The sequence below is a fragment of the Amycolatopsis sp. NBC_01307 genome (assembly GCF_035975215.1).
Lineage (GTDB): Bacteria > Actinomycetota > Actinomycetes > Mycobacteriales > Pseudonocardiaceae > Amycolatopsis.
Genome location: NZ_CP108403.1, coordinates 10469959 through 10527629, shown reverse-complemented (window position 1 = coordinate 10527629; position 57671 = coordinate 10469959). Strand labels below are relative to the sequence as shown.

Sequence of the window (57671 nt, the reverse complement as noted above, 5' to 3'; positions counted from 1 at the left end):
GGCGTTGTGGTGCTCGATGGCGAGCAGCCCGAGCGCGTTGTCGGCCGCGGCCGACGCCGCGTTCCGGGTGACGACCAGCGCCGTGCCCGGCTTGGCGACGTAGCCCAGCGCGGCGTCGCCGCCACCCTGGACCGCGTAGCCCGGCGCGAGCGCGTCGAACGACAGCGGCGTGCCGACGTAGTCGATCAGCCCGTTCGTCGTGCCCGGAGCGACGTAGAAGCCGCTGACGCCCACCGTGTAGGAGATGCGGTGGGTGTCGGCGGTCGCGTCGATGCCCAGCGCGGCCAGCGAAACCGGCAACGTGATCACGTTGGTGTCGAACACGTTGGTGTCGACGTCGCCGAGCTGCCCGTTGACGGCCTGGATGTCGACGGTCGGGAAGCCCGGGGTCAGCGCGACCGTGACCGCGATCAGGACGTCGGTCGCCGTCGCCTTGGTCACGTAGGTCTCGAAGTCCGGCGCGCCGTCCCCGGTGGTGTCGATGTCGACGAACGGCGACGTGTTGCTGCCGATGTTCGCCCAGTCGCTCCAGGTGGACAGGCCGAACGCGAGGATCGCGTTCTCCGGCTCACCCTGCGCCTTCGCCAGCGGAGCGGTGGAAGCCGCGCCGATGTAGCGGAGGTCGCCGCCCTTGGCGGTCCGGTTCACCGTGCAGTCGGTGATCACGTCCGCGTCGCACTCGGCCAGCTGCGGGGACTCCGCCTGCAGCTCGAGCACGCTGATCAGCGAGCGGTAGCGCTGCGCGCCGGTGCCCTGGTCGACGCCCTTGCCGCTCAGGTTCAGCACGGCCTGGGTGGCGTCGGGCGCGAATTTGACCGACGCCGGGGTCGAGATCGCCGACACCGGCTTCGGCGCCGCGTAGACCGAGACCCGCAGCGGCACCTTGGCCCCGCTCTTCGGGGTGAAGGCGACGCGGCCGGAGGCGTCCGCGACGAACTGGCGGGCGAGCCCGGCCTGGACGGCCTGCATGGTCGGGTCCATGACCTTGCGCAGGGCCTTCGGGTCGGTGATCTTCAGCGTCACCTTGACCTTGGCCGTGCCGCGCGGCGAGAGCTTCACCGTCGGCGTGTCCACTGTGTACTCGACGCCCGGCAGTGCATTGACCGCCTGGTAGGCCACCGAGTACTCGGCCGCCGTGACGCCCTTGTTGACCAGCTTGATCGTCTTCGACAGCGTCACCGGGCCACCGGCTTCGACCGTCCCGAAGCTGACGCTGACCGCGCCCGGGTCGTCCTGGACGTAGGCGAGCACCTGGTTGTCCAGCGCCGCCTTGGCGTCGATCCGGCCGCTGCCGACGCGCTGCGGCGCGAAGGTGTGGCCCGCGCCGTCGGTGACGTCGTGGCCGGCGGTGTCGATGACCGAGGCCTTGACCTCCTCGACCGACCAGTCCGGGTGGGACTGGCGGACCAGCGCCGTGATGCCCGTGGTGTGCGGGGCCGCCATCGACGTGCCGGACAGCACGGTCCGGCCGTTGCCGCTGCCGCGGAACGCCGAGGTGATCGTGTCACCGGGGGCGGCCACGTCCGGCTTGAGCGCCGGGCCGCGGGTGCCGCGCGAGGTGAACGAGCTCGGGGTGTCGACGATCTTCTTGTCGTACGTCTGGATCGACGCGCGACCGGTGCCGTAGAGGCGCACCTGCAGCGTGCCCGCGGTCAGCGACGCGCGCAGCGGCGCGGTCGCGGAACCGGTGAACTGGAACATCGGGATCGCCGCGTTGCCCGCGATGCCCGCGCTGAAGTGCTCCAAAGTGGACGACAGGAGCGCGCCCTTGGCCCCCGCGGCCTGGGCGTTGTTCGCCCGGACGGCCGAACCGCACGCGCGGGTCGAGTCGTTGTCGTCCCACTCCAGCCAGACGAACTTGCCTGCCGCCTTCGCCTTGTCCGCCGCGGAGTACGCCGCGCAGCCCGCGTTGTTCGCCGCGGACAGCGCGACGACCGGGGCGGTCAGGTTCAGCGTGTCGTAGCCGGCGTAGCTCTGGCTGTACTGGCCGGTCTTCTGGCCCTTGGCCGTGGCGGGCGCGGTGACCTCGGCGGCGTCGCGCAGGACACCCGCGTCCCGCGTGCTGGCCACGGTCAGCGCCTCGGGCGTGTTGCCCGGCGAGCCGGCGATGTCGTTGATGTCGCCGCCGTTGCCCGCGGAGATCACCGGGAGCACGTTGTTCGCGGCGAGCTTGCGCACGAACAGCGAATCCGGGTCGTCCGGCGCGCCGAAGTCGGAGCCCAGCGACAGGTTGACGATGTCGAGGTGGTCGGTGAAGTCGCCGTCGCCGTCCGGGTCGAGCGCCCAGTCGAGCGCCTGCGAGGTGACGTTCGTCGAGCCCGCGCAGCCGAACACCTTGATGGCGTAGAGGAGCGACTTCGGCGCCGTGCCCGGGCCGATCTGCATCGCGTCGACCTTCTTGGCGTCGAGCTTCTTGTAGTCGCCCTTGAAGGTCTTGCCGTCGGCGGTGACGCCGAAGCCGCCGATGGTGCCGGCGACGTGCGTGCCGTGCTCACCGCAGGCCAGCGGGTTCGGGTCCGGCGCCGGGGTGGTCTTGCCGGGCGTCGCGGCGTCGTAGTCGTTGCCGACGAGGTCGGTGCCGCCGACGACCTTGGCGCTCGGGAACAGCGGGGTCGGCTTGGTGCTGTCGACGCTCTTGTAGGCCGCCGGCGTGCCGGGGCCGCCGAAGTCGGCGTGGGTGTAGTCGATGCCGTCGTCGATGACGCCGACGCGGACGCCGTCGCCGAACTTGCCGGTCTGCTGCCACGCGGCGAGCGTGTTGGTCAGCTGCTCGGCGCTGGCGTTGGTCCGGGTCTTCGGCACGACGGTCCGCACCGAGACGACGTCGGCGCGCTTCGCGACGTCACGCAGCTTCGCGGCGTCGGCGGTGACGACGACGCCGGGGACGGCGTTGGCCGTCTGGGTGACGGTCTGGGGCTGGGCGCCGGCGGTGCGCAGCTGGCCGAGCACGGAGCTCACGGCGGCGGCGGTGTCGTCCTTGGCCGCGCGGGCCGCCCGCTTGGCGGACTCCTTGCCCTGGGGCTGCGCGGCGGTGAACGCGTCGACGGCGGGCTTCTTGGCCAGCTCGACGAACGCGGTGACGCGGCCCTGCGCGGCGGCCAGACGCGGCTCGACCTTGCCCTGCAGCTTGGCGTCGTCGATCTTCGCCGGCGAGACGCCGTCGGCGAGCGGAGCGTCTGCCGCGCTCGCGACGGGCGCCCCGAGCGCGGCGGCCAGCACGACGGCGAAGGCCGCCGTCGTGGCGCGCGCGGGTAAGCGGGATCTGCTCATGAGTGGGCCCCTTACTCGAGGTCTGGACCCGAACCTGCCTGCCGCTCCTGGCACCCCCGACGGTGAAGCACGGCAACCGCGCCGTGCCCTCGACGACGCGTGGTTCAACCTCGCGGGGAGAACCTAATGCCCCAAAACACCTACTTAGGTAGGCAAAGAAGTCCGTTATGTGAATGTGATTGCCGATACTCTCGTCAGCCATGCACCGCTACGAGCCCCGGAACGACCTCGCGTTCAGTCTGCTGCGCAACGGTCCGGTGACACTGTTCTGGCGGCCGCGGCTGCTGACCGAGACGACGGATTGGCTGGCGGAGCACGGCTACCAGGTCACCCGGCTGAGTGCGCACGAGTGGACGGCCGATCACGACATGCACACCGCCGTCGCCGCGGCGCTCGACTTCCCGGATTACTACGGGCAGAACCTCGACGCGCTCAACGACTGCCTGCGTGACGTCATCGCCCGCGACTACGGGTGGTCGCCGGACTCGGCCGGGCTCGCGATCGTGTTCACCGGCTACGACGCGTACGCCGCGCGCAGTCCGCGGTCGGCCCAGATCGTGCTGGACCTCCTGGCGAGCCACTCACGGGTCGCGATGCTGTTCGGCCGTCCGCTCGTCGTCCTGGTGCAGAGCAACGATCCGGACATCCTCTTCGCACCGGTCGGCGCTTCGTCCGTGAGCTGGAACCGCGCCGAGTGGCTGAACGCGAACCGAGGGCCCGGAAACGCCTGAAGGCCCCCTCGCCGAATGCGGCGAAGGGGCCTTCAGGGCCGGAGACCTCAGCTGAAGTCGACGGCGCGGATCGTGTGCGCGCCCACCGCGGCGCCGATCGGCTCCAGCAGGTGGGCATCGATGTGGCGGTCGACGCGCAGCAGCATCACGGCGTCGGAGCCGTCGGTGGTCTGGCTGATCTGCGCGGCCTCGATGTTGATGCCGGCTTCGCCGAGCAGCGTGCCGACGCGGCCCATCACGCCCGGGCGGTCCGGGTACTCGACCAGCAGTACGGTGCCCTCGGCGCGCAGGTCGAACCCGCGGCCGTTGACCTCGACGAGCTTCTCGGCCTCGTCCTTGCCGGTGACCGAGCCGGACACCGTCAGCGTCGCGCCGTCGGCGTGCACCGCGCGCAGGGTGACCAGGTTGCGGAACTTGGGGCTCTCCGACTCCGTGGTCAGCTGCACCTGGACGCCGAGCTTCTCGGCCAGCTGCGGCGCGTTGACGAACGTGACCTGGTCCTCGACCACGCCGGTGAACACCCCGCGCAGCGCGGCCAGCTGCAGCACGCCGGTGTCTTCGTTGGACAGCTCGCCCTTGACGACGACCTCGACCGACGTCGGCGCCTTCGGGTTGAGCGCGGTGAGCAGCGTGCCCAGCTTCTGCACCAGCGATAGGTACGGGCGCACGTGCTCGCCGACCGTGCCGCCGCCGGAGACGTTCACCGCGTCCGGCACGAAGTCGCCGCGCAGGGCCAGCAGCGTCGACTTCGCGACGTCGGTGCCCGCGCGGTCCTGCGCCTCGGCCGTGGACGCGCCCAGGTGCGGGGTGACGACGACGTTCTCCAGCTCGAACAGCGGGCTGGACGTGGTCGGCTCGGTGACGAAGACGTCGACGCCGGCACCGCCGACGTGGCCCGAGCGCAGCGCGTCGGCCAGGTCCTGCTCGACGATCAGCCCGCCGCGGGCGGCGTTCACGATGATGACGCCCGGCTTGGTCTTCTTCAGCGCGGCGGCGTCGATGAGGCCCTTGGTCTCCGGGGTCTTCGGCAGGTGGATGGAGATCGCGTCGGCGCGGGTCAGCAGCTCGTCGAGGGTGACGAGCTCGATGCCCAGCTGCGCGGCGCGCGCGGCCGAGACGTAGGGGTCGTACGCGATGAGCTTGGCGTCGAACGCGGCGAGGCGCTGCGCGAACAGCTGGCCGATCTTGCCGAGGCCGACCACGCCGACGATCTTGCCCTGCAGCTCGACACCGGAGAACGAGCTGCGCTTCCACTCGCCGCCGCGCAGGCTCTGGTCGGCGGCCGGGATGCGGCGCGCGACGGCCAGCAGCAGCGCTACGGCGTGCTCGGCGGCGGAGACGATGTTGGACGTCGGGGCGTTCACGACGAGGACACCGCGCTCGGTGGCGGCGGGCACCTCGACGTTGTCCAGGCCGACCCCGGCCCGGGCGACGACCTTGAGCTGGGACGTGGCGGCGAAGACCTCGGCGTCGACCTTGGTCGCGGACCGGACCAGGAGCGCGTCGGCGCTCTTCACCGCCTCCAGCAGCGCGGATCGGTCCGTGCCGTCGACGTGCCGGACCTCCACCTCGTCACCGAACACACTCAGCACGGAGGGGGCGAGCTTCTCCGCGATGAGGACGACGGGTTTGCTGGGCTTGCTCACGATGCGGCTCCCACTATCTGGTCATTTCCAGGACGCTCTGTGTCTACAGACGGTCTCAGCACGTCGTTGTGCGCCAGTCGAGCGGGAGTTTAACGCGCAGGAGCACGTCCTGGCTTCCCACGGTGTTAACGCGCTCGTAATCCCTCGAAAACAAGAGCCAGCAGGCGCTGCATGCCCGCCTCGCCGGGCAGGTGCGGCCCCGCCCAGGATGCCGCGTGCAGCAACAGAAGCAGTTCGTGCGTGGTGACGTCCGCGCGCAGCTCCCCCGCCGCCTTCGCACGTTCCACCAGCTGGGACGCCGCGTCCCGCATGGCGTGACACGAAGCGTACAAGCGGGACGTCTCGTCGTTGAGCGCGTCGGCGGTCAGCTCGGCCAAGCCTCGGAAGGTGCCGGTGGTGTCGCCGAGCCCGAGCAGCCACGCCTGCAGCGCGTCAAGGGGCGCCGGGTCGGTGAGCAGCTCGCGGGCCCGCTCGGCCTGGCCGTCGAACCGGGCCCGCAGGAGGGTCTCGAGCAGGGCGTCCCGGGTCGGGAAGTGCCGGTAGAGCGTGCCGATGCCGACGCCGGCCCGGCGGGCGATGTCCTCCAGCGACGCCTCGACGCCGTGTTCGGCGAAGGCGCGCTGCGCCTCCTCCAGGAGGCGTTCGTAGTTGCGGCGGGCGTCCGCGCGCATCGGCTTGACTTCGGTCATCGCCCTTCCGAGCTTACCGGGTAGCCAATCGGAGGCTGCCTCCGTATATTAACCGGAGGCAGCCTCATATTACTGGAGGGACGAGGATGACCCTGATCGAAGAAACCCGGGCCCGGCTCGGCGCCATCGGCGCCTGGCTGCCGAGTGCCCCGCTGGCCCCGCCGCCGGACGTCGAGCGCGCGGCCACCCGCCGGCTCGCCGAGCTCGGCTACCGCTCGGTCTGGAGCGGCGAAGGCCCCGGCTCGCGCGAGGTGTTCGCCCACTTCGGCGACCTGCTCGCGTCGGTGCCGGACGTCGTGCTCGGCACCGGCATCGCCAACCTCTGGGCCCGGCCGGGGGTGACCGCCGAGAAGGGCGGCGCCACGCTCGCCCAAGCGCATCCCGGCCGGTTCGTGCTCGGCGTCGGCGTCGGGCACGCGTTCCAGGCGGCGAAGGCCGGCGAGGCGTACCGGCCGCTGGACCGGATGCGCGCCTACCTGTTCGAAATGGACACCATCGCCGCGGAAAACCCGTCCCCGGTGGCGTTTCCGCGTGTGCTGGCCGCCGTCGGGCCGAAGATGCTGGCGTTGTCGCGCGACCACGCCGACGGCGCGCACCCGTTCGCCCAGCCCGTCAGCCACACGCCGTACGCCCGCGAGATCCTCGGGCCGGACAAGCTGCTGATCCCGCAGCAGACGGTGCTGCTCGGCACCCGCGAGGACGCCCGCGAAAGCGTCCGGAAGCGGGTGGCGCTCTCGCGCGAGCACCACATCGAGGCCTACCTCGCGGGCTGGAAACGGCTCGGCTACACCGAAGCCGACATCGACGGCCCGAGCGACCGGTTCGTCGACGACCTCGTCCTGTGGGGTGACGCGGGAACCATCGCGAAACGCCTCGACGAGCTGCTCGACGCGGGCGCGGACCACGTGCTGCTGACGCCGTCCGCGGCCACGTTCGACTCCACTGTGGACATCCTGGCCGAGCTGGCGCCGGCGGTGGTCCGGTGAACGTCGGGATCTGGCAGTTCTTCGAGGACGCCCCGATCGGCGAGCTGCGGGAGACCGCCGCCGAAGTCGAGGAACTGGGCTTCGACACGCTCTGGTTCGGCGAGTACGCCGGGCGCGAGGCGTTCACCCAGGCCGCGCTGATCCTGGCGGCGACCTCGCGCCTCACCGTGGCCACCGGGATCGCCCGCTTCGACCGGCGGGCGCCGATCACGGCGGAGGCGGCGACGCGCGCGCTGGGCGAGGCCTACCCGGGCCGGTTCACCGTCGGGCTCGGCGGCCACTTCCCCGGGGCGCGCCCGATTTCGGCGATGCGCGAGTACCTGGCCGGGATGGACGCGGCCGAGCTGCCGGGGCTGCCACCGCCGGCACCCCGCCCGCGCCGGCTGCTCGCGGCGCTCGGCCCACGCGCCCTCGACCTGGCGGCCGAGCGGGCGGACGGCGCCCACCCGTACTTCGTCCCGCCGGAGCACACGGCGGTGGCGCGGGAACGGCTCGGCCCGGGCAAGTACCTGGCCGTCGAGCAGGCGGTGGTGCTGGACGCGTCTCCCGAGGCGGCCCGCGAAGCGGCCCGGGAGCACGTCGGCACGTACGTGAAGCTCGCCCCGCACCACCAGGCCAACCTCCGCCGGCTCGGCTTCACCGACGAGGACCTGGCCGACGGCGGCAGCGACCGCCTCGTCGAAGCCCTGGTCGCCTTCGGCGGCGAGCAGCGGGTAACCGACCGGATCCGGGCCCACCTCGACGCCGGCGCCGACCACGTCTGCGTCCAGGTCCTGGCCCGCACCAAGGACTCCTACCGCCAGCTGTCCACACTCGTCCCCTGACCGGGGTACGCTGGCGGGACGCGGTGAGGGCCGCGTCCCGTCCGCGGAAAGGGCCGAGCCCACCCCCGCAGCACCGCACCACCAGCTCCGCACCTTCTTTCCTGCCCGGTGCCGGCGGACCACGGGCGCCCGAGGAAAGGAGGCACCATGGGCACGTTGCCCGCCAAACCCAGCCTGGACCAGCTGCGCAAACGCGCGAAAGACCTCGCGCGCGCCGAAACCGTGAAACTGTCCGAAGCGCAGTTCCGGATCGCGCGCGAGCACGGTTTCCCGAGCTGGCCGAAGCTGCAGGCGTACGTCCGGCGCGTCACCGAGCACGGCGAAACCCTGCAGCACCCGTACCACCAGGACGTCCACTACTACGCCGGGCGCGCGCTCGGCCTGCTCGCGTCCGCGGAAGACGAGACGCCCGGCGCGCGCGAGCCGTTCGACCGCTGGAGCCAGCCGGTCACCCGCGACGGCGCCCGCGTGGTCGTCGCCCGCGAACACGGTTTCGTTTCCTGGAAAGCACTTCGTGAGCACATCAAGTCGCTTGTGGACAGTGGTGAGCCGTTCGCCCGGGCGTACCGCGCGGTCGAAGCGCGGGATCCCGACGCGCTGGCGACCCTTCTCGGCGAGTTCCCCGGGCTCGTCACCGCCCGCGGCACCAACGGCAACGACCTGCTCGGCATGGCCGGCGCGACCGGCGACGAGCGGCTCAGCCGGGTCCTGCTCGACCACGGCGCGGACCCGGCGCGCGGCAACGTCCACGGCTGGACACCCCTGCACCAGGCCACCTACAGCAACCAGGCGCGGCTCGTCGACCTCCTGCTCGACGCGGGCGCGCCGGTCGCCGTCTCCGCGCGCGGAGACGGCGGCACTCCCCTGGTCGTCGCCCTGTTCTGGGGACACCGCAAGGCGGCGGCGAAGCTGGCGGCCCGGGATCTCGCCCCCGGCAACCTGCGCGTCGCGGCCGGGCTCGGTCACGCGGCGCTCTTGGACGAACTGCTGAAACCTGACGGGACCCTGGCCCCGGCCGCGGGTGAACACCGTGGCTTCTACCGCCCGCACAGCGGTTTCCCGGCCTGGCGCCCGGGCGACGACCCGGCGGAGGTCCGCGACGAGGCCCTGGCCTGGGCGGCCCGCAACGACCGCGCCTGCGCCCTGCGCACGCTCGTCGCGCGCGGCGCCCGCCTCGACGCCGACGTCTACCGCGGCACGGCCCTGACCTGGGCGGCCGCGTCCGGCAAGCTCACGGCGGTCCGGACGTTGCTGGACCTCGGCGCCGACGTGAACCACGCGGGCACGTTCGGCGGCCCGAACCACGGCGAAGGCGCCACCGCCCTGCACCTGGCGGCGCAGTCCGGGCACCTCGACGTGATCCGGGTGCTCGTCGAGGGCGGCGCCGATCTCACCGCGCGGGACACGCTGTTCGACAGCACGCCGGAGTCCTAAGCCGAGCACTGCGACCAGCCGGCCGCGAAGGAGCTGCTGGCTGCTCTGTAGACAACCGGAGTCTGCAGTCCGTATCGTCTAGACGGACTACAGACTCCGTTTTATCTTCTGGGAGGACCTTGTGAACTCACCCCGCGACGTGTTCGCCGCGCTGTCCGACGGCATCGGCGAAGGACGGTTCGGCGAGCTTTCCGCGCTCTACGCCGAGGACACCGTCGTCGAGCACCCCCAGGCCGTGCCGCGGCCGACGCGCATCACCGGCCGCGCGGCCGTCCACGAGCGGTTCGCCGGCCCGCTCGCCGGGATGGTCCGGCTCAAGCCCAAGAACGTCGTCGTCCACGAGACCACGGACCCCGAGGTGATCGTCGCCGAGTACGACTACGACGCCGAGTCCGTCGAGACCGGCAAGACCGACGTCACGGCCAACATCCAGGTCCTGCGGATCCGCGACGGCCTGATCGCCGGATCCCGCGACTACCACGACTACCTGCGGCTCGCCGCGATCCGCGACGGCGTCGACCAGCTGCCGAAGGCGTACGAACAGGCGCCGCCGCGAGAGCTTTCCCCGGTCACGCCGGAGAGCGCGGGCAGTGTGTTCGAACGGCTCGTCCACGGCGTCGCGGGCGCGCGCTGGGACGAGCTGCCGGAGCTGTACGCCGAGGAAACCCACGTGACGCACCCGTTCCTGCCGGGCTCGGGCGTGGTGCGGACGCGCGACGAGCTGCGCGCGCACTTCGAAGCCGGGAAGGCGCTCAACCCCGGCTTTTCGGTCGCGGACCTGGTCACCCACCAGACCACCGACCCGGAGGTGCTGATCGGCGAGTTCGCCTACCAGGGCGAGTACGGCGGCCGCCCGGTGCGGATCGCGAACATCTTCGTCCTGCGGATCCGCGACGGCCTGATCGTCGAGTCCCGTGACTACGGCGACCACCTCGCCGTCGCGGGCGACACCGGGACGATCCCCGCATTGGCCGCCCGCCTGGGTTCCTAGGCGCCGGGGAAGTCGAACTCGCCGTCGCGGACGCCCTTCACGAAGGCGTCCCACTCCGCGGGGGTGAAGACGAGGACCGTGCCGCCGGGGTCCGTCGACTTCCGCATCGCGACGTAGGTGACGCCGTCGGTGTGCGGGATGAACGCGTACTCGGCGACCTCGTCGAGCGCGGCGCCCTCGGGCTCGGCCCGGATCCACTCGGCCTCGGTGAAGTCCAGGTGGTGCCGGATGTGCGCCTTGTCGTCGGCCGGCTGCTCGCTCATACCATCAGCGTAACCACCCGGGCACCGAACGAAACCGCTCCCCTGCCCCGGAAAGCCGTGAAGGCCCCCTTACCGGCATCTTGCGCCGGCAAGGGGGCCTTCACGGACCTTGGCGAAACTCAGGCGGTCTCGGTGATCGGCCGGTCCACCCACGACATCAGGTCGCGCAGCTTCTTGCCGGTCGCCTCGATCGGGTGCTGGTTGCCCTGCTCCTCGAGCTTGGTGAAGTTCGGCCGGCCGGCCTCGTCCTCGGCGACCCATTCGCGGGCGAACGTGCCGTCCTGGATCTCGCCGAGGATCTTCTTCATCTCTTCCTTGACCGCCGGCGAGATGACGCGCGGGCCGCGGGTCAGGTCGCCGTACTCGGCGGTGTCGGAGATCGAGTAGCGCTGGCGCGCGATGCCGCCCTCGTACATCAGGTCGACGATCAGCTTCAGCTCGTGCAGCACCTCGAAGTAGGCGATCTCCGGGGCGTAACCGGCCTCGGTGAGCACCTCGAAACCGGTCTGCACCAGCGCGGACGCGCCACCGCAGAGCACGGCCTGCTCGCCGAAGAGGTCGGTCTCGGTCTCCTCGGTGAAGGTCGTCTTGATGACACCGGCGCGGGCACCGCCGATGGCCGCGGCGTAGGACAGCGCGAGCGCTTGGGCGTTGCCGGTGGCGTCCTGCTCGACCGCGATGAGCGCCGGGACGCCCTTGCCGTCGACGAACTGGCGGCGCACGAGGTGGCCCGGGCCCTTCGGGGCGACCATGGCGACGTCCACGTTGGACGGCGGCTTGATCAGGTCGTAGCGGATGTTGAAGCCGTGCCCGAAGAAGATCGCGTCGCCGTCCTTGAGGTTCGGCGCGATGTCCTGCTCGTAGATGTGGCGCTGCTTCGTGTCCGGCGCCAGGATCATGATCAGGTCGGCTTCGGCCGACGCCTCGGCCGGGGTGAGCACGCGCAGGCCCTGCTCCTCGGCCTTCGCCCGCGACTTGGACCCCTCGGGCAGGCCGATGCGGACGTCGACGCCGGAGTCGCGCAGGCTCAGCGAGTGGGCGTGGCCCTGGCTGCCGTAGCCGATGACAGCGACCTTGCGCCCCTGGATGATCGAGAGGTCGGCGTCGTCGTCGTAGAAGATTTCCACTGCCATGGGGGTTACTGCTTCCTTTCGAGACTTACTTCTTTAACGCGGTGATGTGGCGGTGATGGAACGGGCGCCCCGCCCCACCGCGACCATGCCTGACTGCACCAGCTCGCGGATGCCATACGGCTCCAGCATCCGCAGCAGGGCACCGATCTTGTCGGACGTCCCCGTGGCTTCGACGGTGAGCGCCTCCGGGGAGACGTCCACCACCTTCGCCCGGAAGAGCTGGACGGTTTCGAGGACCTGGCTGCGCACGGTGTTGTCGGCGCGAACCTTCACGAGCAGCAGTTCGCGCTGCACGGCGGTCGACTGCTCCAGCTCGACGATCTTGATCACGTTGACCAGCTTGTTGAGCTGTTTGGTCACCTGTTCGAGCGGTAGCTCTTCGACGGCGACCACGATCGTCATGCGGGACACCTCGGGGTTCTCCGTGGGCCCGACGGCGAGGGACTCGATGTTGAAACCGCGGCGGGAGAACAGGCCCGAGACGCGCGCGAGCACACCCGGCTTGTTCTCGACCAGGACACTCAGCGTGTGGACGCTCATCTCAGCGCTCACCTTCCCCAGCGGCTTCCGCGGCGGCTTCGGTCGTCTCCACCGAAACCTCGTCGTCGTCGAACAGCGGCCGGATGCCCCGGACCGCCATGATCTCGTCGTTTCCGGTGCCGGCCGCGACCATCGGCCACACCTGGGCATCCTTCCCCACGACGAAGTCGATCACGACGGGGCGGTCGTTGATCTCCATCGCGCGGCGGATGGTGGCGTCGACGTCTTCCTTCGTCTCGCAGCGCAGCCCGGCGCAGCCCAGCGCCTCGGCGAGCAGCACGAAGTCCGGGATGCGGTGCTTGTGCGTGCCGAGGTCGGTGTTGGAGTACCGCCCCGAGTAGAAGAGGTTCTGCCACTGCCGGACCATGCCCAGGTTGCCGTTGTTGATGACGGCGACCTTGATCGGCGCGCCCTCGATGGCACAGGTGGCCAGCTCCTGGTTGGTCATCTGGAAGCAGCCGTCGCCGTCGATCGCCCACACCTGGGTGCCGGGGACGCCGAACTGCGCGCCCATCGCCGCGGGCACCGCGTAGCCCATGGTGCCGAGGCCGCCGGAGTTGATCCAGGTGCGCGGGTTCTCGTACTTGACGAACTGCGCGGCCCACATCTGGTGCTGGCCGACGCCGGCGGCGTACACCGCGTCCGGGCCGACGATCTGGCCGATCCGCTCGATGACGTACTGCGGCGACAGCGAACCGTCGTCCGGCCACTCGTAACCGGCCGGGTAGTTCTTGCGCCAGCCGTCAGCCTGGGTCCACCAGTCGGTGAGGTCGGGCTTGCCGCCGTGGTCGAACTCGGTCTGCACGGCGGTGATCAGCTCGCCGATGATCTCCTTGCAGTCGCCCACGATCGGAACGTCCGCCTTGCGGTTCTTGGAGATCTCGGCCGGGTCGATGTCGGCGTGCACGATGGCGGCGTCCGGCGCGAACGACGAGAGCTGGCCGGTGACGCGGTCGTCGAACCGGGCGCCGAGCGCGATCAGCAGGTCGGCGCGCTGCATCGCGGCGACGGCGGCGACCGTGCCGTGCATGCCCGGCATGCCGAGGTGCTGCGGGTGCGAGTCGGGGAACGCGCCGCGCGCCATCAGCGTGGTGACGACGGGGATGCCGGTCAGCTCGGCGAGCTGCTTCAGCTGCTCGTGCGCCTCCGCCTTGATCACGCCGCCGCCGACGTAGAGCACCGGGCGGCGCGACTTCGCGACGAGCTTCGCGGCTTCGCGGACCTGCTTGCCGTGCGGGCGCAGCGTCGGGCGGTAACCCGGGAGGCGCAGCTCGGTCGGCCAGGAGAACGAGGTCATCTCCTGCAGCACGTCCTTGGGGATGTCCACCAGGACCGGGCCGGGTCGGCCCGTGGACGCCAGGTGGAACGCCTCGGCGATGGTCCGCGGGATGTCCGCGGGGTCCGTGACGAGGAAGTTGTGCTTGGTGATCGGCATGGTGATGCCGCAGATGTCGGCTTCCTGGAACGCGTCGGTGCCGATCAGCGCCCGGCTCTGCTGGCCGGTGATGGCCACGACCGGGACGGAGTCCATGTTCGCGTCGGCCAGCGGGGTGACCAGGTTCGTCGCGCCGGGGCCGGAGGTGGCCATGCAGACGCCGACCTTGCCGGTGGCCTGCGCGTAGCCGGTGGCCGCGTGGCCCGCGCCCTGCTCGTGGCGGACCAGGATGTGGCGGACCTTCGTGGAGTCCAGCAGCGGGTCGTAGGCGGGCAGGATGGTGCCGCCCGGAATCCCGAAGACCACCTCGGCGCCGACGGCCTCGAGCGAGCGCACGAGCGACTGCGCACCGGTGACGCGCACCGGGGTTCCCGCCGGTGGCGCCGGCTTCGGACGTGCTCCTGGCGCGCCGGGCGCCGGGCCCGGCTTCGTCGGGTTTGTGGCACTGGTCATCGGTTCTGCCTCGTGGGTCTCGGTGTCACTCGTTCGGGTCGGTTTTTGTGCGGTGGGGCCAGGAATTGCTTCCCTCGGGCAACAAAAAACCCTCGCCGACCGTAAGGTCGCACGAGGGTCGCGCGTCGACGCAGCGGAAAGACTTCCCTAAGCGTCGACGCGCTTGGGAAGTACGAGGCCGGTCAGCGGTGTCACGACGCTGACGCTAGTCCGAAGGTCTCTCAAGTGTCAACTCTGCGGGACGGAGAGTCCGCATCGTGGACACCGGCGCGGCGCGTGTCACGTCCGCACCGACCCGGTTTCCCGTGCTCGCGCCGGGCGGTGCACCATTTCGGCGTGGCCGAAAAAGAGCAGGACACGGGCCGGAAGGCCGTCTTCCGCATCCCCCGCACGTCGTTCATGGCGATCGCGCTCCTGACGATCTGTGTGACGCCGATCGCCCTCGGGGAGATCCCGTACCTGCAGTGGCTGTACGTCTTCCCGATCGCGCTGGCGGTGTTCGTGATCCGCACCCGCACCGTCGCGACGCGCGACGGCCTGGCGACGCGCACGATGTTCGGCCACCGCGACGTGCCGTGGTCGGCGTTGAAGGGGCTGGCGATCACCAAGCGGTCCCGCGTCCAGGCCGTGCTGACGGACGACACGAAGGTGCCGCTGCCGACCGTGCGGACCCGGCACCTGCCGGTGTTGTCGCTGGTGAGCGAGGGCCTCGTCGCCGACCCGAGCGGACTGCTCGACAACGAGGACGTCAGGCCGTCCAAGCCCGAGACGTCGCCCAGCGAGTAACCCCCACGGCGGCGCGGCCCCGTGAAGGTCTAAATTGGTAGGACCAGTTTCTGCGGAGCGTCCCGAACCTCCGCCTGGCCCCCATCCGACCTGGGAGTTCGCCGTGCCGCCTCTCCGTTCCCGGACCACCACCCACGGCCGCAACGCGGCGGGCGCGCGCTCGCTCTGGCGCGCCACCGGCATGACCGACAGCGACTTCGGCAAGCCGATCGTGGCGATCGCCAACTCCTACACGCAGTTCGTGCCCGGCCACGTGCACCTCAAGGACCTCGGCGAGATCGTCGCCGGCGCGGTCAAGGAAGCCGGCGGCGTCGCGCGCGAGTTCCACACGATCGCCGTCGACGACGGCATCGCGATGGGCCACTCCGGCATGCTCTACTCGCTGCCCTCGCGCGAGATCATCGCCGACTCGGTCGAGTACATGGTCAACGCGCACCAGGCCGACGCCCTCGTCTGCATCTCCAACTGCGACAAGATCACCCCGGGCATGCTCAACGCCGCGATGCGGCTGAACATCCCGGTCGTGTTCGTCTCCGGCGGCCCGATGGAGGCCGGCAAGGCCGTGGTCGTCGGCGGCGTCGCGCAGGCCCCGACCGACCTGATCACCGCGATCGCCGCGTCGGCCAGCCCCGACGTCGACGAGGACGGGCTCGACATCGTCGAGCGCTCGGCCTGCCCGACCTGCGGTTCGTGCTCCGGCATGTTCACCGCGAACTCGATGAACTGCCTGACCGAGGCGCTGGGCCTGTCGCTGCCGGGCAACGGCTCGACGCTGGCCACGCACGCCGCGCGGCGCGCGCTGTTCGAGGAGGCCGGCCGGACGGTCGTCGAGCTCTGCAAGCGCTGGTACGAGCAGGACGACGACTCGGCCCTGCCGCGGACGATCGCGTCGAAGGCGGCGTTCGAGAACGCGATGGCCCTCGACATGGCGATGGGCGGCTCGACGAACACGGTGCTGCACATCCTCGCCGCCGCCCGCGAGGGCGAGGTCGACTTCACGATCGACGACATCGACGCGATCGGCCGTCGCGTCCCCTGCCTGTCCAAGGTGGCGCCGAACTCCGACTACCACATGGAAGACGTCCACCGGGCCGGCGGAATCCCGGCGATCCTGGGCGAGCTGTACCGCGGCGGGCTGCTCAACACGGACGTCCGCTCGGTGCACTCGCCCGACATCGAATCCTGGCTCTCCGCCTGGGACATCCGCGCTTCGTCGCCTTCTGACGTTGCCCTGGAGTTGTTCCACGCGGCGCCGGGCGGAGTCCGCACGACCCAGGCGTTCTCGACTTCGAACCGCTGGTCGTCCCTGGACACGGACGCGGCGGGCGGCTGCATCCGCGACGTCGAGCACGCGTACACGAAGGACGGCGGCCTGGCCATCCTGCGCGGCAACCTCGCCGAGAACGGCGCGGTGATCAAGTCCGCGGGCATCGACGAAGAGCTGTGGCACTTCGAAGGCCCGGCGAGGGTGCTGGAGAGCCAGGAGGAAGCCGTGTCGGCGATCCTCAAGAAGGAGATCCAGCCGGGCGAGGTCCTGGTCATCCGCTACGAAGGCCCCGCGGGCGGCCCGGGCATGCAGGAAATGCTGCACCCGACGGCATTCCTCAAGGGTTCGGGCCTGGGCAAGAAGTGCGCCCTGATCACGGACGGCCGCTTTTCGGGCGGTTCATCGGGCATCTCGGTCGGCCACATCTCCCCGGAAGCGGCCGCGGGCGGCTTGATCGCGTTGGTCGAAAACGGCGACAGGATCGTCCTGGATGTCCACGAGCGCCGCTTGGAACTCCTGGTGGACGCGGAGATCCTGGCGGAGCGCCGGTCGAAGATGGAGACGGCGGAGAGGCCGTGGCAGCCAAAGGACCGCGAGCGCCCCATCACGGCGGCCCTGCGCGCGTACGCCCGCATGGCAACATCGGCCGACACGGGCGCGGTCCGCGACCCGAACAAGTAAGCCCCTGCTTCAGCCACCGAAGGCCGTCCCCGGTTACCTGGGGGCGGCCTTCGGGCTTTCTCGACCGCGGTTTCCCTGGCGGACGGCCTTCGCGCGTTTCCCGACCATAGTTCCCCCTGGCGGATCCACAGCCGGCCGTCCGAGTCGGAAGTTGTCCACAACCCCTATCGGGTCAGCACGATGACTACGACCGAGGCCGCCGCGGCCAGTAGCAGCGAGACCAGCCCCAGCGGCAACGGCCGTCGCCGCCAAGGCGTGTTCCGCTCCAGCGAAATCGGCCCGGCGCCGGTGAACAGCAGGCTCAACGCGCCGAGACCGAGCACCAGCTCGAACTCGAAGCCCTGGCCCTGCCCCTCGAAGAACCCGCCGTGGAATTTCGCGTAGACCGCGTTCGCGGCCACCCCCAGCAGCCCCGCCGCGGCCAGCGGCGTGAACAACCCGACGACCACGAGCGCTCCGCCCGCGAGTTCCGTGATGCCGGTGATCCACGACAGCAGCGTCGTCTGCTTGTGGTAGCCGAACGTCTCCAGCATCCGCGCGAACCCGCCGATGCCCGGCCCGCCGAACAGGCCGAACAGGTGTTGCAGGCCGTGCGCCCCCATGGTCACGCCGATCGCCAGCCGCAGGATCAGCAGGCCGAGCCCGAGCCCGCCCTGGCGGGGACCGTCGTCGACCGGCCCGTCGTCCTCGACACCCGACAGGACGCTGGTGGGCTGCTGCGAGAAGTCGTCTGCACTGGTCACGCGCGAAGGGTAGGGGATCCGCGCGGGCCTGGCGAGGCAGCGCGCCGCGCTCAGTACTCCCCGTGCACCAGGTTGTCCGGCAGCTCGCCCCCGGCGTAGCGCGCGATCTCGGCCGCGGCGACGGCGTACGACCGCCCCCGCACGCCGCGCACGGCGCCGCCGATGTGCGGAGTCAGCAGCAGCCCCGGAACGGTCCACAGCGGGTGCCCGGCCGGCGGTGGCTCCGGATCGGTGACGTCGAGCGCGGCCCGCAACCGGCCCGTGGTCAGCTCGGCGACCAGGGCACCGGTGTCCACGACGCTGCCGCGCGCGACGTTGACCAGCACCGCGCCGTCCCGCATCTCGGCGAGGAAGTCCGCGTCGACCATCCCGCGGGTGCGCGAGGTCAGCGGCACCATCAGCACGACGGCGTCGTGCAGGCCGAGCAGCCCGGGCAGCTCCTGCACGCCGTGCACGCCGTCCCGGGCGGTCAGCCCGACCATGGTGCAGCGCGCGTCGAACGGCTCGAGCCGCCGCCGCAGGTGCTGCCCGAGGTCGCCGGCCCCGATCACGAGAACGCGCTTGCCCTGCAGCGTGTCGGCGGTCTGCCGCGCCCAGCGGCCCTCGCGGCGTGCGTCGGCGAAGACGTCGAGTTTGCGATAAATCGACAACAGCGCGGCGACGACCCACTCGGCGGTGCTGCCGCCGTGCGCGCCGCGGCAGGTGGACAGCAGGACGCCGTCCGGCACGTTGCCGATCCAGTCCTCGGCGCCGGCGGACAGCAGCTGGATCAGCTTCAGGTTCGGCAGCGCGCGCCACAGCTCGTCACCGGCGCGGTGCTTGCCGGGAATGAGCACCTCCGCCTTCGCGGCCTCGGGTGGCACCGGCTCGCCCCACTGGTAGCGCACCGGGAGCACCCGCGGCACCTCGGCCAGCACGGACAGCCCTTCGTCGTCGGGCACCAGCACGGTCAGCGTCATGATCGCCACGGTAATCGAGGAGTACTCACCCATGGTTCACGCACCGGCCCCTAGGCTGGGCGATCATGCGAACCCGGTACCGGTCGGCCCTGCTGGCGATCCTCGCCTGCGGCGCCCTGCTGCCCGCCGGTTGTGCGCGGTTCGACGACACCGCGGCGGGCCAGACGTTCAGCCCAGCGCCGGTCGCGAGCCCCGAATCACCCCCCGAGGTGCAGGGTCCGGGCTCGGACTCCGGTGGCGACGGCAAGCAGGCCCGCCCTGGTCAGCCCGCCACGACGATCCCGCCGCCGCAGGGCTGCAAGGATTTCGACCAGACGGTGATCGCGACCTGCCTGGACACGGTGGCCGCGGTCGCCGGCCTGCCGGGCGACGGCTCCACGCCGAGCGCGCTCGCGGGCGAGCGCAAGAGCGGCCGCGTCCTGCTGGCCACGGCCGGCAAGGACGCCACGGAGTTCGCGAAGCTCGACGTCCAAGCGGCCGGCGACGGCGGCCTGACCGGCCTCGCGCTGTCGCCGTCGTACGTCGAGGACCAGCTCGTGTTCGCTTACGTGACGACGGCGACGGACAACCGCGTCGTCCGCTTCGCGAAGGGCCAGACGCCGAAGCCGGTGCTCACGGGCATCCCCAAGGGCGCGACCGGCAACCGCGGCTCGCTCGGCACGGACAACCGCGGCGCGCTCCTGGTCGCGACGGGCGACGCGGGCAACCCGAACGCGGCGGCCGACCCGTCGTCGCTGGCGGGCAAGGTGCTGCGGATCGACACGTCCGGCAAGGCCGCGGCGGGCAACCCGAAGGGCGCCATCGCGGTGGCGGCGGGCCTCCACGCCCCGGGCGGCCTCTGCGCCTCGGCCGACGGTGGTCGCGTCTGGGTCACCGACCGGCTGGCCGACAAGGACGCGCTGTACCGGGTGCAGACCGGCCAGCCGCTCACGGCCCCGGCGTGGACGTGGCCGGACAAGCCGGGCGTGGCGGGTTGCGCGGATTTCGTCGACGCCAACGGCTCGGTCTCGGTGGGCACGTCCCTGGCCGGAAACCTGCAGAACCTCCCGGTGACGGCAGAGGGCGCGGTCAGCGGCAAGCCGACGATCAGCCTCGACGGCAAGACGGGCAAACCCCCGATCACGTACGGCCGCCTCGCGGGGATCAGCATGATCAACCCCCAGCTGGCGGTGGCGGGCACGGTCAACAAGGACGGCGGCACCCCAGTCTCAAGCGACGACCGAGTGGTCCTGATCACACCAGCCACCTCCGGCGGCGGCAACGGCAAGGACTGACGGTCCCCCTCCGCTCAACGCTGGTGCCGCGGTCGTAGGCGCGCCCGAGACAACATCACCTGACCAGCCGCCCGGCGATCCGCCAGCTCCGGTCCAGCGGCGTCGTCGCCTGACCAACCACACCGCCGGCACCCGCATCCGCCCGCCTCAGCCGACCGTCATCCGATCCGGTTCAGCCCTGCCGTCGCCCAACGGACGACAGCACCAACATCCGCGCCTGCTTGCCCCAGCTGGGCGTCGTCAGGTCCGTTCAGCCCTGTCGTCGCTGATCGACCACACCACCGGCACCCACGGCATCGTCAGGTCCAGTTCAACCCTGTCGTCGCCGGACCGACCACGCCACCACCCGCGCCCGCTCGCGTCAGCCGACTGCCGTCAAGTCCAGCTCACCCACCTCGTCGCCCAACGGACCACCACCAGTAGCCGAGCAGCTGTCGCCAGCTCGCCGACCACACAAGCCAGCGGCTCCCGGTCAGGTGAGCGGCTTCAGCTCGACCCGTCGTCCCTCCGCGGACGACGTCAGCCCCGCCTCTGCGAGCTGCAGGCCCCTGGCGGCCGAGAAGAAGTCATAGCGGTGTTGCCGTCCGGCGACCACGTCGCGGACGAACTCCTCCCACTGCGCCTTGAACCCGTTGTCGAACTCGGCGTTGTCCGGCACCTCGGCCCACTGGTCCCGGAACGCCTCGGTCGCCGGCAGGTCCGGGTTCCACACCGGCTTCGGCGTCGCCGACCGGTGCTGCACGCGGCACCGCCGCAGCCCGGCCACCGCGCTGCCCTCGGTGCCGTCGACCTGGAACTCGACCAGCTCGTCGCGGAAGACGCGCACCGACCACGACGAGTTGATCTGCGCGATCGTCCCCGATTCCAGCTCGAAGATGCCGTACGCGGCGTCGTCCGCCGTCGCCGCGTACGCCTCGCCCTGCTCGTCCCAGCGACGCGGGATGTGCGTTGTCGCTTTCGCGGTCACGGCCGAAACCCGGCCGAACAGGTTCTCCAGCACGTAGTTCCAGTGGCAGAACATGTCGAGCACGATCCCGCCGCCGTCCTCGGCGCGGTAGTTCCAGCTCGGCCTCTGCGCATCCTGCCAGTCGCCCTCGAACACCCAGTAGCCGAATTCGCCGCGAACGGACAGGATCCGCCCGAAAAAGCCGCCATCCACCAGTCGCCGCAGCTTTCGCAGCCCGGGCAGGAACAGTTTGTCGTGCACGACGCCGTGACAGATCCCGGCGTCCCGAGCCAGGCCCGCCAGTTCCAGCGCCCCGGCCAGGGTCTCGGCCAACGGCTTCTCGGCGTAGACGTGCTTGCCCGCGGCGATCGCCGCCTGCACCGCCGGCTCGCGCGCCGACGTCAGCTGCGCGTCGAAGTAGATCTGCACGTCCTCCAGCGCGGTGTCGACGTCGGTGGTCCACGACGTCAGGCCGTGCCGGTCGGCAAGCTCCTTGACCTTGCCGGCGTTGCGCCCGGCGAGGATCGGCTCGAGCTGCGCGCGGGTGCCGTCCGGCAGCACCACTCCGCCCTGTTCGCGGATCGCCAGCACCGACCGCAGCAGGTGCTGCCGGTACCCCATCCGGCCGGTGACCCCGTTGAGCAGCACTCCGATGGTCTGGTTCATCAACTACCGGCCTTCCACGTCGAAGATTCGTCCCCGCCGTACGGCGCGGTCACACCGGGGATGTCGTATTCGGCGCGCCGGCCGCACATGCCGTAGCCGTCGGGGTTCGACGGCGTCGCGACCCGCACCCCCGATTGCTCGAGGTGACTTCCGTCGCCGTCGGCGAGCGCCTTGAGGTGCGCGCCGGTCAGCTCGGCGGCCTTGAGCGCCCCGGCTTGCCACCGCGGCACCCACTCCCCGACCTTCGGCGCGACGAGCGCGACGGCTGCCCGGTGGAACGCCCGCAGCGGCTCCGGGTCGCCCTCGAGCAGCGCCTCACGTAGCGGCAGATAGCCACGAATCGCCAGGTCACGGCGTCGTCGAGCGGCGTCGTCGGTCTTCGGCAACGCCGCGGCCTCGGCGTAGGCGGCGGGGTCGGCGAGCATCGTGGGCGGGAAAGTGAACACGGCGTCGCCGGCCTCGGGCAGACCGCTGTTCTGCATGAGCACGGTGACGCGCAGGTCGCCGCCCTGCACCATCCGGTGCACGGTGCCCGGCGCGAACCACGCGATGACCCCGGCCGTCAACGGCGTCTCGACGTAGCCGCCGACGCTCAGCGTCTGCACGGCGCCGCGCCCACCCGTGACGACGTACGCCTCGGTGCAGGCGAGGTGCAGGTGCGGGCTGCCACCGCAGACGCCGTCTTCGGCCGCCCAGTCGTAAGCCCGCAGGTGGGAGACGCCGATGCCACCCGGAAGGGGGAATTCGTCCATGGCTGCCTCTCAGAACCCGTGCGTGCCGAGGTAGCCGTTGACGCGGTCGCGATCCCACGCACCATCGGCGACGACGACCCGGTAGCGGTAGGCGAAGCTCTCGCCCGGAGGCAGCAGGAATTCTTCGAAGAACGCCCACGAGATCGCCACGGTCGGCGTGTCCCGCGAACGGACGAACCAGTGCGACTCGTGGATCGCGCTGTCGTTCTCCGGGGCGTGCGCGAACACGAGCGTCGAATGCGCGTCGACGTCGTCGTGTTCGCCGACGAAGGCCAGCCAGGGCGCCTGCCGGCCCATCATCTCCTCGCCGCCCAGCTCACCGGGCCCGAGGATGCGGCCCCCGCTGAATTCGCGCGGACCACGCCAGTGCAGCCCGGTGTACCCGGCCATCTCGCGGCCGGCGGTGGTCGGGCTGCCGAACGCGAGCGGCGTGTCGCGGATGTTGGTCAGCTCGATCGCCCAGTCGATGGCCCAGGCGCCTTCGTCCGGCTCGACCGAGTGGACGACGATGTCGCGCCGCTCCCGCGCCCACTCCTCACCGCTGTTGGCGACCCAGGTGAGCTGCTCGGTGAAGGTCAGCCGGTCATCGTCGACGGTGAACCCGGCGAACTCGTCGTGCCGCATCGAACCGACGCGATCGGGCAGGTCCTGGTACCAATCTCCGGGGACGTAGGTGTGGCCGCCCCAGAAGTTCTGGCCGGACAGATGACTCGACGTCATCTGCAGGCCCTTGTGCCAGCGGTGGTCGGCCGGGCGGTAACCGCTGACGCGCCGCCCGCCGAGGGTGCGCAGCGGATGGGTGTAGGGCTTGCGGGACTCGTAGGCCACCGGGTCGGGTTTGTACACATAGGACATCAACTGGACCCCGCCGGCTTCGACGGCGACGTGGTCGCCGTGCCGGTGGGTGACGGTGATCGCCGCACTCACACCCGCGCTCCTTCCTGCTCCACGCCCTGACCGGCGCCGGCCATCGACCGGTAGAAGTCGTCACCCGGCCCGATCTCGCCCCGGCGCACCCCGGCCCCGGTGAAGGCCGACTTGTAGAGCGCCGCGACGAGTTCCAGCACCCGCCGCCCATCCACCCCGCTGCACGGCGGCCGCCGCCCGGCCCGGTACGCGGCCAGGACCGGCGCGAACGCGGCGGTGTGCGAGCTGGCGACGTCGTCAGGCGGGCCGGCCCAGCGCGTCGTCCGATCGGCGACCACGTGCGGCGCCGGGGTGTAGTGCCAGTCCTTGCCGCTGTAGCTGTAGAGGTGGGTGAGCTCGACGGTCGCGTTTTCGCAGTCGATCCGGATCCGGCTCACTTCGTCCGGCGACAGCACGCTGTTGACCACGGTCGCCAGCGCGCCCGACTCGAACCGGACGAGCGCCGTGGAGACGTCCTCGGTCTCGACGTCGTGCACGAGCCGCGCGGTCATCGCCCGCACCTCGGCCCAGTCGCCGAGCAGGTGGAGCAGCAGATCCATCTGGTGGATCCCGTGGCCCATGGCCGGACCGCCGCCCTCGCTCGCCCACCTCCCCCGCCACGGCACGGCGTAGTAGCCGGCGTCGCGGTACCAGGTCGTCTGGCAATGCGCGACGAGCGGACGGCCGAGTTCCCCGTCCGCGAGCAGCGTCCGGAAGTGCCCGGCGGCCGAGCCGAACCGGTGCTGGAAGACGAAAGCGGCGTAGGGCCCACCGTCCTGTTCGACGGCGGCGATTTCGTCGTACTCGGCGAGCGACCGGCAGGGCGGCTTCTCACACCAGGCCCAGGCGCCGCTCTCGAGAACCTTCTTGACCTGCTCGACGTGCAGTCCGGGCGGAGTACAGATCGAGACGAGGTCGGGTTCCTGCTCGGCCAACAGGGTGTCGAGGTCCAGGTACGGCTTGACGCCCGCGGCCTCGGCACAGAACGCGGCGGCACGCGCTTCGTCGACGTCCGCGACGGCCACCACCTCGACGTCATCACGATGGGCTTCGTACGCGGCCCAGTGACTTTTCGCGATCCCGCCGGCCCCGACGACGGCGACCCGTAAGCGCTTTCCGGTACGCAAGCTCGAACCTCCTCCCCTCCGCGGCGATGCCCGGCAACCGGCCTCCACGTCCCGACGTCCCTGGAGCGCGGCCTTCTCGACCGTCGCAGAAAGCGCTTTCTCACGCAACAGGCCGTACCACTGTCAACGTTGTCAGCGCCTGGTGCACAACCAGAACGGACGAGAACGCACCGGCTCAGACTGGTCGGCCACCGCACTTGTGGGGCCTGGCAACAGCGTCACGAATCAGAGTTAGCGGGCAGACTTTGCCGCCACACACGGGTCCAGTAGGTCACCGAAACTGGCCACGACAGCCGACCTAAGGTCGATCAGCGAATGTTGTCGCCAGAGATCGACGGCGGGAGCGATCCGCGGACCTCGTCACTGCAAACCGACGTCAAGCGGATCCCAGCCCTTGCCACCGCAGGCCGCCATCAGAAAGATTCGCGGGCTTCGCCACCGCACACCGAGAGGGTCAGACGGTCCACGGACCGTGCGCCCTCTTGCGGGTCAGCGGCTCTTGCCCCGCAGGCTGCGTTTCCGCGGCTGCCGGCTTTCGGCGCGCATCGCCCGCACGTCCAGGAAAGCGACCACCCCGGACGCCAGCGCGGCGAACATCCCCAGGAACCGGCCGAAACCCGGCCCGATGGCGATGCCGGCCGCCTCGAAGATGCCCCGTTGGTCGGCGTCGAACTCCCAGTCGAGCGTGAGCCAGCCGATCGCCATCAGCAGCACCGACGCTGCGGCGACGACCAGCCACAGGTGCGGCAGGCCGCTGACCCGCACGTTCCGGACTCGTCCGAACACGACCACGACCAGCCCGGCCAGCAGCAACGGCAGCGGCGGGCACCAGGCGAAGAAGCTCGAATCCCACGCGTCGCGCACGACCTGGTCGTGCGGCAGCTGCGAGAGGATGTCCTCGATGTCCGGCTTGTTGGTGCTGAGCGTGGTCCACGGGAGGAACGTCGACCCCAGCGCGAGCAGCCCGGCCGCCAGGCCGAGCCACTCGCGCCAGGTGACGCTCTTTACGGAAAACGGCTGTGTCATGAAAGCGGTCAGGAACCGACGCGCTCGATGATCAGCTCGCGGACCCGCTTGGCGTCGGCCTGTCCCTTGGTCGCCTTCATGACCGCGCCGACGATCGCGCCCGCCGCGGCCACCTTGCCGCCGCGGATCTTCTCCGCGACGTCCGGCTGCGACGCCAGGGCCTCGTCGATCGCCGCGAGCAGCGCCGAGTCGTCCGAGACGACCTTCAGCCCGCGCTTCTCGACGACCTCGCGCGGCGAACCCTCGCCGGCGAGCACGCCCTGGACGACTTCCTTGGCCAGCTTGTTCGTCAGCTCGCCGGACGTCACCAGCCCGATCACCTCGGCCACCTGGGCCGGGCTGATGGCCAGGTCGGCCAGCTCGACCTCGCGGGCGTTGGCCTCCTGGGCGAGGGTGTTGACCCACCAGCCGCGCGCCTCGTCCGGCTTCGCGCCGGCTTCGACCGTGGCCGCCACGAGGTCCACCGCGCCGACGTTCAGCAGGTCACGCAGGGCTTCGTCGGAAAGCGACCACTCCTGCTGGATCCGCTTCCGACGCTCGGCCGGCATCTCCGGCAGCGTGCCGCGCAGCTCTTCGACCCATTCGCGCGACGGCGCGATCGGGACCAGGTCGGGCTCCGGGAAGTACCGGTAGTCCTCGGCGGTCTCCTTGGTGCGGCCTGGCGACGTCGAGCCGTCGGCCTCCTGGAAGTGCCGCGTCTCCTGCTTGATCGTGCCGCCGTCGGCGAGGATCGCCGCCTGCCGCGTCATCTCGTAGCGCACCGCGCGCTCGACGCTGCGCAGCGAGTTGACGTTCTTCGTCTCGGTGCGGGTACCGAACTCGGTCGCGTCCTTCGCCATGAGCGAGATGTTCGCGTCGCAGCGCAGCGAGCCCTGGTCCATCCGGACGTCGGACACGTCGAGCGCGCGCAGCAGGTCACGCAGCGCGGACACGTACGCCCGAGCGACCTCGGGAGCCCGCTCGCCGGTGCCCTCGATCGTCTTGGTGACGATCTCGATCAGCGGCACGCCGGCGCGGTTGTAGTCGAGCAGCGAGTGCTCGGCGCCGTGGATCCGGCCGGTGGCGCCACCGACGTGCAGCGACTTGCCGGTGTCCTCTTCCATGTGTGCGCGCTCGATCTCGACGCGCACGACCTCGCCGTCGTCGAGCGTGACGTCGAGGTAGCCGTTGAAGGCGATCGGCTCGTCGTACTGCGACGTCTGGAAGTTCTTCGGCATGTCCGGGTAGAAGTAGTTCTTCCGGGCGAACCGGCACCACTCGGCGATCTCGCAGTTCAACGCGAGACCGATCCGGATCGCGCCCTCGACGGCCTTGCCGTTCACCACCGGCAGCGCGCCCGGCATGCCGAGACAGGTCGGGCACACCTTCGTGTTCGGCTCGCCGCCGAACTCGTTGGCGCAGCCGCAGAACATCTTGGTGTTCGTGTTCAGCTCGACGTGCACTTCGAGCCCGAGCACCGGGTTGAAGCGTTCGATGACGTCGGCGTAGTCCATCAACTCGGCCACGGCAGTCACTTCGTTCCTCCCAGCTCCGGGACCTTGTGGACCAGCGAACCGCCGGCGGCGGCGTCGCGGGCGGCCTCGTAGGCGGCGCCGACCCGGTAGAGCCGGTCGTCGGCGAGCGCCGGGGCCATGATCTGCAGGCCGACGGGCAGCCCGTCCTCGTCGGACAGCCCGCTCGGCACGCTCATCGCGGCGTTGCCGGCCAGGTTCGACGGGATCGTGCACAGGTCGGCGAGGTACATCGCCATCGGGTCGTCGACGCGCTCACCGATCTTGAACGCCGTGGTCGGCGTGGTCGGCGAAACGAGGACGTCGACCTTCTCGAAGGCCGAGGCGAAGTCACGCGTGATCAGCGTGCGCACCTTCTGCGCCGAGCCGTAGTACGCGTCGTAGTAGCCCGACGACAACGCGTACGTGCCCAGCATGATCCGCCGCTTGACCTCGGCACCGAAGCCCTTTTCACGGGTCAGCGACATGACCTCTTCGGCGCTGTGCGTGCCGTCGTCGGCGACGCGCAGGCCGTAGCGCATGGCGTCGAACCGGGCGAGGTTCGACGAGCACTCGCTCGGCGCGATCAGGTAGTACGCCGGCAGCGCGTAGGTGAAGTTCGGGCAGGACACCTCGACGACCTCGGCGCCGAGCGCGCGCAACTGCTCGACCGCGGCCTCGAAGGACCGCAGCACGCCCGGCTGGTAGCCGTCGCCGCCGAACTCCTTCACCACGCCGACGCGGACGCCGGACAGGTCGCCGTTCGCGCCCTGGCGGGCCGCGGCGACGACCGGCGGGACCGGCGCGTCGATGGACGTCGAGTCCATCGGGTCGTAGCCGGCGATGACCTCGTGCAGCAGCGCGGCGTCGAGCACCGTGCGGGCGCACGGCCCGGCCTGGTCGAGCGACGACGAAAACGCGACGAGGCCGTAGCGCGACACGCCACCATAGGTCGGCTTGACGCCGACGGTGCCGGTGACCGAGCCGGGCTGCCGGATCGAGCCACCAGTGTCGGTACCGATCGCCAGCGCGGCTTCGAAGGCCGCGATCGACGCCGACGAACCACCGCCGGAACCGCCCGGGATGCGGGCGTGGTCCCACGGGTTGTGCGTCGGGCCATAGGCCGAGTTCTCGGTCGACGACCCCATGGCGAACTCGTCCATGTTGGTCTTGCCGAGGATGACGACGCCGGCTTCGCGCAGCTTGCGAGTCACCGTTGCGTCGTACGGCGGGATCCAGCCCTCGAGGGTCTTCGACCCGCACGTCGTCGGGATGCCTTCGGTGGTGAGGACGTCCTTCAGCGCGAGCGGCACGCCGGCCAGCGGCGACACGGGCGCCTGGCCACCGGCGATGCCCTCGTCGACGGCCTTGGCCGCGGCCAGCGCGCCCTCGGTGTCGACGTGCAGGAACGCGTGGACGTGGTCGTCCACCTCGGCGATCCGGTCCAGGTGGGCCTGCGTGACCTCGACCGCGGACACCTCGCGCGTGTGGATCTTCTCCGCCAGTTCCGCGGCGGTCAGCTTGATCAGCTCGGTCACTGCTCTTCCCCCAGAATCCGCGGCACCCGGAACCGGCCCTCTTCGGCGGCCGGCGCACCGGCCAGGGCCTGCTGCTGGGTGAGCCCGGGACGGACGACGTCCTGCCGGAAGACGTTCGTCAGCGGCACGGCGTGCGAAGTAGGCGGCACGTCTTCGGCGGCGACCTCGCTCACCTTGGCCACCGAGTCCAGGATCTGGTCGAGCTGGCCGGCGAAGACGTCGATCTCGTCGTCGGTCACGGCCAGCCTGGCCAGCTTCGCGAGGTGCGCGACCTCGTCTCGGGAAATGTTGGGCACGCGGGTGACTCCCGGGTTGTGCTGTGCGGGTTGTCTCGGAAGCTGCAAGTCTATGGTGGCGGCGTGGGCGGACTCGACTGGGTTACGCCCGGCGCAAGCCGAGTGCCGTCCGGCGACACCGAAGTCCCGCCCGGCGGACAGTGGGTCCCGCGAGCCGGGTGGGTCTGTCACAATCGGCGACCGGCATCGAGCGTCCCACGGCAAGGCTGGGACGCCAGAGGTGAGAGGGGCGCGTGGTGTCGTTCCTGATCCGGGTCATCCTTCCGGACAGCCCGGGGACCCTCGGCGCGGTCGCCACGGCCCTCGGCACGGTAGGCGCGGACATACTCAGCGTGGACGTCGTCGAACGCGGCACGGGCGTAGCCGTCGACGACCTGGTCGTCGAGCTCCCGTCGGGCCGCTTGCCCGACGCGCTGATCACGGCGGCGGAGAGTGTCGAAGGCGTCGAAGTGGATGCGGTCCGCCCGTACGCGGGCGTGCTCGACACCCACCGCGAGCTCGAACTCGTCGAAGAGATAGCCGCGCGGCCGAAGACCGGTCTCGACATCCTGGCCGAGGGCGTGCCCCGCATCGTGCGCGCGGGCTGGGCGATGATCGTCGAGTACTCCGAGACCGGCGCCGTCCGGCTGGCGTCGTCGAGTGCCGCGCCGGAAACTCCCATCACGGACCTGCCCTGGCTGCCGCTCGAGCGCGCGACGGTGCTCGACAGCGAGGAGGCCTGGATCCCGGAGACGTGGAAGGAACTGGGCACCGAGCTGGCCGCGACCCCACTGGGCAAGCCGGGCAAGGCGCTGCTGGTGGCCCGCCCGGGTGGACCGAACTTCCGCGCCGCCGAAGTCGCCCGGCTCGCTCACCTGGCGGGGATCGTCGCGGTCGTCCTCGACGGCTGACGCGAGGTAGACCGCGTCGCCCGAATCCGGCAACGCCATCCCGGCCACCCGGCCGGGTGGTTATGCGCGGCCGTGACAGCTGGTCTTACATTCGCCGGTTTCGACGACGCCCCGAGATCGTCGCGACGATCGAATGCCGGAGCGGGCCACTCAATTGCCGAAGGGGCGACGTCTTACTCAAGACGTCGCCCCTTCGAAAACAAACCCTCGTCGCCCTCGATCCCGCGCGGTCAGACGTCGATGCGGTACGCGACCAGCGAGATGTGCGGGAACGGCCGCCAGTCGCGTTCGGGCAGCCGGGTGAACCCGAGGCGTTCGTAGAGCCGGTGCGCGCTGCGCATCCCGTCAAGGCTGCTCAACACCACCCTGCGAAGTCCCAGCGTCCGCGCGCGATCGAGCACGGCCCTCGTGAGCGCCTCCCCGACACCACGGCCACGCGCCGACGGCGCCACCGCGAGCATCCGGAACTCCAGCTCACCCGGACGTGAAATCTCCGCGTAGGCCGAACCCGGCCGCACGATCGTCACGCAGCCAAGCACGTCCCCCGCCTCGCCGACGGCGACGAGCACCTCGGCCAGCTCGACCCGGCGCGCGATGTCACGCAGCTCCGCGTCGTACCCGACGTCTCCGGCCAGATGACCGTCGACGTCGTAGGCCTGGACCGTGACCTCGCCGGCCGCCGCGTACTCCTCCGGCCGCGGTGGCCGGATCTCGACATCACCCATCCGTCTCCCCGGACTCGTCTTCGGTGGTCTCGTCGCCGGCCGGCAGCGCCACCTCCCGCGCCGCCTCGGGCCCCCGCTCCAGCAGGACGCGGAAGCCGGCCTCGTCGAGCACCGGCACCTTCAGCTGGACCGCCTTGTCGTACTTCGAACCAGGCGAGTCCCCGACGACGACGAACGCCGTCTTCTTCGACACCGACCCGGCCGCCTTGCCGCCGCGGGCCATGAGGACCTCCTTGGCCTCGTCGCGGGAGAACCCGTCGAGCGAGCCCGTCACCACGATCGACAAGCCTTCGAGGTTGCGCGGGATCGACTCGTCGCGCTCCTCTTCCATCCGCACGCCGGAACGTCGCCACTTTTCGACGATCTCGCGGTGCCAGCCGACTTCGAACCACTCCTGGGTCGCGCGCGCGATGGTCGGGCCGACGCCGTCGACGTCCGCGAGCTCCTCCTCGGTGGCTTCCTCGATCCGCTCGACCGAGCCGAACTCGCGAGCCAGTGCCTGCGCGGCGGTCGGCCCGACGTGCCGGATCGACAACGCGACGAGCACCTTCCACAGCGGCCGATCCTTCGCCGCGTCGAGGTTGTTGAGCAGCTTTCGCGCGTTCGCGGACAACTCGCCGGCCTTGGTGCGGAACAGCTCGACCTCGGACAGGCTGTCCTCGTTCAGGTCGAAGATGTCACCCTCGTCGGCGACCACCCGCGCGTCCAGCAGCGCGACCGCCGCCTCGTAGCCGAGAACCTCGATGTCGAAACCACCGCGGCCGGCCAGATGGAAGAGCCGCTCCCGCAGCTGCGCGGGGCAGAACCGGGTGTTCGGGCAGCGGATGTCCTTGTCGCCCTCCTTCTGGTAGGCGAGCTCGGTGCCGCATTCCGGGCAATGGGTGGGCATGACGAACTCGCGCTCGTCGCCCGTGCGCGCGTCCACCACCGGCCCGAGGACCTCGGGGATGACGTCGCCGGCCTTGCGGATGACGATCCGGTCGCCGATCAGCACACCCTTGCGCTTGACCTCTTCCCCGTTGTGGAGGGTGGCGCGCGCGACGGTCGACCCCGCGACCGTGACCGGCTCGGTGACCGCGAACGGCGTCACCCGCCCGGTGCGGCCGACGCCGACCTGGATGTCCAGCAACGTGGTGATCGCCTCTTCGGGCGGGTACTTGTACGCGATCGCCCACCGCGGCGCGCGTGACGTCGTGCCCAGCCGCCGCTGCAGCGACACCTGGTCGACCTTGATGACGACGCCGTCGATCTCGTGCTCGGCGTCGTGGCGGTGCTCGCCCCAGTAGGCGATGTGCTCGGTGAGCTCCTCGGCCGTCGTCAGGACCTTGCTGTGCGGCGACACCGGCAGGCCCCACGCGGCCAGCGCGTCGTACGCCTCGGACTGGCGCTGCGGCTCGAACCCCTGGCGTTTGCCGAGCCCGTGGCAGATCAGCCGCAGCCGGCGTTCCTTCGTGATCTTGGGGTCCTTCTGCCGCAGCGACCCGGCCGCGGTGTTGCGCGGGTTCGCGTACGGCGGCTTTCCGGCTTCGACCATCTTCGCGTTCAGCTCGAGGAAGTCCTCGACGCGGAAGAAGACCTCCCCGCGGACCTCGACCAGAGCGGGCACCGGGAACTGTTCGGTGCCCGTGAGCGTCTCGGGCACCTGCTCGAGCGTGCGCATGTTCAGCGTCACGTCTTCGCCTGTGCGGCCGTCACCCCGGGTGAGCGCCCGGGTGAGGTGGCCGTTTTCGTACAACAGGTTGATCGCCAGGCCGTCGATCTTCAGCTCGGCGAGTAACTCGGTCCGGCCGACCTCCTTCTCGACGCGCTCGACCCAGGCCAGGAACTCGTCCCGGTCGAACACGTTGTCCAGGCTGAGCATGCGCTCGAGGTGGTCGTACGCGGTGAACTCGGTCGAGAACGTGCCCCCGACCCGCTGGGTCGGCGACTCGGGGGTGACCAGCGCGGGGTGCGCGTCTTCGATCGCCTGCAGCTCGCCGAGCAGCTCGTCGAACTGCCCGTCGGAGACGATCGGCGAGTCCAGGACGTAGTAGCGGAACTGGTGGTTGCGCAGTTCCTCCGCGAGCGCGCTGTGGCGCTCACGCACGTCGGCCGGGACGTCGGTGACGTCCTCGGCGGCCTCCGGGGCGGCCGCCGCCGCGATCTGGTCCTGGGGAAGGTCTGTGCTGCTCACGGGTGGTAACCCTAGTCGGCGGCACCGACATTTTCGGGTGTCCCGCCGCCGAGCCCGCGAACCAGTTCACGGAACTCCAAAAGGGTGATCGCGCCCACCGGTTCGGTCTCCGCGGTCTCGACACGCCGTAGTCGTTCGGCGGCCAGACGTTCACCCAATGTGGCGTCGAGGGGCAGGAAGGTCATGGTCAGCCGCGCGGCTTCGTCGAGGTCGCGGAACCCGGGGTGGAAGACGGCGACGTCGACGACGTCCTCGTCGACCTGCGCGACGACCCGGACATCGGCCAGCGAGATCCGGTGCTCGCCGAGGTTGACGGTGACCTCGGTCGGATCGGGCACCGGCGGGACCGAGTCGTGGTACTCCCAGATGGCGTCGTCCGGCGGCGCGGCGGCCCGCCACGCGTCGGTGAACGGCCGCACTTCGGGGTCCTCCTGGCCGGTCACGACCAGGGCGTAGATCGACCGACGACCACGTTCGAGCGAGAAGTGCAGCCGGGGGTGCAAGGCCTCGACCAGCTGGCAGAGCTCGTGTTCGACCCGGTGCGGCTCGCCCTCGCCGAGCGCCGCGCTGACCATCGGGAGCAGGTCGTACCAGCCTTGCCAGAACGTCTCCGCGGCGACGGCCGGGTCCGCCGGCACGTGCTGCTCCGGCCACGCGGTGCGCGGGTCGGGCGGATCGGCGGCGGAGCTCTTGCGGCGGAACAGGCGCATGGCTATCGGTGGTCCTCGTTCGTTCGGCTTCCCCGCCACGCTACTTGGCGTGCCGCGCCGACGTCAGCGAGTTGCCGGATTCCGTCACCAACGCTCCGGCGGCTCCACGAAGGCTTTGCCCAGCTCGCGGGACAGCTCGAGAGCCCGGCGCATCCAGTCCGGCGTCGCGCCGGCAAGACCGCAGGCGGGGGTCGGCACGGCGCGTTCGGCCAGGACGCTTTCGTTGAACCCGAGCCGGCTCGCCAGCCGGAACGGCGCTTCACCGACGTCCTTCAGGCTCAGCGGAGCGGCGGGTTCGGTGGTCGGGATCGCGCCCATGAACAGCGTCGCCCCGCCGTCCCACACCTCGCCGATCTCGTCGAGGAACGCGGCGGACACGCCGTCGAGAACCCGAAGGTCGAACGCCAGGCCGTCCGCGCCGGCCTCGCGCAGCAGACCGAGCGGCGGTTCCGCGGCGCAGCAGTGCACGATCACCGGCTGGCCGGTGATCGTGCGCGCGCCTTCGATGACGGTGGCGAGCAGGTCACGAGCCTCGGGTCCCGGCACCGCCGCGACGTTCCCGTAGCCGGACGGCGTCGACAGCCCGCCGGCCAGCACCGTGGGCAGCGACGGCTCGTCGAACTGGACGACCACGGGAGCGCCGATCCTGGAACGAACCTCCGCGACGTGCTCCGCGAGGCCGTCGAGCAGAGACGACGTGAAGTCCCGCAGGGCACCGCGGTCCGTGAGCACCCGGTGGCCGCGGGGCAGCTCGATCCCGGCGCCGAGCGTCCACGGCCCGGCGAGCTGGACCTTGAAGGCAGGTGGCGTGACCCCGGCCTTCTCCTTGGCCTCCTGCAGCGCGTCCAGATCCCAGCGAAGCAGGTCGACGGCCCGCCGGTGTTCGTGCCCCGGCCGGGCAGTGACGCGGTAGCCGCTCGGCACGACCTCGACGGCCAGGTCGACCAGCAGCGCCGCCGTCCGCCCGAGCATGTCCGCCCCGACGCCGCGCGCCGGCAACTCCGGCAGGTGCGGGAAGTCCGGCAGCTCGCCGAACACGACCGCCGCCGCTTCCGCGGGGTCCGTGCCGGGCATCGAGCCGATCGCCGTCGCGGCACCGCTGGGCCAAGCTTGTTTGCTCACAACCCCGGATTCTGGTCGACCACCGGCCACCGACACCGACCGGGCCACCACACCGCACTCCACGGAGGCGGACATACGCCGCATTTCCCGTTACGTGGTCCGTGGGCGCGTCCGCGCGGATAGGCTGCCCGGTCATGACGAGTTCGCCACCGCAACCGGGCTGGTATCCCGACGCGCGGGACCCGCGGCTGCACCGCTGGTGGGACGGTCAGGCCTGGACCGCCAACACGCGTCCGGCCCACCAGGTCCCGCCGAGCGACTCCGAGCCGATCGAGCTGGACATCGAACGCGCCCACGACCCGTCGCGGATCCAGAACCAGGTCAGCCGCGCCACCCGCGGCCGCGGCAGCGCGCGCAACGGCGGCGGGACGTTGTTCACCGAGCCGGTCCTGGTGGTGAACCAGCGCGCCAAGCTGATCGAGATGGCCAACGAGTTCGGCGTATTCGACCAGAACGGCACCCGGATCGGCGGAGTCGTCGAGGTCGGCCAGAGCCCGCTGAAGAAGGCGATCCGGCTCCTGACCAACTACGACCAGTTCCTGACCCACAAGTTCGAGGTCCGCGACGCCAACCACAGCACGGTGCTGAAGGTGACGCGGCCGGCCAAGGTGTTCAAGTCCCGATTCCTCGTCACCCGGGCCGACGAGTCGCCGATCGGCGAGATCGTCCAGGAGAACGTGTTCGGGAAGATCCGCTTCGGCTTCGTCGTCGACGGCCGCTCGGTCGGCGGGATCTTCGCCGAGAACTGGCGCGCCTGGAACTTCTCCATCCGGGACCACACCGGCAACGAGGTCGCCCGGGTGACCAAGACGTGGGGCGGCTTCATCAAGGCCGCCTTCACCACGGCCGACAACTACGTGGTCGAGATCCCTCACCCACTGCCGGATCCGCTGGCCAGCATGGTGGTCGCCGCGGCCCTCACGATCGACACCGCCCTGAAGCAGGACACGGACTGACCTAGTGACCGGCGTCTCATCTCCTCCAGGTGGACAGCGGGCCCGACACAGCACAGGGTGAAGAAAGGCCGGGACGCCGGAGTCTCGCCGGGACGGAGGTCACCGTGGAACCGTTGCCGGAAAGCAGCGACCGGAACTGGACCGAACCCGGGATCTACGAGGTATCGGCGGGCGTCTACCGAATCCCGTTGCCGCTGCCCAACGACGGCCTGCGCGCGGTGAACGTCTACGCGGTCACGGACGGCAAGAAGCTGGTCCTGGTCGACTCCGGCTGGGCACTGGACGTGGCCCGTCAACAGCTGACGGACGCCCTCGGCGGGATCGGCGCCGAGCTCGCCGACGTCAGCGAGTTCCTCGTGACCCATGTCCACCGCGACCACTACTCGCAGGCGGTCGTGCTCCGCCGTGAGTTCGGTTCGAAGATCGCGCTCGGCCAAGACGAAGAGCCGTCACTGAAGGTTTCGGGCAACCCTGAGCGGTTGCCGATGGAAGCCCAGGTCGACCTCCTGTTCAAGGCGGGCGCCGGCGAGGTAGTCGAAGCGCTGGGGCGCGAGTTCGGCACGAACCGGCGCCACCGGGAAGCCGATCTGTGGGAAGCGCCCGACGAGTGGCTGACACCAGGACGCCGATCGATCATGCCGGGACGCGACTTCGACATCGTCGCCACTCCGGGACACACGAGCGGACACGTCGTCTTCGTCGACGTCGCGGCCGACCTGTTGTTCTCCGGCGACCACGTGCTGCCGCACATCACCCCGTCCATCGGGTTCCAGCCGGTGCCGGCCGAATTGCCCTTGAACGACTTCATGGATTCGTTGCGCCTGGTGCGCTCCATGCCTGACCGTCGCATGCTTCCCGCTCATGGTCCGGTGTCGGAGAGCGTGCACACCCGTGTCGACGAACTACTGGAACACCACCGTGAACGCCTCGAGACCATGGGCGGGCAGATCGCTGCCGGCGCGAGCACCGCGTTCGAAGCCGCGAACCGGGTCGGCTGGACCCGCCGCAAGCGCAAGCTGTCCGAAATGGACTCGTTCAACCGGATGCTCGCAGTCCTGGAAACCGCGGCACATCTCGACCTACTGGTTTCGCAAGGCAAACTGACGGCGCAGGTCGTCGACGGAGTCCTGCACTACTCGGTGACCTGAGGACTTCCTGCATACTGGGTGCAATGGATGTCATCAGACGTGCCAGAGCAACGGACATCGAGGCGCTCGAGCGCCTGTTCGGCGCACCGGGCGGACCGCTGGCAACCGCACTCCGCGACCTCACGAGCACCCCGCACGTCACGCTGGTCGTAGCTGAGGACGGCAACGGCGTCGTCGGCACCGCGCAACTGACGGTGATGCGAGGCCTGGCCTGGGACGGGGCATCGCGGGGCTTACTGGAAGGTATCCGCGCTGCCCGACGAGGCGTGACCAGCGCGCTGCTGAGCTGGGGCGTCGACGAAGCTCGCCGACGTGGCTGCACCCGGCTCCACCTGGACTCCGGCCTCGCTCGCGCCGACCTGCGGGAGTTCTACGCGCGTTTCGGGTTCGAGCACAGTTATCAAGGGTTCACCCGCGCGCTGTGATACTGGCGCCGTGACCGACTACACCATCCGCAAAGCACGGCGTGACGACGTCGAAGCGATAGTGCACATGCTGGCGGACGACCAGCTCGGCGCGACCCGTGACGACCCCACCGATCCAGCCCCGTACCTGCAAGCGTTCGACGTTATCGACGCGGACCCGAATCAGCTCCTGGTCGTGGTCGTGGCCGACGACCAGACTGTCGGAACCCTGCAGTTGACCATCATTCCCGGCTTGGCGAGGCGCGGCGCACTTCGCGGTCAAATCGAGGCTGTTCGGGTCCGGGCCGATCATCGGCGTTCCGGCCTCGGCGCCGACCTCCTTCGATGGGCGATCGACGAGTCACGGCGGCGCGGGTGCGTCCTTGTGCAACTCACGTCGGACACCTCCAGAACGCAGGCGCACCGGTTCTACGAGCGCCTCGGTTTCGAGCCGAGCCACACCGGATTCAAGCTGAAGCTCTGAACGAGCGGCCGACTCGACCATCCACATAGGACCATTCACGGTCATCACTCCCCCTGGATCTGGCGCTGCATAGGTCCATACACACCGACCATTCCTGAACCAGTCTCGGCGAGTCAAGTCACGGAGGGCACGAACGGACCGTTCGTGCCCTCCACCGCAATTTCGCCGAAAACTGCCGTACGGTCGCGCTCATGTCTTCTTCGCGACCACTCCGCAAACTCGACCCCGCGACCAATTCCCGGAACGTTCACGACAAGCTTCCCTTCATGCTGCAGACTGTCCGCGCAAGCCCAGATACGTTGCAGCGCATGCAAGACGACCAGGTCGTCGAGTTGATACGCGAAACCGATGCCGAGATCTCCAAGCTCCAGGCACTTCAACTGAGAGCGATCGCTGACCTCAGCGTGCGGCGGAGACGGGCACCCAGCACAGCTTCGGAAGTGGCCTTGGCCCTGTCCATAACGGAACACCGCGCCGGTGCCATTGTTTCCGCGGCCAACGCGCTGATCGCCCGGCTTCCGCGCATGCTCAACCTCATGGACGACGGCAGGCTGGACCTCTATCGCGCCATGAAGGTCACGGACGCCACCGCCTGGGTTTCCGGTGAGTACGTGCGCATCGTCGACGAAGCGCTCGAAGACCGGGTTCCCGGACGGAACGCCACCCAGGTCCGGCGGGCGGCCGCGTATGCCGCCGCAAAGGCCGACCCGGAAGGTGCCGCGAGCCGGACCGAGCAGAAGCTCCTCGAACGACGGTTCAGCCTGCACCACCAAGACACCGCCGTGACCCACCTGTCGATCAACAATGCTCCGACCGAGAAGGCGACCGCTGTCTATACCCGCATCGACCAGGCTGCTCGCGTCCTGAAGACGCCCGAAGAAGCGCGAACACTGGACCAGCTCCGAGCCGACGTCGCGCTGGATCTGCTCCTGAGCGGCACGGGTGGGCCGAGCGCACGAACCGAGGTGTTCTTGCACGTCGACCTGGCCACCTACCTGAGCCTGAACGATCTCCCGGTGACCTTGGCCGGCCGTGGTCCGATCGCACCCGCGGTCGCCCGCAGCATCATCAGCGGGCCCGACACGACGTTGCGACGAGTGCTCACCGACCCGCGTACCGGCCAGGTGGTCGAGCTCTCGCCGAAGCGCTATCCGCTCGACTCGGCACACGACGAGTTCATCCGCGTCCGAGACCAGGAGTGCCGACAGCCTGGGTGCACGCGGCCCGCCCAGAGTTGCGGGATCGAGCCGACTCGAGCGTCAGGCGGGGCCGAGGCAGTCGTGCACCAGCCGGTCACATTCTGCTCCCGCCACCGCAAGCTGAAGAACCAGCCTGGGTGGGCTTACGAGGTCACTCCTGACGGGACCGTGAACGTTGCGACGCCGACCGGCGGAGTTCGCTCGACAACACCACCATCAATGCATCCGATCCGGCGACGAGCGAACCGGTCCTCGAAGAAACCTCGGAAATGACGAGGTCAGCGCGTGCTCGCGATCTTCGCGCTGCCCAGGACGATATCGCCGCCGTCAGAATCCGGTCGGTAAAGCACGACGACCTGCCCCGGAGCGACCCCACGTAACGGTTCGCGTAGCTGCACGGTCATGGTGTCCGAGTCCACCTCGGCGACCGCATCGACGATTCCGCCGTGAGCCCGAACCTGGACCACGCACTCAGTCGGCTCCGTCAGCGGACGGCCACTGGGCCAGATTGGCCGGTCGGCGTCGATCACGTTGATCCCGAGGCCGGCTACGGAGCCGACCTTGACGGAGCCGGACACCGGCTCCAGGGACAGAACGTAGCGAGGACGCCCGTCCGGTGCCGGTGCTTCGATACCGAGACCCTTGCGCTGCCCGACGGTGAATCCGTGCACACCGGTGTGCTGGCCGAGCACTGCACCGGTTTCCGCGTCGACGAGCTCGCCTGGACGCTGCCCCAGCCGGTTCTCCAGGAACTTCTTGGTGTCGCCGTCAGGGATGAAGCAGATGTCGTGGCTGTCCGGCTTGTTCGCGACGGACAACCCCCGCTGCTCGGCCTCTGCTCGCACCTCGGTCTTCCAGGAGTCGCCGAGCGGGAACATCGCGTGACTGAGCTGCTCCGAGGTAAGGGAGGCGAGCACGTAGGACTGGTCCTTGCCACTATCCGCACTACGGCGCAGCTCGGGCACACCGTCAACTACGGACAGGCGCGCGTAATGGCCGGTCGCGACCGCGTCGAAGCCGAGTGCCATCGCCTTCTCGAGGAGAGCCTCGAACTTGATCTTCTCGTTGCAAGTGACACAGGGATTCGGTGTACGACCGGCGGCATACTCGCCGACGAACGTCTCCACGACTTCTTCGGTGAACCGCTCGGCGAAATCCCAGATGTAGAAAGGGATACCGAGAATATCAGCAGCTCGCCGGGCATCGTGCGAGTCTTCGATCGTGCAGCACCCGCGCGAACCAGTGCGCAGAGTGCCAGGTTTCGCCGACAGCGCCAGGTGCACGCCGACGACATCGTGCCCGGCATCAACCGCGCGTGCCGCGGCGACTGCCGAATCCACTCCTCCGCTCATCGCGGCCAAAACCCGCATTGCCTTACACCTCTTGCTTCTGGGTCTGCTTGCGCATTCCGGCGAGTCCGGCCTGCCTCGCACGTGTGACGACACCGCCGATCTCGGCTGCAACCGCCTCGACGTCAGCGGCGGTGGACGTGTGGCCGAGAGAGAATCTGAGCGAGCCACGAGCGGCCGCCGGGTCCGCGCCCATTGCGAGGAGTACATGACTCGGCTGGGCTACGCCCGCGGTGCACGCCGATCCTGTCGAGCACTCGATGCCCTTGGCGTCGAGCAGCATCAGCAGGCTGTCGCCGGCGCATCCGGGGAATGTGAAATGGACGTGGCTGGGGAGCCGCTCGCACTCTCCACCGTTGAGAACGGCGTCGGGCACCTCGCGTCGAATCGCTCCGATGAGCTCGTCGCGCAGTTCCTCGACGCGCTTCGTGTATTCGGTCCGAGTGGAGATGCTGGACTGGACAGCAGCCGCGAACCCGACGATCGCCGGGACGTCCAGGGTGCCGGAGCGGACGCTGCGTTCCTGGCCGCCACCGTGCAACAGAGGTACGCAGGTCACGTCACGGCCGAGAAGGAGAGCTCCCACGCCGAACGGTCCGCCGAGCTTGTGGCCGGTCAACGTGAGCGCAGCTGCGCCACTGGCGGCGAAGTCGACTGGGATCGCGCCGACGGCCTGGACCGCGTCCGTGTGCAGCGGGATGTCGAACTCGGCACAGACGGCGGCCAACTCGGCGATCGGGTTGATCGTGCCGACCTCGTTGTTGGCCCACATCACCGTCACCAGCGCGACGCTTTCAGGATCCGAGGCGATAGCGGCACGCAGAACCTCGGGCGACACCCGGCCCTGGCTGTCCACGTTCAGCAATGTGATCTCTGCGTCGCAGCGGGCTTCAAGCCACTCGACGGTGTCGAGCACTGCGTGGTGTTCGGTGGCTCCGCACAAGATGCGGCGGCGCTGCTTCTGCTCGTCGTGACGAGCCCAGTAGATGCCCTTGAGCGCGAGGTTGTCGCTCTCGGTGCCACCGCCGGTGAAGATCACTTCGGAAGGGCGGGCACCCAAGGCGTCGGCGATGGTCTCTCTGGCTTCCTCGACCATCCGGCGGGCTCGGCGGCCCGAGGAATGCAGCGCTGAGGCGTTGCCCACGGTGGACAGCGCCTCGGTCATCGCCGCTATGGCTTCGGGCAACATCGGAGTGGTCGCCGCGTGGTCGAGATAGGTCATCGCCCCTTCAGGGTAGTCCGCTCCAGCGCGTGACGAAGCGCACCCTGACCCTCGAAGTGGCCTGTCACACCTTCGACGGCCAACGTCCGGTCAGCCGCACGCCCAAGAGGGCGAGCGCAATCAAGGCGACTGTGAGCAGGGCCATCGCCGGCGACGGGTCGAGAACAGAGCCCACAGCACCGAGCAAGACGCCGCCCATACCGATGAGCAGTGCCGAGCCGACCCAGTCTGCGAGCTGCATCGCCGAGGTGTTGAACCCGCGTTCACCCTCAGGCGAGTAGCGGAGCAGGAGGACCGAGATCGCAGGCATCGCTATCCCCATTCCCGCGCCGCCGACCGCGCAGGCCACGAACGCCGTCCAGCCGGGGCACCAGGGCTGCGAGACCAGGCCGAAGCAGACCAGGCCGGCCGCGACGAGCCAGAATCCGGTGCGTAGGGATGCTTCTCTCGACCAGCTGAGGTAGCGGCTCTGGGCGGCAGATGCCGCGGACCACCCCAACGCCGTGATCGTCAGGGGCAAGCCGGCTAGGGCCGGGCTGTAACCATGGACCGCGCTCATCGTCAGGGGTAGGTAGGCCTCCATTCCGGCGTATGCGCCTGCGATCAGTGCCCGGGAGGCGACGACGGTGGGGAGACCTCGGCGGGAGGTCAGTGTCCCCACCGGGAGCAATTTGCGGAGCGCGTAGCCGAGGGCCACCAGTCCGGCGGTGCCGTAGCCGAGTGCGAGGAGTGACTGGTGCTGTGCGGCCCAGGTCAGTGCGGCGATGCCCAGGGCGGCGATGATCGCCTGGACCACGCCTGCGCGGGGGCCGCCGGTGGTAGGGACGTGAGCAGGCAGGCGGCGGACGACCACCAGCAACATGGCCACGCCCACGATCACTAGCGGGACCAGGCCGAGGAAGACCCAGCGCCAGCCGACGCTGGCTGTCAGGACGCCGGCTACCGGCGGGCCGATGACCGCCGGTAGGACCCAGGCTGCGGCGTTCGCGGCGTAGATCACCGGGCGTTCGTGGTCGGTGAACGTCAACGCGATCAGGAGCGAGACCGAGACCAGGAGCAGTCCCGAGCCGAAGCCCTGCAAGGCGCGGCCGAGCAGGAGTGTCGGCATGCCTGTCGCCGTTCCCGCGACGAGCAGGCCGGCTGCGAACAGTGCCGGTCCGGCGAGCAGGGCCGGTGCTGGGCCGCGGCGGTCGCCGATGCGGCCCGACAGGACTGTGGCGACGACGCTGGAGATCAGGAAGATCGTGAACGGCCACGAGTACAGCGACAGCCCGTGCAGGTCGGCGACCAGGGTCGGCATCGCCGTCGCGACGCCCATGTTCTCGAAGGCGACCAAGGTGACCACGAGCAACAACGCGATCGTCGTCAGCCGGTGTTCGGCGCTCCAGAGCACGCTGCGGCGGACGGGCACGGGGTCGATGGTCGAGGTCATGATCAGCAGCGTGCAACCTCCAGCGCGCTGGAGGTCAAGCCGGTTTCAGGCGGTGTGGCGCGCCGTCGGCTCCAGGCGCAGGTCGCGCGCCAGGGCTGCGGCCTCGCCGCGGGAGCTCACGTCCAGCTTGTCCAGGATGTTGCGGACGTGGAACTTCACCGTGTGCTCGCTGAGCTGCAGCTGCTCGGCGATCTGCCGGTTGCGCAGGCCCTGGGAGATTCCCGACAAGACCTCGATCTCGCGGGGGTTGAGCCGGTCGAGCGGACGCAGCTCGGGCGGTTCGGCGACGCCGAGGGGCAGGACTGCGGTGACCGTCGTCCCCCAGCCCGGGACGGCGTCGACCTCCCAGTGGCCGCCCAGGGTGGTGAGCCGTTCCGTCAGGCCGCCCGCCGGGACAGCCGCGGCGACGTCGGGGCTGTCGTCGCGGACCGTGATGCGGACGACCGAGCCGTCCAGGCGCCAGGACGCCCGCAGGCGCGTGGTCGCCGGGCGGTCCAGGGCGGTGAGCACCAGGCCGCGGGTCAATGTCCGGGCCGTGTGGGCGATGTCCTGCGCGAGCGAGCCCTCGCCGACCGGGCTGACCAGGTCGACTTGGACGTCCGTGTGCCGCACCAGGTCGGCCAGCTGGTTCTTGAGCACGGCGAACGCCGCGCCCGCCGGTTCCGCGGACAGGGCCTGGTCGCGGTCGACGACACCCTTGAGCTCGAGCAGGGCGTCGGCGGCGAGGTCGACTGCCGTCCGGCGGGCGGCGGCGTCGGGGAGGCGGCTGGACCTGAGCACCGCCAGGAGGGTCGACAGGGCCGTCGCGTGGGTCTGGCCGAGGTCGGTGATCGCCTGGGCCCGTGCGGTGGCCGCGGCGAGGTTGCTGGCCAGGACCTCCGGGCCCGGGTCGGTCGCGCGCTGGCCGGCGTCCGTGCTGAGGATGTGCCACAGCCTGGCGGCCAGCTCCAGCTCGGCGGCCGGCGGCTCCGGCGACGAGGGCACCACGGCGAGCACCGCGCCCTTGCCGACCGGTGGCGACGACGCGAGCAGGACGAGACGGCGTTCGACGCCGCCCAGGACGCCGTCGACGACCAGGGCCGTGCCCGGCTCGCTGCGGTCGACCAGCCGCTGCAGCTCGACGCTCGTCAACGCCTGGGCGATCGCCGGATCGCCGACGACCTTGAGCGGGCTGCGCGGGCAGTCCCCCGTCTGCATCGCCGCGGCGCGGTGCGGGACCAGCTTCCCCAGCTCGATCGAGAACTGGGTGAGCAGCCGCGGGCGCGGCGCCGACAACAGCCGTTCGACGACGTCGAGCACGTGTCGCGGATCCGACCAGGAAGCGTCCATGGCTCCAACGTAGGCGTGCTCGCGCGTCGGCGGCCTGCTCGTCCGGCTAGTGAACACTGCTCGTCCGAGCGGTTCGGCGCGCCCGCCGGGCGAGTTGACTCGGTGGCGAGGACATTCGAGCATCGAAGGTCCCGAATCGAGGAGTGCAGACGACACCATGCGAGCTATCACCTTCGCCGAGTACGGCGGGCCGGACGTCCTGAAGCTGTCCGAAGTTCCGGTGCCGGAGCCCGGGCCCGGGCAGGTGCGGCTGGCCGTGCGGGCCGCCGGGATCAACCCGATCGACTGGAAGATCCGCGGCGGTGGAATGGCGCAGAACTTCCCGATCGCCTTCCCTCACACGCCCGGGCTCGAGGTCGCCGGGGTCGTCGACGCCGTCGGTGAGGGCGCCGGTCTCTCCGTGGGCGACGAGGTCTTCGGCTGGTCCGAGACCGGCGCCTACGCCGAATACGCCCTGGGGAAAACGCTTGCGCCGAAGCCCGCGGGACTCTCGTGGGCGGACGCCGCGGCGCTGCCCGTCGCCGGTGAGACGTCCCTTCGCGTCCTGAACCTGCTCGAGATCCGCGAAGGCGAGACGCTGCTCATCCACGGCGCCAGCGGCACGGTGGGCCGGTTCGCGGCGCAGGTCGCCGTCGCGAAGGGGCTGACCGTCATCGGCACTGGTAGCAGCCGGAGTCTCGACGACCTGAAGTCCCTCGGCGTCATCCCGGTCCTTTACGGCGACGGCTGGCTGGAGCGGGTCCGCGAGGCCGCGCCGGGCTCGGTCGACGCCGTTTTCGACACGTCCGGGCACGGTGTTCTGCCGGGCTCGGTCGAGCTGCGGGGCTCGCAGGACCGGATCATCACGATCGCCGACGCCGCGGCGTTCGAGCTGGGGCTGACGTTCTCCAGCGGCGGTGAGCAGTCGCGTGAGGTCCTGGAGGGGATCGCCGGCTGGGTGACCGACCGCGGGGTGACCATCGCGCACGGCAAGAGCTACCCGCTCGCCGACGCGGCCGCCGCCCAGACGGAGAGCGAAGGCGGGCACCCCGGCGGGAAGCTGACGCTCACCGTCGGCTGATCGCGGACGGGCCTGTCGCCGGAGGTCGGCAACACACGGAGCAGGCCCGCCGACGGCCTTCGGCAATGCGCGGAACGGGCCTGTTGCCGGCAATCGGCGACACGCGGAACGGGCCTGCCGTCAGCTTCGGCAACACTCGGAACGGGCCTGCCGCCGGCAATCGGCGACAGGCCCGTTCGCGAGCCGACCAGGGCCTGTCGCCGGATCGCGGCGACAGGCTCGGATCACTTCGCGGGAGGCGAAGCCAGGGAAAGCATGGCCTGGGCGGCCACGACCTGGGTCGGCGCGGTCTGGATGGCCCCGGCCCGGGGAGACATCACGTCAGACGGTGCGGTCACAACCCGGGGAGCCACCGACTCGGGCGGCGTCGCCACAACCCCGCGAGCCACCAGCTCGGACGGCGCGGCCACAGTCCGGCGAGCCACCTATTCGGACGGCATGACCACAGCCCGGTGATCCGCAGACTCGGGCGGCGCGACCACAACCCCGGAAGCCACCAGTTCGGACGGCGCGGCCACAACCCCGCGAGCCACCGACTCGGGCGGCGTGGTCGCGACCTGGAACATCGTCGCTTCGGACGCCGAGACCTCCACCGCGGCGGCCAGGGTCGGCACGACCTGCAGGCGCGGGGTCCGCCGGCGCTGCTGAGCCGGGATCTGCACCGTTCCCAGCGCGGAATGGACCGACGCCTCGGCCAGGGCGGCCAGCTCGTGGCGGGTCTCCGCTCGGCCCGGTGCGATCTCCGGGCAGATGTGGACCTCGAGCACCAGGCCCCGCAGTGCCGCGACCCGGCGCAGGGACGCGATCAGCGACTCCGGGCCGATGAACGCCGGGTGGCTGGTCTCGCGGCCGTCGGCCAAGCGGTAGCGCAGGGCGATCGGGCGGACCGGGACGCCGCCGTCGATGGCTGCCTGGAACGTCGCGGTCGTGAACCGACCGGACGCCAGGCCGCACCACGTCGTTCCTTCAGGGGTGACGCTCACGAGTGAGCCCGAGCGCAGCGCGTCGGCCAGTTCGGACATCGTGGCGGGCAGCGTCTTCAGCCGCTCGCGGTCGAGGAAGATGCTGCCGCCTCGGCGGACGAGTCCGCCGAGGACCGGCCAGCCCGCGATCTCCTTCTTGGCCAGCGCGCGCATCGGCCGCAGCGCGTTGATCGCGACGATGTCCAGCCAGGAGATGTGGTTGTTGACCACCAGCGCGCCACGGCCGGCCGGCGCGGTGCGGAAGTCGTCGCCGCCCCGGATGTCGAGGCGGACGCCGAAAGCGCGCAGCACGCCCCGGAAGATCAGGCGGACCAGGCGCTCGCGGCCGCGGGCGACCAGGAGCAGCGGCGACGCCAGCATCGCCGCGAAGACGACCACGATCGCCGAGGCGAACCGCAGCACCCGGCGCGGGAGGCCGACCACCGGGTCGCCCTCGGTGAGGCAACCGTCGCCGCACGGCGACGTCGGCATCCAGGCGTGGCTCATGCTTGGTTCCCGAGGAAGAACTTCAGGTAGCGCTCGTCGACGTTCTGCAGGTCGAGCAGGACGAAGAAGTCCGCGACGCCGAAGTCCACGTCGAGCGCCGGCGGACCGCAGACCTTGGCGCCGAGCCGGATGTAGCCCTTGATCAGCGGCAGGAGCGTGGACCGCGCCGGGCGTTCGATCGCGGACGTGTCCCACGGGATCAGCGGCGAGACGCGCGTCGCCTCGTCCGAGTAGTGCTTGGCGCGCAGGACGTCCCAGACGCCCGCGGCGAACGAGCCGCCGTCCACCAGCGGGACGGACGCGCAGCCGGCGAGGTAGCGATGGCCGGAGAGCAGCATGTAGCGGGCGATCCCGGCCCAGACCAGGCTGACGACGGCGCCGCTGCGGTGGTCGGGGTGCACGCACGAACGGCCGGTTTCGACCAGGGAGGGACGCAGGGCGTCGAGCGCGGTCAGGTCGAACTCGCTGTCGGCGTAGAGCTTCCCGGCCTGGACGGCGCGGTCCGGCGGCAGCATCCGGTAGCAGCCGACGATGTCGCCCGTGTTGTCGTCTCTGACGACGAGGTGGTCGCAGAACTCGTCGAACTCGTCGACGTCGAGGCCGGGACGCGGGGAATGCAGCCGCGCGCCCATCTCTTCGGCGAAAACCTGGTGACGCAGACGCTGCGCCGCGACGACTTCGTCGTTCGCGTGGGCGACGAGGAGGGAGTACCGAGGGGCGTCCGCCGGAAGCGCGGAACCCGCCTGATCAGTGCTGACGAGGAGCTGTGACGTCGTCATGGTCAAGGTGTACCCGGGCGTAGGAATCCGCGGAGAGTGCCATCCGATGACCGATTAGTGCACGTTCAGTTAATTGCGGGTTCTCAGGCTTCTCTCAGGTCCCGGAGACGCGCGAAGGGCCTTCCGGGAACACCCCGGAAGGCCCTTCAGGACAGCAGATCAGCCCTTGCGCTTCGCGACCGCTTCGGTCAGCTGCGGCGCGACGTTGAACAGGTCGCCGACGATGCCGAAGTCGGCGATCTCGAAGATCGGCGCCTCCGGGTCCTTGTTGACGGCGATGATCGTCTTCGACGTCTGCATGCCGGCGCGGTGCTGGATCGCGCCGGAGATGCCGAGCGCGATGTACAGCTGCGGCGACACCGTCTTGCCGGTCTGGCCCACCTGGAACTGCGCCGGGTAGTAGCCGGAGTCGACGGCGGCCCGGGAGGCGCCGACAGCCGCGCCGAGGGAGTCGGCCAGCTTCTCGACGACGTCGAACTTCTCCGCCGAGCCGACACCGCGGCCACCGGAGACCACGATCGAGGCCTCGGTCAGCTCCGGACGGTCACCGCCGGTCACCGGCTCGACGCCGGTGATCTTGGTGGCCTTCGCCGCGTCGGTTGCGGGGATCTCGACGGTCTCTTCGGCCGCCGCGCCCTCGGCGGGCTCGGCCTCGACGGCACCCGGGCGGATGGAGACGACCGGGACGCCCTTCGACGACTTGGACTTCACCGAGAACGCGCCACCGAAGATCGACTGGTCGATCACGCCGTCGCCGTTGACGCCGACGGCGTCGTAGATCAGGCCGGAGCCGAGCCGGACGGCCAGGCGCGCGGCGACCTCCTTGCCCTCACCGCTGGCGGTGACGAGCACGGCGGCCGGGGAGGCCTGCTGCGCCAGCGCGGCGAGCACGTCCACCTTGGGCGTGACCAGGTAGTTCGCGGCGTCGTCGCCTTCGGCGACATAGACCTTGGCGGCGCCGTGCGCGGCCAGGGACTCCTTGGCCTTGGCCGCGGTGCCGGTCGCGCCGACGACGACGGCCGACGGCTCACCGAGCGCGCGGGCCGCGGTCAGCAGCTCCAGCGTGACCTTCTTGACCTCACCGTCGACGTGGTCGACGAGGACGAGTACTTCAGCCATTGTTCTACTTCCTCCTCGAACCGTTGTCAGATGAGCTTCTGGCCGACCAGGTACTCGGCGACCTTGGTGCCGCCGTCACCCTCGTCCTCGGTCTTCTCGCCGGCGGTGCGCGGCGGCTTCGGCGAGGCCTCGGTCACGGTGGACCAGGCGTTGGCCAGGCCGACCTCGCCCGCGTCGACACCCAGGTCGGCGATGGTGAAGGTCTCGACCGGCTTCTTCTTGGCGGCCATGATGCCCTTGAAGGACGGGTAGCGCGGCTCGTTGATCTTCTCGCCGACGCTGACCACCGCGGGCAGGGTCGCCTCGAGGCGGGTGAGGCCGTCCTCGGTCTCGCGGACGGCCTTGATGGTGGTGCCCTCGACGGTGACCTCGCGCGCGTAGGTGACCTGCGGCAGGCCGAGCAGCTCGGCGAGGATCGCCGGGACGGCGCCGCCGCGGCCGTCGGAGGACTCGTTGCCGGCGATGATCAGGTCGTAGTTCTCGACCTTGGCGATCGCGGCGGCGATGACCTTCGCGGTGGCGATGGCGTCGGAGCCGTGCAGGGCCTCGTCGGAGACGTGGATGGCCTTGTCGGCGCCCATGGACAGCGCCTTGCGGATCGCGTCGGTCGCGCGGTCGGGGCCCACCGAGAGCACGGTGACCTCGCCCTCGCCGGCTTCCTTGATCTTCAGGGCTTCTTCGACGGCCTTCTCGTTGATCTCGTCGAGAACGGCGTCGGCGGATTCGCGGTCAAGGGTGTGGTCGGCCCCGCTGAGCTTTCGCTCCGAGTAGGTGTCCGGTACCTGCTTGACCAGGACGACGATGTTGGTCATGGGTCTTCTTCGACCTCCCGGTTGTGGCCCGCGGGCGCGCCACGGGTCAGTGCTCTACTGGCCGGTAGATTAGGGCCATTCCGCCGCCAGGACCCGCCGAGGTGACGCCATTCACCTGGATGCGCAAACTAGTGGGACCATCGTCCCGGTAGTCGACCGGTTACCCCACCTGAACCGCCGTTCGTCCGATCGGACCAACTACGGCCTACTCCCAGTAGGCCATTAGGGGTTAACCTCCGGCACCATGCCAGCGCGCATCGCCGTCATCACCGACTCCAGTTCGTGCCTTCCCGACCTCGTCGCCGCCCGCTGGGCCATCGGCGTCGTGCAGATCCAGCTCAACATGGGAAGCCACTTCGACGACGAAAACCGCTTCGACCGCGGCAAGGTCATCGACACCATGAGAGCCGGCCAGATGATCACCACCTCGCCCCCGGACCCAGGGGCGTTCTTCTGGACCTACCAGGAAGCCGCCGCCTCCGGCGCCACCGCGATCGTCAGCGTCCACCTCTCCGGCCGGATGTCCGACACCGTCCGCGCGGCCCGGGAGGCCGCCCAGCAGGTCCGCATCCCGGTGCACGTCCTCGACAGCCGCACCACCGGGATGAGCCTCGGCTTCGCCGCGATCGCCGCGGCCCGGGCGGCCGCCGTCGGTGGGGACGCCGCCCGCGTCATCGAAGCCGCCGAACGCCGGTGCTTCACGAGCACCGAGTTCATCTACGTCGACACGCTCGAATACCTCCGCCGCGGCGGGCGGATCGGCGCCGCGCAGGCGACGCTCGGCACCGCGTTCTCCATCAAGCCGCTGCTCACGGTCAAGGACGGCGAGGTCGCGCCGCTCGCCCGCGTCCCCGGCACGCGGCGGGCGCTGGCCAAGATGGTCGAGCTCGCCGTGCGGAAGTCCGGTGGCTTCCGCGTCGACATCGCCGTGACGCGGTTCGGCGCCAGCGACCACGAGCTCGAGATCGGCCGGCAGATCGAGCGCCGCGTGTCCGGGATGGCCGAGAGCATGGTCGTCGAGGCGAGCGCGGTCATCGGCGCGCACCTCGGCCCGGGCGCGCTCGGCATCACCGTGTCGCCGGTGGACTGACCCGGCGCCCGGGGATCAGCAGCAGCACGATCGGCACCACGACGCCGAGCCCGGTCGTCACGACGATGAGCACCTGGTCGAGTTGCTCGAAGTGCGACACGTGGCCGAGGTGGTAGATGAAGTGCGGCAGGCCGAACAGCACCGTCGCGACGGCCGCCAGCCGCGCCACGGCTGTGGTGCCGATCACGGCGGCGCCGATCAGGAGGGCCGCGAGGGCCAGGTTGAGCCCGCCGAAGTCGCGCAGGAGGTGCTCGTTGAAGGGCCCGTCCATCGAGACCCAGCCGGTGCGGAAGCCGGGAAAGTCCTGGTAGAAGCCACTCGGGGTGACCAGTGGCCAGATTCCGGTCACGGCTTCGACGACGCCGAAGAACACGAGGAGTACGCGGGTGATGGTCCGTTGCATGACCACGGAACGAGACGGCCGTGCCGGACGTGACACCGCTAGGGTCGCGGAGGTGACCACCCCAGCCACCCGGGCCGAGGCGCTGCACCTGACCGGCGAACGGACCGTGCCCGGCATCGCCGTCGAGAACTATTGGTTCAGACGCCACGAAGCCGCGTACCTCGCTCTGCTCCCCCACTGCGTGGACGCGACGGTGCTCGAAGCCGGCTGCGGCGAGGGCTACGGCGCCGGTCTTCTCGCGACCACGGCCCGCCGGGTGCTCGCGCTGGACTACGACGTGCCGACGACCGAGCACGTCGCCCGCCGCTACCCCGAGGTCGCCGTCGCGCGGGCGAACCTGGCGTACCTGCCGCTGCGGGACGCCTCGGTGGACGTCGTGGCCAACTTCCAGGTCATCGAACACCTCTGGGACCAGGGCGGCTTCCTCGCGGAGTGCCGGCGGGTGTTGTCGCCAGGAGGAAAACTGCTGGTCACGACGCCGAACCGGCTGACCTTCACCCCGGACAGCGACACGCCGCTGAATCCGTACCACACCCGTGAGCTGGCGCCGGGCGAGCTGGCCGGGCTGCTGACCGACGCCGGTTTCGACGTCGTGACACTGCACGGCCTGCACCACGGCGAGACCGTCCGCGCGCTCGACGAGCGGTACGGCGGTTCGATCATCGACGCGCAGCTCGACGTCGTCATGGGCGAGCTGCCCGGACAGGCCGTCTGGCCGGCGGCGCTGCTCGCCGACGTCGCCGCGATCGAGGCCGCGGGGTTCGACATCCACGGCGACGACCTCGACGCGAGCCTGGATCTGATCGCCGTGGCGGTGCGCCGATGACCGACGACTACGAGGGCACGTTCTGCCTCGTCCTGCACAGTCACCTGCCGTGGCTGCCGCACCACGGGACCTGGCCGGTCGGTGAGGAATGGCTGTACCAGGCGTGGGCGCACTCGTACCTGCCGATGGTCGACCTGCTCGAACGCTTCGCCGCCGAAGGCCGCCGTGACGTGCTGACGCTCGGCCTGACGCCGGTGCTCGCCGCGCAGCTCGACGACCCGTACAGCATCCGCGCCTGCCACGACTGGCTCGGCCACTGGCAGCTGCGCGCTCAGCACGCGTCGACGCTCTGGCGCGGCGACCCGATCCTGCGCGAGCTCGCGGCGGCCGAGCACCGGACCGCCGTCCGCGCGGCCGACGAACTCGGGACGCGCTGGCGGCACGGCTTCTCCCCGATCCTGCGGTCGCTGGTCGACAACTCGACCATCGAGGTGCTCGGCGGGCCGCTGGCCCACCCGTTCCAGCCGCTGCTGGAGCCGCGGGTGCGGGAGTTCGCGCTGAACGCGGGGCTCGCCGACACGGCGTTGCGGATCGGCTCGCGGCCCGCGGGGATCTGGGCGCCGGAGTGCGGCTACGCGCCTGGTCTGGAGAACGACTACGCCGCCGCGGGCGTGCGGCGGTTCATGGTCGACGGGCCGTCACTGCGCGGCGAGACCTGGGCGGCGCGGCCGGTCGGCGACAGCGACGTCCTCGCCTTCGGGCGCGACCTTGAGGTCACCTACCGCGTCTGGTCGCCGAAGGCCGGCTACCCCGGGCACGCCGCGTACCGCGACTTCCACACCTGGGCGCACGAGGTCGGGCTCAAGGCGTCGCGCGTCACCGGCAAGACCGTCGAGCCGGCCGACAAGGCGCCGTACGACCCGGCGCTCGCCGCGGACGTCCTGGGCCTGCACGTCAAGGACTTCGTCGACACCGTCGTGACGCGGCTGCGGTCGCTGAAAGCGCAACACGGGCGTGAGTCGCTCGTGGTCGCCGCGTACGACACCGAACTGTTCGGGCACTGGTGGCACGAAGGACCGGCCTGGCTGGAGGGCGTGCTGCGCGCGCTGCCCGAGGCCGGGGTGCGGGTCACGACGCTCAAGGGCGCGCTCGAAGCCGGGCACGTCGGCCCGCCGATCGACCTGCCCGCGTCGTCGTGGGGGTCGGGCAAGGACTGGCGCGTCTGGGACGGCGAGCAGGTCAAGGACATGGTCGAGGCCAACACGGCGTTGCAGGAACGGCTGCTGGACCTCGTGGCCGGTTTGGACACCACGGCCCGGGACACCGTCGCCGACCAGGCCGTCGCCGAGGCGATGCTGGCCCTGGAGAGCGACTGGGCGTTCATGGTCACCAAGGACTCCGCCGCCGACTACGCGCGGCGCCGGGCCGCCGTGCACACCGAACGCTTCGACGCGCTGGCCGGGGCGGTGCGCCGCGGCGACCGCGCGCGAGGCGAGGAACTGGCCGCGGCCTACCGCGCCGACGACGGACCGTTCGGGCACCTCGACGCCCGGGCTTTGAAGCACAAGTGAAAGGGACTCATCGGATGGGGATCCACGAAATTCCGGTCAAGACGCTCGACGGGCAGGACAGCTCGCTGGGTTCGCTGGCCGGCAAGGCGCTGCTGGTGGTCAACGTCGCGTCGAAGTGCGGCCTGACCCCGCAGTACTCCGGCCTGGAACGGCTGCAGGAGCGCTTCGGCGCCCAGGGCTTCTCCGTGGTCGGTTTTCCGTGCAACCAGTTCGCCGGGCAGGAACCGGGCAGCGCGGACGAGATCCAGACGTTCTGCTCGACGACCTACGGCGTCACCTTCCCACTGTTCGAGAAGATCGACGTCAACGGCGACGACCGGCACCCGCTGTACTCGGAACTGACGAAGACCGAGGACGCCGAGGGCGCGTCCGGCGACGTCCAGTGGAACTTCGAGAAGTTCCTCGTCGGCGCCGACGGCGAGGTCCTGGCGCGGTTCCGGCCGCGCACCGAGCCCGAGGACGAGGCGGTCGTCAAGGCCATCGAGGCGGCCCTGCCCGCGTGACGGCAGCCCGGGGCATGCTCCCCCGGCGTCACCGGAATTCACCGGATCGACGGGTTTCAGCGGCCGTTCGGGTATCACGGAAACACGCCGGAAAACGGTTTCCGTGAGCCGGACGGTCGAACCGCGGGTGATCAGCCTGCCGTTTTCCCCTTCCCGCATCGAATACTTTTGATGACGCCATTCCGGCGTCTTCGTGTGCGAGAAGGGATCACCCGATGAGCACCTCCAGACGCCGGGCAGCGCTGGCAGCATTCCCCGTGGCACTCGGGCTGCTGGTGGCCGGGCCCGCGGTGGGCGCCGCCTCGGCCGCGCCGGTCGCGGCACAGCCGGACGCGGCCGGCCAGGCTCGCGACTGCCTGCTGTGCGTCGGTCACCACCACCATCACCACCACGGGCACATCAACATCCTGGGTCTGCACCTGGGACTCTGGTTGCACCTGTAGATCCCGGCTCGCCGTGCCGGGGCGGTGGCCTCCCGCCCCGGCACGTTCACAGGCCGAGCTGAGCGCGTCCGACGTCGTCGAGGTCACCGGCGGTGGCGCGGCCGGTCCAGTTCACCTCGTAGTCTTCCGGCGCGAAATCGCCCGGGCTCGCGCCGGCCAGAAACGCGCGGCCGCACTTTTCGGCGTACGCGGCGTTCTTCGCGCAATGCGGGCTCGCCGGGATGTACATGACGTTTCCCCAGCGGTCCGGATTGGTGCCGTCAGCGACGGCGTGGATGACGTCGCCGTGCCACCAGACCGTGTCGCCCGGTTCGACGGCGGGGATCGAGGTCAGCGCCGGCAGCAGGTCGTCGTGGTACTTGTCGCCGACGGGCAGGGCCTGGCCGTTGGCCGCGCCGCAGAGGTCGTCGTCGGGGATGTCGTCCTGGAGCGCGCGGAGCAGGACGTACGCGATCGCCGACGGGATCGGCACGACCTGCAGGACGCCGTCGCCCGGGCGCATTTCCGACAATGCCGTCCAGCCCTGGAAGGTGCGGAAGGCCGAGCACATGACCGTGGATGGGAATTCGTCCACTTCGGTGCGGTAGGCGCCGTCCCACGGATCGTACTCCGGCCAGTTCCCGGCGAAGACGTGGCGGAACACCTGCTGGTAGGCGGGCAGCAGCCAGCGTTCGACCGAGCCGGAGTCGGTGTGGGCCGAGAGCCCGAGCGACGCCGAGCCGGGCGCGCGGCGGCGGATGCGGTCGGGGTAGGCGGTGTCGCGATCGGGGTCGAACCAGACGCGGCCTTCGGACTCGTGCCGCCAGAAGGAGTTGAGGAACCGCCGGACGGCGACCATGTGCTCGTGCTGGCGGGCCTGGATCTGCGGCTTCGACCAGTAGACGGGGTAGATCTGCGGCTGGCCGGACGCGAGCCCGGCGAAGACGTCGTCGGCCGGGCCTTGGTAGTTCCGGGCGAAGTCGTTGCCGGCGAGGTACGCGGCGAGCTCGGCGTCCCAGGCTTCGGCCGTTTCGCGCGCGAAAGTGCCCTTGACGACGGCGCAGCCTCGCCGCCGGACGGCGTCCACGGTCCGCTGCGGCACGGTCCCGTCGGCGATGTCGCGAAACCGGACGACGGGGAAAGCGTCCTGGTCGACGGCGACGGCGTCGACCTCCCGCCGCATCCACTCCCGGACTTCGGCGAACGCGCCGGCGACGTCGCCGACCCGGGCGCGCAGCTCCTGTTTGGTCCGCGAGATGGCCTCGGACATGTTCGCCGGCAGCTCGGTGGTGGTCATCGGTGTCCTCCGCGATCTTTTGGTTAGGACTCCTTACTAGAATGCTCTCGCTACGGTAACCCCGTCCGTTCCCGGCCACAAGAGGTGCGATGTCCGACCCCGACCGGCCGCTCCCGCGCCTGGCGATGCTGCGGGCCATGACCGACCGCGCGGTGCTCGACCACGTCTTCGTCCACAACCGGACCACGCGCGCCGAGCTGGCCGCGACCACCGGGATCTCGAAGCCGACGATCTCCGAGTCCGTCCGGCGGCTCGAGACGGCGGGCGCGCTGCGGGCCACCGGTACCGACGAGACCGGTCGCCGCGGGCGGATCGCGACGTTCTACGAGCTGGCCGCGGACGCCGGCCGGGTCGTCGCCGCGGAGGTCAACCAGCAGGGCATCCGGACGGTGACCACCGACCTGACCGGCACGGTCCTGGCGACCGGCCACCACGCCCCGGATGGTCGCCCGATGACCACGGCGGTCCGGGCCGCCCTTGCCGCCGCGAGCGCCAGCGGGCCGGGACCGGTCCGCGCGACGGCGGTCTCGGTGGCCAACCCGGTCGACCCGGTGACGCACGAGGTCGTCGCGCTGCCCGGGTCGCCGTTTCCCGAGGGCACGATCCGGGCCGGCGAGATCGGCCGGGACGTCCTGCTCGACAACGACGTCAATTTCTCGGCCCTTGCCGAACGCCGGGAGGGTGCAGCACGGGACGCGAAGAGCTTCGCCTACGTCTACGTCGGGGCCGGGCTCGGCGTGAGTCTCTACGTCGGCGACCAGCTGGTCCGCGGCGCGCACGGCCTGGCGGGCGAGATCGGCTACCTGGACAGCTCGGGCACGACGCTCGCCGAGGCACTGGCCGGTCAGGGTTTCGGCAGGTCGGACGCGCCTTCGCTGGACGTCGACGCGATTCTGACCACGCTCTCGCGCGCGGCTGCCGGCGACGGCGTGGCCGTTGAGCGGCTACGGCTGCTGGGCGCGACGCTCGGCCGGGCCGTGGCCGCGATCTGCACCATCGTCGACCCGGACGTCGTCCTGCTGGGCGGCCCGGCCGGCAGCCGCCCGGGCCTGGTCGCCGAAATCCGGCGAGCGGTCACGGCGGCCGCGCCGGGGCCGGTCCGGGTGGAGGCGGGCACGGTCACGGACTCGGCGGCCTTGCGGGGGGCGCTGTTGTCCGCACTCGACCACGGCCGAGACGCCCTGATCGCGGAGGTCGCCGAAAGCTAGCCACGGCTCTCGGCTCTCGGCTCTCGGCTCTCGGCTCTCGGCTCTCGGCTCTCGGCTCTCGGCTCTCGGCTCTCGGCTCTCGGCTCTCGGCTCTCGGCTCTCGGCTCTCGAAGAAGAGACAACAGCCTGGCGGCGACACCACCTCCGGGTGGGTGGCCGAAGTCAGACCACAACCCGGCGGCCGCACAGCCTCCGGGCGTCGGTCGGAGTCAGACCAGACCAACGCCCGGCCGCGACACAGCGCCTGAGCGTTGCCGAAGTCAGACGACCGCCGAGCGAGGCCGCGCCACCCGGGCGTTCGAAACGCCGACGACAGCTCCGGCGGCGTCGCGTCCGGGTGTTGCCAGAATCAGTCGGAGCCTGCGTCGATCACCGCGCGGACGCACTTCGCTACTACCGCCGGGTCGAGCTTTGTCACCTGGCGGTCGTACGTCAGCAGGCCGTTGACCTCGTTCTCGACGTCGGTCGTCTGGGTGTAGATCGCGCCGGACAGGCCGCGTTCCGCTATCACTCGCTCCAAGCGGGCGCTCACCTCCGCGTAGCGCTCGGTGAGCCGCTCCGGCGTCGGCGTCATCTCGTACGCGTTCGGCGGGCCGGGCCAGCAATGACCGTCGAGGACCAGGCCGAGGCCGCCGTACTCGCCGTCGACTATCGCGCGGTTGTCCTGGACCGACGGCTCGCCCGGGCCGACGTACGTGTGGTCGTCGTAGACGTCGCCCGCGCCGGTGTCGGGGCGTGAGAAGCAGCAGTTGACGCCGCTGTTCGCGATCACCAAGCGGGTCGGGTCGAGCGTTTTGACCAGTTCCGCGACGCGGGCCGTGTCGTACTCGCCCCAGCCCTCGTTGAACGGCACCCAGCCGACGATCGACGGGACTGCCTGCAGTTGTGTGATCATTTTGATCAGTTCTGCTTCGAACCGGTCCTGGGCCTGCGGGACGGGGTCCGGCGCGGGTCCTGGCGGGCCGTCGAACGACACCGTCAGCGACGGCATGTCCTGCCAGACGACCAGGCCTAGCGTGTCGGCCCAGAAGTACCAGCGGGCCGGCTCGACCTTGACGTGTTTGCGGACGAAGTTGAAGCCCAGCTCCTTCGTCTTTTCGAGGTCGAAGCGCAACGCGTCGTCGGTCGGCGCGGTCGAGATGCCGTCGGGCCAGTAGCCCTGGTCGAGCGGGCCGTG

The 57671-nt window shown here is 70.4% G+C and carries 52 protein-coding genes and 1 pseudogene (2 of these 53 only partly in view); 21 read left to right on the top strand and 32 right to left on the bottom strand.

Annotation, left to right across the window (positions count from 1 at the left end):
• A protein-coding gene (locus OG439_RS47565) for a S8 family peptidase (protein ID WP_326946890.1) crosses the window boundary here: on the bottom strand, positions 1-3270 show its 5' portion. It extends 93 nt beyond the left edge of the window; 3270 of the gene's 3363 nt are visible here — the first part of the coding sequence; its start codon is at positions 3268-3270; the stop codon falls past the left edge of the window.
• Positions 3271-3470: 200 nt separating this feature from the next.
• Here OG439_RS47565 and OG439_RS47560 point away from each other — a divergent pair, with 200 nt between their 5' ends.
• A complete protein-coding gene (locus tag OG439_RS47560) occupies positions 3471-4001 on the top strand; it encodes a barstar family protein (RefSeq protein WP_326946889.1) in 531 nt (176 codons plus the stop codon).
• A 47-nt stretch (positions 4002-4048) separates the two neighbouring features.
• Here OG439_RS47560 and serA read toward each other — a convergent pair whose 3' ends face one another.
• Entirely contained in the window at positions 4049-5647 is a 1599-nt protein-coding gene (gene serA, locus OG439_RS47555) for a phosphoglycerate dehydrogenase (RefSeq protein WP_326946888.1), read from the bottom strand.
• 125 nt (positions 5648-5772) lie between these two features.
• Positions 5773-6336, bottom strand: coding sequence for a TetR/AcrR family transcriptional regulator (locus OG439_RS47550; RefSeq protein WP_326946887.1), 564 nt, complete (start codon positions 6334-6336; stop codon positions 5773-5775).
• An 86-nt stretch (positions 6337-6422) separates the two neighbouring features.
• Between OG439_RS47550 and OG439_RS47545 the strand changes: the two genes are divergently transcribed.
• The 4 genes from OG439_RS47545 to OG439_RS47530 all read left to right on the top strand — a co-directional run bounded on the left by OG439_RS47545 (position 6423) and on the right by OG439_RS47530 (position 10571).
• Positions 6423-7322, top strand: coding sequence for a TIGR03620 family F420-dependent LLM class oxidoreductase (locus tag OG439_RS47545; protein ID WP_326946886.1), 900 nt, complete (start codon positions 6423-6425; stop codon positions 7320-7322).
• The gene (locus OG439_RS47540; protein WP_326946885.1) at positions 7319-8146 is read left to right on the top strand and encodes a TIGR03620 family F420-dependent LLM class oxidoreductase; all 828 of its coding nucleotides are present in this window, start codon (positions 7319-7321) and stop codon (positions 8144-8146) included. The genes OG439_RS47545 and OG439_RS47540 overlap by 4 nt, the downstream gene beginning before the upstream one ends.
• A gap of 147 nt (positions 8147-8293) precedes the next feature.
• Positions 8294-9580 (top strand): ankyrin repeat domain-containing protein, encoded by a 1287-nt coding sequence (locus OG439_RS47535; protein WP_326946884.1) that lies wholly within the window; start codon positions 8294-8296, stop codon positions 9578-9580.
• Between the two features lie 121 nt (positions 9581-9701).
• Entirely contained in the window at positions 9702-10571 is an 870-nt protein-coding gene (locus OG439_RS47530) for a nuclear transport factor 2 family protein (RefSeq protein ID WP_326946883.1), read from the top strand.
• Here the strand turns inward: OG439_RS47530 and OG439_RS47525 are convergent.
• From OG439_RS47525 to OG439_RS47510, 4 genes are all read right to left on the bottom strand, one after another.
• Positions 10568-10834, bottom strand: a complete 267-nt coding sequence (locus tag OG439_RS47525; RefSeq protein ID WP_326946882.1) for a DUF397 domain-containing protein — start codon at positions 10832-10834, stop codon at positions 10568-10570. The two genes, OG439_RS47530 and OG439_RS47525, sit on opposite strands and share 4 nt — an antisense overlap.
• Before the next feature lie 119 nt (positions 10835-10953).
• Entirely contained in the window at positions 10954-11967 is a 1014-nt protein-coding gene (gene ilvC, locus OG439_RS47520; RefSeq protein WP_326946881.1) for a ketol-acid reductoisomerase, read from the bottom strand.
• A gap of 33 nt (positions 11968-12000) precedes the next feature.
• Positions 12001-12507: an acetolactate synthase small subunit gene (gene ilvN, locus OG439_RS47515; RefSeq protein ID WP_003080760.1), complete on the bottom strand. Its 507-nt coding sequence runs from the start codon at positions 12505-12507 to the stop codon at positions 12001-12003.
• A 1-nt stretch (position 12508) separates the two neighbouring features.
• The gene (locus tag OG439_RS47510) at positions 12509-14305 is read right to left on the bottom strand and encodes an acetolactate synthase large subunit (RefSeq protein ID WP_326951805.1); all 1797 of its coding nucleotides are present in this window, start codon (positions 14303-14305) and stop codon (positions 12509-12511) included.
• Between the two features lie 426 nt (positions 14306-14731).
• On the opposite strand from OG439_RS47510, the gene OG439_RS47505 reads away from it, so the two are divergent.
• Together OG439_RS47505 and ilvD are read left to right on the top strand one after the other, a co-directional pair.
• Complete coding sequence (locus OG439_RS47505; protein ID WP_326946880.1) at positions 14732-15181, top strand: PH domain-containing protein; 450 nt, start codon at positions 14732-14734, stop codon at positions 15179-15181.
• Positions 15182-15284: 103 nt separating this feature from the next.
• Positions 15285-17129 carry a dihydroxy-acid dehydratase gene (gene ilvD / locus OG439_RS47500; RefSeq protein ID WP_326946879.1) on the top strand — a complete coding sequence of 615 codons (1845 nt, stop codon included), beginning with the start codon at positions 15285-15287 and terminating at the stop codon, positions 17127-17129.
• 164 nt (positions 17130-17293) lie between these two features.
• Here the strand turns inward: ilvD and OG439_RS47495 are convergent, their stop codons facing one another.
• The gene (locus tag OG439_RS47495; protein WP_326946878.1) at positions 17294-17872 is read right to left on the bottom strand and encodes a DoxX family protein; all 579 of its coding nucleotides are present in this window, start codon (positions 17870-17872) and stop codon (positions 17294-17296) included.
• A 50-nt stretch (positions 17873-17922) separates the two neighbouring features.
• Complete coding sequence (locus OG439_RS47490) at positions 17923-18831, bottom strand: 2-hydroxyacid dehydrogenase (protein ID WP_326946877.1); 909 nt, start codon at positions 18829-18831, stop codon at positions 17923-17925.
• A 65-nt stretch (positions 18832-18896) separates the two neighbouring features.
• On the opposite strand from OG439_RS47490, the gene OG439_RS47485 reads away from it, so the two are divergent.
• Positions 18897-20105, top strand: coding sequence for a PQQ-dependent sugar dehydrogenase (locus tag OG439_RS47485; RefSeq protein WP_326946876.1), 1209 nt, complete (start codon positions 18897-18899; stop codon positions 20103-20105).
• 472 nt (positions 20106-20577) lie between these two features.
• On the opposite strand, the gene OG439_RS47480 is transcribed toward OG439_RS47485, so the two are convergent.
• The 8 genes from OG439_RS47480 to gatC all read right to left on the bottom strand — a co-directional run bounded on the left by OG439_RS47480 (position 20578) and on the right by gatC (position 28852).
• A complete protein-coding gene (locus tag OG439_RS47480) occupies positions 20578-21717 on the bottom strand; it encodes a Gfo/Idh/MocA family protein (protein WP_326946875.1) in 1140 nt (379 codons plus the stop codon).
• Positions 21717-22469, bottom strand: coding sequence for a cupin domain-containing protein (locus OG439_RS47475; protein ID WP_326946874.1), 753 nt, complete (start codon positions 22467-22469; stop codon positions 21717-21719). Before OG439_RS47475 ends, OG439_RS47480 begins: the two co-directional genes overlap by 1 nt.
• 9 nt (positions 22470-22478) lie before the next feature.
• Positions 22479-23396 (bottom strand): PmoA family protein, encoded by a 918-nt coding sequence (locus tag OG439_RS47470; protein WP_326946873.1) that lies wholly within the window; start codon positions 23394-23396, stop codon positions 22479-22481.
• A complete protein-coding gene (locus tag OG439_RS47465) occupies positions 23393-24502 on the bottom strand; it encodes a Gfo/Idh/MocA family protein (RefSeq protein ID WP_326946872.1) in 1110 nt (369 codons plus the stop codon). Before OG439_RS47465 ends, OG439_RS47470 begins: the two co-directional genes overlap by 4 nt.
• Positions 24503-24991: 489 nt before the next feature.
• A complete protein-coding gene (locus tag OG439_RS47460; protein ID WP_326946871.1) occupies positions 24992-25528 on the bottom strand; it encodes a hypothetical protein in 537 nt (178 codons plus the stop codon).
• Between the two features lie 8 nt (positions 25529-25536).
• Positions 25537-27042: an Asp-tRNA(Asn)/Glu-tRNA(Gln) amidotransferase subunit GatB gene (gene gatB, locus OG439_RS47455; protein WP_247061889.1), complete on the bottom strand. Its 1506-nt coding sequence runs from the start codon at positions 27040-27042 to the stop codon at positions 25537-25539.
• Positions 27039-28556: an Asp-tRNA(Asn)/Glu-tRNA(Gln) amidotransferase subunit GatA gene (gene gatA / locus OG439_RS47450; protein WP_247061887.1), complete on the bottom strand. Its 1518-nt coding sequence runs from the start codon at positions 28554-28556 to the stop codon at positions 27039-27041. The genes gatB and gatA overlap by 4 nt, the downstream gene beginning before the upstream one ends.
• Positions 28553-28852, bottom strand: coding sequence for an Asp-tRNA(Asn)/Glu-tRNA(Gln) amidotransferase subunit GatC (gatC, locus tag OG439_RS47445; RefSeq protein ID WP_247061885.1), 300 nt, complete (start codon positions 28850-28852; stop codon positions 28553-28555). The genes gatA and gatC overlap by 4 nt, the downstream gene beginning before the upstream one ends.
• Before the next feature lie 236 nt (positions 28853-29088).
• On the opposite strand from gatC, the gene OG439_RS47440 reads away from it, so the two are divergent.
• The gene (locus OG439_RS47440) at positions 29089-29742 is read left to right on the top strand and encodes an amino acid-binding protein (RefSeq protein ID WP_326951804.1); all 654 of its coding nucleotides are present in this window, start codon (positions 29089-29091) and stop codon (positions 29740-29742) included.
• Between the two features lie 230 nt (positions 29743-29972).
• On the opposite strand, the gene OG439_RS47435 is transcribed toward OG439_RS47440, so the two are convergent.
• The 4 genes from OG439_RS47435 to OG439_RS47420 form a co-directional block, all read right to left on the bottom strand.
• Entirely contained in the window at positions 29973-30467 is a 495-nt protein-coding gene (locus tag OG439_RS47435; RefSeq protein WP_326946870.1) for a GNAT family N-acetyltransferase, read from the bottom strand.
• Positions 30460-32640, bottom strand: coding sequence for an NAD-dependent DNA ligase LigA (ligA, locus tag OG439_RS47430; protein WP_326946869.1), 2181 nt, complete (start codon positions 32638-32640; stop codon positions 30460-30462). The genes OG439_RS47435 and ligA overlap by 8 nt, the downstream gene beginning before the upstream one ends.
• An 11-nt stretch (positions 32641-32651) precedes the next feature.
• Positions 32652-33350, bottom strand: a complete 699-nt coding sequence (locus tag OG439_RS47425; RefSeq protein WP_326946868.1) for a hypothetical protein — start codon at positions 33348-33350, stop codon at positions 32652-32654.
• Positions 33351-33434: 84 nt separating this feature from the next.
• Positions 33435-34472: a methionine synthase gene (locus OG439_RS47420; RefSeq protein WP_326946867.1), complete on the bottom strand. Its 1038-nt coding sequence runs from the start codon at positions 34470-34472 to the stop codon at positions 33435-33437.
• A gap of 134 nt (positions 34473-34606) precedes the next feature.
• Between OG439_RS47420 and OG439_RS47415 the strand changes: the two genes are divergently transcribed.
• The 5 genes from OG439_RS47415 to OG439_RS47395 all read left to right on the top strand — a co-directional run bounded on the left by OG439_RS47415 (position 34607) and on the right by OG439_RS47395 (position 38936).
• Positions 34607-35428 carry a phospholipid scramblase-related protein gene (locus OG439_RS47415; RefSeq protein ID WP_326946866.1) on the top strand — a complete coding sequence of 274 codons (822 nt, stop codon included), beginning with the start codon at positions 34607-34609 and terminating at the stop codon, positions 35426-35428.
• A 104-nt stretch (positions 35429-35532) separates the two neighbouring features.
• On the top strand, positions 35533-36576 hold the full coding sequence (locus OG439_RS47410; RefSeq protein WP_326946865.1) for an MBL fold metallo-hydrolase: 1044 nt from the start codon (positions 35533-35535) through the stop codon (positions 36574-36576).
• Between the two features lie 23 nt (positions 36577-36599).
• The gene (locus OG439_RS47405) at positions 36600-37001 is read left to right on the top strand and encodes a GNAT family N-acetyltransferase (protein ID WP_247061871.1); all 402 of its coding nucleotides are present in this window, start codon (positions 36600-36602) and stop codon (positions 36999-37001) included.
• Positions 37002-37011: 10 nt separating this feature from the next.
• Positions 37012-37464: a GNAT family N-acetyltransferase gene (locus OG439_RS47400; RefSeq protein WP_326946864.1), complete on the top strand. Its 453-nt coding sequence runs from the start codon at positions 37012-37014 to the stop codon at positions 37462-37464.
• Between the two features lie 191 nt (positions 37465-37655).
• Positions 37656-38936: a DUF222 domain-containing protein gene (locus OG439_RS47395; protein WP_326946863.1), complete on the top strand. Its 1281-nt coding sequence runs from the start codon at positions 37656-37658 to the stop codon at positions 38934-38936.
• A gap of 5 nt (positions 38937-38941) precedes the next feature.
• Here the strand turns inward: OG439_RS47395 and mnmA are convergent, their stop codons facing one another.
• From mnmA to OG439_RS47375, 4 genes are all read right to left on the bottom strand, one after another.
• A complete protein-coding gene (gene mnmA / locus OG439_RS47390; RefSeq protein ID WP_326946862.1) occupies positions 38942-40033 on the bottom strand; it encodes a tRNA 2-thiouridine(34) synthase MnmA in 1092 nt (363 codons plus the stop codon).
• Positions 40034-40037: 4 nt separating this feature from the next.
• Positions 40038-41234, bottom strand: coding sequence for a cysteine desulfurase family protein (locus tag OG439_RS47385; RefSeq protein WP_326946861.1), 1197 nt, complete (start codon positions 41232-41234; stop codon positions 40038-40040).
• A 64-nt stretch (positions 41235-41298) separates the two neighbouring features.
• Entirely contained in the window at positions 41299-42666 is a 1368-nt protein-coding gene (locus OG439_RS47380) for an MFS transporter (RefSeq protein ID WP_326946860.1), read from the bottom strand.
• A gap of 45 nt (positions 42667-42711) precedes the next feature.
• Positions 42712-43995, bottom strand: a complete 1284-nt coding sequence (locus OG439_RS47375; protein ID WP_326946859.1) for a response regulator transcription factor — start codon at positions 43993-43995, stop codon at positions 42712-42714.
• 157 nt (positions 43996-44152) lie between these two features.
• Between OG439_RS47375 and OG439_RS47370 the strand changes: the two genes are divergently transcribed.
• Positions 44153-45055 (top strand): NADP-dependent oxidoreductase, encoded by a 903-nt coding sequence (locus tag OG439_RS47370; RefSeq protein ID WP_326946858.1) that lies wholly within the window; start codon positions 44153-44155, stop codon positions 45053-45055.
• 608 nt (positions 45056-45663) lie between these two features.
• Here the strand turns inward: OG439_RS47370 and OG439_RS47365 are convergent.
• The 4 genes and pseudogenes from OG439_RS47365 to OG439_RS47350 form a co-directional block, all read right to left on the bottom strand.
• Positions 45664-46524, bottom strand: a pseudogene (locus OG439_RS47365) (lysophospholipid acyltransferase family protein); the annotation flags it as partial.
• Positions 46521-47303, bottom strand: coding sequence for a GNAT family N-acetyltransferase (locus OG439_RS47360; protein WP_326946857.1), 783 nt, complete (start codon positions 47301-47303; stop codon positions 46521-46523). The pseudogene OG439_RS47365 and the gene OG439_RS47360, both read right to left, overlap by 4 nt.
• A 159-nt stretch (positions 47304-47462) precedes the next feature.
• Positions 47463-48422: an electron transfer flavoprotein subunit alpha/FixB family protein gene (locus OG439_RS47355; protein WP_247061854.1), complete on the bottom strand. Its 960-nt coding sequence runs from the start codon at positions 48420-48422 to the stop codon at positions 47463-47465.
• A gap of 26 nt (positions 48423-48448) precedes the next feature.
• Positions 48449-49234 (bottom strand): electron transfer flavoprotein subunit beta/FixA family protein, encoded by a 786-nt coding sequence (locus OG439_RS47350; RefSeq protein ID WP_326946856.1) that lies wholly within the window; start codon positions 49232-49234, stop codon positions 48449-48451.
• 244 nt (positions 49235-49478) lie between these two features.
• Here OG439_RS47350 and OG439_RS47345 point away from each other — a divergent pair, with 244 nt between their 5' ends.
• Complete coding sequence (locus OG439_RS47345; RefSeq protein WP_326946855.1) at positions 49479-50324, top strand: DegV family protein; 846 nt, start codon at positions 49479-49481, stop codon at positions 50322-50324.
• On the opposite strand, the gene OG439_RS47340 is transcribed toward OG439_RS47345, so the two are convergent.
• On the bottom strand, positions 50302-50727 hold the full coding sequence (locus OG439_RS47340) for a hypothetical protein (protein WP_326946854.1): 426 nt from the start codon (positions 50725-50727) through the stop codon (positions 50302-50304). The two genes, OG439_RS47345 and OG439_RS47340, sit on opposite strands and share 23 nt — an antisense overlap.
• A gap of 52 nt (positions 50728-50779) precedes the next feature.
• Here OG439_RS47340 and OG439_RS47335 point away from each other — a divergent pair, with 52 nt between their 5' ends.
• From OG439_RS47335 to OG439_RS47320, 4 genes are all read left to right on the top strand, one after another.
• The gene (locus OG439_RS47335; protein WP_326946853.1) at positions 50780-51553 is read left to right on the top strand and encodes a class I SAM-dependent methyltransferase; all 774 of its coding nucleotides are present in this window, start codon (positions 50780-50782) and stop codon (positions 51551-51553) included.
• Positions 51550-53064, top strand: a complete 1515-nt coding sequence (locus OG439_RS47330) for a glycoside hydrolase family 57 protein (RefSeq protein WP_326946852.1) — start codon at positions 51550-51552, stop codon at positions 53062-53064. Before OG439_RS47335 ends, OG439_RS47330 begins: the two co-directional genes overlap by 4 nt.
• A gap of 14 nt (positions 53065-53078) precedes the next feature.
• Positions 53079-53567, top strand: coding sequence for a glutathione peroxidase (locus tag OG439_RS47325; RefSeq protein ID WP_247061842.1), 489 nt, complete (start codon positions 53079-53081; stop codon positions 53565-53567).
• A gap of 215 nt (positions 53568-53782) precedes the next feature.
• Positions 53783-54010: a hypothetical protein gene (locus OG439_RS47320; RefSeq protein ID WP_326946851.1), complete on the top strand. Its 228-nt coding sequence runs from the start codon at positions 53783-53785 to the stop codon at positions 54008-54010.
• A 46-nt stretch (positions 54011-54056) separates the two neighbouring features.
• On the opposite strand, the gene OG439_RS47315 is transcribed toward OG439_RS47320, so the two are convergent.
• Positions 54057-55286, bottom strand: a complete 1230-nt coding sequence (locus tag OG439_RS47315) for a YbiU family protein (protein WP_326946850.1) — start codon at positions 55284-55286, stop codon at positions 54057-54059.
• Between the two features lie 89 nt (positions 55287-55375).
• Between OG439_RS47315 and OG439_RS47310 the strand changes: the two genes are divergently transcribed.
• The gene (locus OG439_RS47310; protein ID WP_326946849.1) at positions 55376-56494 is read left to right on the top strand and encodes an ROK family transcriptional regulator; all 1119 of its coding nucleotides are present in this window, start codon (positions 55376-55378) and stop codon (positions 56492-56494) included.
• 349 nt (positions 56495-56843) lie between these two features.
• Here OG439_RS47310 and OG439_RS47305 read toward each other — a convergent pair whose 3' ends face one another.
• Positions 56844-57671, bottom strand: partial view of a glycoside hydrolase family 2 protein gene (locus OG439_RS47305; RefSeq protein WP_326946848.1) — the 3' portion only. Its footprint extends 936 nt past the window's final position; 828 of the gene's 1764 nt are visible here — the last part of the coding sequence; its start codon lies beyond the right edge, outside the window; its stop codon occupies positions 56844-56846.

Coding starts and splice junctions, on each gene's coding strand:
- OG439_RS47535 (WP_326946884.1), top strand. CDS start 8,294: ATGGGCACGTTGCCCGCCAAACCCAGCCTGGACCAGCTGCGCAAACGC.
- ilvN (WP_003080760.1), bottom strand. CDS start 12,507: ATGAGCGTCCACACGCTGAGTGTCCTGGTCGAGAACAAGCCGGGTGTG.
- OG439_RS47380 (WP_326946860.1), bottom strand. CDS start 42,666: ATGACCTCGACCATCGACCCCGTGCCCGTCCGCCGCAGCGTGCTCTGG.
- OG439_RS47560 (WP_326946889.1), top strand. CDS start 3,471: ATGCACCGCTACGAGCCCCGGAACGACCTCGCGTTCAGTCTGCTGCGC.
- OG439_RS47330 (WP_326946852.1), top strand. CDS start 51,550: ATGACCGACGACTACGAGGGCACGTTCTGCCTCGTCCTGCACAGTCAC.
- OG439_RS47360 (WP_326946857.1), bottom strand. CDS start 47,303: ATGACGACGTCACAGCTCCTCGTCAGCACTGATCAGGCGGGTTCCGCG.
- OG439_RS47370 (WP_326946858.1), top strand. CDS start 44,153: ATGCGAGCTATCACCTTCGCCGAGTACGGCGGGCCGGACGTCCTGAAG.
- OG439_RS47385 (WP_326946861.1), bottom strand. CDS start 41,234: ATGACCTATCTCGACCACGCGGCGACCACTCCGATGTTGCCCGAAGCC.
- OG439_RS47395 (WP_326946863.1), top strand. CDS start 37,656: ATGTCTTCTTCGCGACCACTCCGCAAACTCGACCCCGCGACCAATTCC.
- OG439_RS47315 (WP_326946850.1), bottom strand. CDS start 55,286: ATGACCACCACCGAGCTGCCGGCGAACATGTCCGAGGCCATCTCGCGG.
- OG439_RS47425 (WP_326946868.1), bottom strand. CDS start 33,350: ATGCGCCTGTTCCGCCGCAAGAGCTCCGCCGCCGATCCGCCCGACCCG.
- OG439_RS47415 (WP_326946866.1), top strand. CDS start 34,607: ATGACGAGTTCGCCACCGCAACCGGGCTGGTATCCCGACGCGCGGGAC.
- ilvC (WP_326946881.1), bottom strand. CDS start 11,967: ATGGCAGTGGAAATCTTCTACGACGACGACGCCGACCTCTCGATCATC.
- OG439_RS47345 (WP_326946855.1), top strand. CDS start 49,479: ATGCCAGCGCGCATCGCCGTCATCACCGACTCCAGTTCGTGCCTTCCC.
- mnmA (WP_326946862.1), bottom strand. CDS start 40,033: ATGCGGGTTTTGGCCGCGATGAGCGGAGGAGTGGATTCGGCAGTCGCC.
- OG439_RS47310 (WP_326946849.1), top strand. CDS start 55,376: ATGTCCGACCCCGACCGGCCGCTCCCGCGCCTGGCGATGCTGCGGGCC.
- OG439_RS47550 (WP_326946887.1), bottom strand. CDS start 6,336: ATGACCGAAGTCAAGCCGATGCGCGCGGACGCCCGCCGCAACTACGAA.
- OG439_RS47545 (WP_326946886.1), top strand. CDS start 6,423: ATGACCCTGATCGAAGAAACCCGGGCCCGGCTCGGCGCCATCGGCGCC.
- OG439_RS47375 (WP_326946859.1), bottom strand. CDS start 43,995: ATGGACGCTTCCTGGTCGGATCCGCGACACGTGCTCGACGTCGTCGAA.
- OG439_RS47355 (WP_247061854.1), bottom strand. CDS start 48,422: ATGGCTGAAGTACTCGTCCTCGTCGACCACGTCGACGGTGAGGTCAAG.
- OG439_RS47340 (WP_326946854.1), bottom strand. CDS start 50,727: ATGCAACGGACCATCACCCGCGTACTCCTCGTGTTCTTCGGCGTCGTC.
- OG439_RS47480 (WP_326946875.1), bottom strand. CDS start 21,717: ATGAACCAGACCATCGGAGTGCTGCTCAACGGGGTCACCGGCCGGATG.
- OG439_RS47490 (WP_326946877.1), bottom strand. CDS start 18,831: ATGACGCTGACCGTGCTGGTGCCCGACGACGAAGGGCTGTCCGTGCTG.
- OG439_RS47460 (WP_326946871.1), bottom strand. CDS start 25,528: ATGACACAGCCGTTTTCCGTAAAGAGCGTCACCTGGCGCGAGTGGCTC.
- OG439_RS47525 (WP_326946882.1), bottom strand. CDS start 10,834: ATGAGCGAGCAGCCGGCCGACGACAAGGCGCACATCCGGCACCACCTG.
- OG439_RS47405 (WP_247061871.1), top strand. CDS start 36,600: ATGGATGTCATCAGACGTGCCAGAGCAACGGACATCGAGGCGCTCGAG.
- OG439_RS47435 (WP_326946870.1), bottom strand. CDS start 30,467: ATGGGTGATGTCGAGATCCGGCCACCGCGGCCGGAGGAGTACGCGGCG.
- OG439_RS47320 (WP_326946851.1), top strand. CDS start 53,783: ATGAGCACCTCCAGACGCCGGGCAGCGCTGGCAGCATTCCCCGTGGCA.
- OG439_RS47475 (WP_326946874.1), bottom strand. CDS start 22,469: ATGGACGAATTCCCCCTTCCGGGTGGCATCGGCGTCTCCCACCTGCGG.
- OG439_RS47325 (WP_247061842.1), top strand. CDS start 53,079: ATGGGGATCCACGAAATTCCGGTCAAGACGCTCGACGGGCAGGACAGC.
- OG439_RS47485 (WP_326946876.1), top strand. CDS start 18,897: ATGCGAACCCGGTACCGGTCGGCCCTGCTGGCGATCCTCGCCTGCGGC.
- OG439_RS47350 (WP_326946856.1), bottom strand. CDS start 49,234: ATGACCAACATCGTCGTCCTGGTCAAGCAGGTACCGGACACCTACTCG.